We start from the raw sequence: 55622 nt of genomic DNA on the forward strand, positions 1-55622 counted from the left end.
GCCTTCCGGCACCCGCCCAGAGTCGCCCCGTTCGCACCGCTCCGTCAAGATTGCGTCGCGTCCTGTGGATAACTTCCGGCACGTACGAATGTGGCGTCCCGTCCGGCGCGCCGGAGTCGCCCCGTCCGGTCCCACCTGGGCCCACCTGCCCCGTTCGCCCCTCTGCGCCTCCTCGGACCCTGCCCAGGACCGGCGCGTCACCCGTAACGTGTGGCACGACCACGAACACGTGGCGACGACATGGCACACCCGAAAGCGAGGCAGCACCCGATGCCCCCCTTCGATGTCCCCGAGGGCGACCCCTTCGGCCCGCACAACCTGCCGTACGGCGTGTTCTCCCTGCCCGGCTCGAACCACCGGACCGTGGGCGTCCGGCTCGGCGACCATGTGCTGGACGCGGGCGCTGCGGCCCACGCGCTCGGCTCGCCGTACGCCTCCCTGCTCGCGCGGCCGACCCTCAACCCACTGCTGGCCGCCGGTCGCACGGCCTGGTCGGACGTGCGCCGGGCGCTGACCGCCTGGGTGACCGTGCCGTCCCACCGCGAGACCGTCGCACCGCTGTTCCACCCCCTGTCGACGGTGACCCTGCACCTGCCGTTCGAGGTCGCGGACTACGTCGACTTCTACGCCTCCGAGAACCACGCCCGGAACGTCGGGCAGATCTTCCGCCCCGACGCCGAGGACTCCCTCACCCCCAACTGGAAGCACCTGCCGATCGGCTACCACGGCCGCTCGGGCACGGTCGTCGTCTCCGGCACGGAGGTCCCACGGCCGTCCGGCCAGCGCAAGGCCCCCACGGACGCCGCTCCCGTCTTCGGCCCTTCCGTCCGCCTGGACATCGAGGCCGAGGTCGGTTTCGTCGTCGGCGTGCCCTCCCGGATGGGCGCGCCGGTGGCCCTCGGCGACTTCCGCGAGCACGTGTTCGGGCTGTGCCTCCTCAACGACTGGTCCGCGCGCGACATCCAGGCGTGGGAGTACGTGCCCCTCGGCCCGTTCCTCGGCAAGTCCTTCGCCACGTCGGTTTCGGCGTGGGTCACCCCGCTGGACGCCCTGGAGGAGGCGCTCCTGGCGCCACCGGCCCGGACGCACGAGTTGCTGCCCTACCTGGACGACAGCGACGAGGAACCCGGCGGCTACGACCTGCGGATCAGCGTCGCCGTCAACGGCCACGTCGTCTCCGAGCCGCCCTTCTCCACCATGTACTGGACGGCCGCACAGCAGCTGGCCCACATGACCGTCAACGGCGCCTCCCTGCGCACCGGTGACCTGTACGGCTCCGGCACGGTCAGCGGCCCGGCGGAAGGGGAGCGCGGCTCGCTGCTGGAACTGACCTGGAACGGCCGCGAGCCCCTCGAACTCCCCGACGGCAAGCGGACGTTCCTGGAGGACGGCGACGAGGTGACCCTCTCTGCCTGGGCCCCGGGGCCGAACGGCGTGCGGGTGGGGCTGGGCGAGGTGACCGGGAAGGTGGTCGGGGGCTGACACCGGCCGGCCGGTGGTCCCCCTCCGGCCCCCTCAGTTGCCGTTCGGCCCCTGACGCGCACCGCCCGGCCCGTCATACTGGGCGTGGGGCGGTGTGCCCGCACGTCCACCACGCTCGCCGTGGACTGCCGTGCGCACGGTGACCGCCTTTCTCCGCACGACCCGTAGCCGCCCCTCTTCCGACGAGGAACCGGAGCCCGTGGCCATGACCGTCTGCCTGCTCCTGCTGAGCGTCGTCGCCGTGACGGCCGCCGTCCCCGTTCCCCGGGCGCTGACCCGGGCCGCGTGGCCCGAGCGGGAACCGGTGGTCGCGCTGTGGGTCTGGCAGTGCCTTGTGGCCACCGTCCTGCTGGCTTGCGTGACGGCGCTCTCCCTGGGCGCCGCGGCGGTCTTCGGTACGGTCCGCGCCCAGCTCTTCGCCCCGGCGCCCCCCGCGGTGACCGCGGCGTACGACCTGTCCACCGCCCCGCCCTGGGCCGCCGCCCTCACCCTGCTGCTCGCCTGCGGCGCCGCCTGGACGACCGCCATGCTCGCCCGGGAGCTCGTCGAGGCGCGCCGGCGCCGCGCCCGGGCACGCGCCCACCTGCGCGAGCGCGCCCCGGACCTGCCGGCCGGCCTGCCCGCGGCGCGGGGTCCGCTGCTGGTCCTGGAGGACGAGTACCCGGACGCCTGGTGGATGCCCGGCAGCCCGCCCCAGCTGATCGTCACCACGGGTGCCCTGCACCGCCTCACCGGTCACCAGCTCGATGCCGTCCTCACCCACGAGCGGGGCCACGCCCGGGCCCGCCACGACTGGCTGCTGCACCTGTCCACCGCCCTGGCCACCGGTTTCCCGCGCATCCCGCTGTTCGCCCACTTCTGCGACCAGACCCATCGCCTGGTCGAACTGGCCGCCGACGACACGGCCTCCCGCCACTGCGGTCACCTGACCACGGCCCTGGCGCTGATCGAGCTCAACCAGCACCGCGGTGTCCTGTCCTGCGCCTCCAGCCACCGCCTGCTGGGCGAGCGGGTCGACCGGCTCCTGGAACCGCCGCCCCGGCTGGGCCGCCGGCACCGGGCTCTGACCACCACGACGGCCGCGCTCGTACCGCTGCTGCCCCTGCTGATCGCGTTCGCCCCGGGCCTGACGGCGCTGTCGTAGGCGTGCCGGCCGGGCGGACGCGGACTGCCGTTGGAGCACCGGCCCCGCGGGCCGTTGCTGCCGTGAGCGTATCGGCCCCGCAGGCCGTGGCTGCCGTAGGCGTACCGGCCCGGCGGCAGCGGCCTACAGAGCACTGGGCACCACCGGCCGCCCGGCGCCCCTCAACGGCTCAGGATCCGTGCGACTCCGCCGGGGCCCGGCCCTATATCCAGTCGTCGGGTTCCGGTTCCGCGCCCGTCTCCGGCCAGTCGTCCGGCTCGTAAGTGTCCTGGCCGGGGGTGCGAGCCGGGGCCTCCGGGGCAGAGCCGGCCGGCGCAGCAGGCCCGCCCAGGGCCGCGAGGACCCGCAGCACACCCTCCCCGTACGTAGCGAGCTTCTTCTCGCCGACCCCGCTGATCCCGCCGAGCTCCCCTACCGACGTCGGCCAGACCATGGCGATCTCCCTCAGTGTGGCGTCATGGAAGATCACATACGCCGGGACGCCCTGCTCACGGGCCTGCTCGGCGCGCCAGGCGCGCAGCGCCTCGAAGGCCGGCAGCAGTTCCCCGGGCAGCTCGGCGGCAACAGCCTTGCCCTTGCGCTCGCTTCGCCCGGAGCCCGCGGACGAGGACCCCGACCGGGAGGCCACCGGCTTCTTCGGCTCCTTGCGCAGCGGCACGTCCCGCTCCCGCCGCAGCACCGCCCCGCTGGCTTCGGTCAGCACCAGCGTGCCGTACTCGCCCTCCACCGCGAGCAGCCCCTGGGCGAGCAACTGCCTTATGACACCCCGCCATTCACCCTCGGTGAGGTCCTCGCCGATACCGAACACGGACAGTTGGTCATGGTCGAACTGGATGACCTTGCCGGTCCGCTTCCCCAGCAGAATGTCGACGATCTGCACCGCGCCGAACTTCTGCCCGCGCTCCCGCTGCAGCCGGACCACCGTCGACAGCGCCTTCTGCGCGGCGATGGTGCCGTCCCAGGTCTCCGGCGGGGTCAGGCAGGTGTCGCAGTTGCCGCAGCCGGACGCGTCCGGGTCCTGGCCGAAGTAGGCGAGAAGCTGGCCCCGGCGGCACCGGGCCGTCTCGCACAGCGCCAGCATCGAGTCCAGGTGGGCCTGGGCCCGGCGCCGGAAGGCCTCGTCACCCTCGCCGGACTGGATCAGCTTGCGCTGCTGGATGACGTCGTTCAGCCCGTAGGCCATCCAGGCCGTCGACGGCAGCCCGTCGCGGCCGGCCCGGCCCGTCTCCTGGTAGTAGCCCTCGACCGACTTGGGCAGGTCGAGGTGGGCGACGAAGCGGACGTCCGGCTTGTCGATGCCCATGCCGAAGGCGATGGTCGCCACCACGACCAGGCCGTCCTCCCGCAGGAAACGGGACTGGTGGGCGGCGCGCGTGCCCGCGTCCAGGCCCGCGTGGTACGGCACCGCCTCGACGCCGTTGCGGCTGAGGAACTCGGCGGTCTTGTCCACCGAGTTGCGCGACAGGCAGTAGACGATGCCCGCGTCGCCCGCGTGCTCCTCGCGCAGGAAGCTCAGCAGTTGCTTCTTGGGGTCCGCCTTGGGCACGATCCGGTACTGGATGTTGGGCCGGTCGAAGCTCGCCACGAAGTGGCGTGCCGTCGGCATGTTCAGCCGCTCGGTGATCTCCTGGTGCGTCGCGCGGGTGGCCGTCGCCGTCAGCGCGATCCGCGGCACGTCCGGCCAGCGCTCGCCGAGCAGGGACAGCGCCAGGTAGTCGGGGCGGAAGTCGTGGCCCCACTGGGAGACGCAGTGCGCCTCGTCGATCGCGAAGAGGGAGATCTTGCCGCGGGAGAGCAGATCGAGCGTGCTCTCCAGGCGCAGCCGCTCCGGCGCCAGGTACAGCAGGTCCAGCTCGCCGGCGAGGAACTCGGCCTCCACCATCCGCCGCTCGTCGAAGTCCTGCGTGGAGTTCATGAACCCGGCCCGCACGCCCAGCGCCCGCAGCGCGTCCACCTGGTCCTGCATCAGGGCGATCAGCGGGGAGACGACCACACCCGTACCCGGCCTGACCAGGGACGGGACCTGGTAGCACAGCGACTTGCCGCCACCGGTGGGCATGAGCACGACGGCGTCGCCGCCCGCCACCACATGGTCGATGACGGCTTCCTGCTCGCCGCGGAAGGCGTCGTAGCCGAAGACCCGGTGCAGCGCGGCCAGCGCCTCGCTCGCGTCGGCGTCGAGGGGCCCGGCTGGGCCGCCTCCCGCGCCGATCCCGGCCCCGGTCACCGCGTCCAGTTCCGTCATCACACCTGTCCCGCCCGTAGCGCCCATCGTTGCGTCCCCCGTGCGTCGCGCCTCGACCACTGCGTCCACCATAGGCGCCCGCACCGACAGCCCCGGAGTTGTCCACAGGTCCCGCCCGGTGGAAACGGTCCTCATACATGCGTTCGACCTGACCCGGCGGCCGGCCCGCCCGGAAACGCCGCGGGACCCGGCTCCCGAAGGAGACCGGGTCCCGCGTGGACGTCCGCGGACATCAGCGGACGAAGACGCCCGCCTGCCCCGCCAGATCCAGGAAGTACTGCGGCGCCACACCGAGCACCAGCGTGACCGCCACGCCCACGCCGATCGCCGTCATCGTCAGCGGCGACGGCACGGCCACCGTCGGGCCCTCCGGCCGCGGCTCGCTGAAGAACATCAGCACGATGACGCGGATGTAGAAGAACGCCGCGATCGCCGACGAGATCACACCGATCACGACGAGCGGAGCGGCCCCGCCCTCCGCCGCCGCCTTGAACACGGCGAACTTCCCGGCGAAGCCGGAGGTCAGCGGAATGCCCGCGAAGGCCAGCAGGAACACCGCGAACACGGCCGCCACCAGCGGCGAGCGCCGGCCGAGCCCCGCCCACTTGGACAGGTGCGTGGCCTCACCGCCCGCGTCGCGCACGAGCGTGACCACCGCGAAGGCGCCGATCGTCACGAACGAGTACGCGGCCAGGTAGAACAGCACCGACGAGACACCGTCCGGCGTGGTCGCGATGACACCCGCGAGGATGAACCCGGCGTGCGCGATCGACGAGTACGCCAGCAGCCGCTTGATGTCGGTCTGCGTGATCGCGACGATCGCACCGCCCAGCATGGTGACGATGGCCACCGCCCACATGACCGGCCGCCAGTCCCAGCGCAGGCCCGGCAGCACGACGTACAGCAGCCGCAGCAGCGCGCCGAACGCCGCCACCTTCGTCGCCGCCGCCATGAACCCGGTCACCGGCGTCGGCGCACCCTGGTACACGTCCGGCGTCCACATGTGGAACGGCACCGCGCCCACCTTGAACAGCAGGCCCATCACCAGCAGCGCGCCGCCGATCAGCAGCAGCACGTCGTTGCCCATGGTGTCGGCGAGGGCCGGGGTGACGTCCTGCACGGTGCCGTCGACGACCTGCGCGATCGTCGCGTACGACATCGAGCCCGCGTAGCCGTACAGCAGCGCGATGCCGAACAGGGCGAACGCGGAGGCGAAGGCGCCGAGCAGGAAGTACTTGACCGCCGCCTCCTGCGACATGAGCCGCTTGCGGCGGGCCAGCGCGCACAGCAGGTACAGCGGGAGGGAGAGGACCTCCAGCGCCACGAACAGCGTCAGCAGGTCGTTGGCCGCCGGGAAGACCAGCATGCCGGCGACGGCGAACAGGAGCAGCGGGAACACCTCGGTGGTGGTGAACCCGGCCTTGACCGCGGCCTTCTCGCTCTCGCTGCCCGGCACGGACGCGGCCTGCGCGGCGAAGGAGTCGACGCGGTTGCCGTGCACCACCGGGTCCAGGCGCCGTTCGGCGAAGGTGAACAGGCTCACGAGGGCCGCCAGCAGGATCGTGCCCTGCAGGAACAGGGCCGGCCCGTCGACGGCGATCGCGCCCATCGCGGCGATTTGCGCCTTGGCCGTGCCGTACCCGTCGGCCGCGAGCGCCACGACCGCGGCGAAGGCGGCGGCGAGCGCGACGACGGACACGAACATCTGGGCGTAGTAGCGCGACTTTCGCGGGACGAACGCCTCGATCAGGATCCCGATGACCGCCGCACCGACGATGATCAGGGTGGGGGCGAGCTGCCCGTATTCGATCTTCGGCGCGTCGATCTTCGAGATCGGGTCGGCCGCGGTTGTCCACAGGCTGTGGACGGCTGTTGCGCTCACTTGGCCGCCTCCACCTCGGGCTGGGGGTCCTTCTGCTGGACGTCGGACATGGTCTGCTTGACCGCGGGGTCGATGATCTGCGTGACGGGCTTCGGGTAGACGCCCAGGAAGATCAGCAGGACGACCAGCGGGGCGACGACCACGAGTTCCCGGATCCTGAGGTCCGGCATCGCGGAGACCTCCGGTTTCACCGGGCCCGTCATCGTCCGCTGGTAGAGGACGAGGGTGTAGAGCGCGGCGAGGACGATGCCGAAGGTGGCGATGATGCCGATCACCGGGTAGCGCGTGAACGTGCCGACCAGGACCAGGAACTCACTGACGAACGGCGCCAGTCCCGGCAGGGAGAGGGTCGCGAGGCTGCCGATCAGGAACGTGCCGGCGAGCACCGGGGCGACCTTCTGCACTCCGCCGTAGTCGGCGATGAGCCGCGAGCCGCGCCGGGAGATCAGGAAGCCCGCCACCAGCATCAGCGCGGCTGTCGAGATGCCGTGGTTGATCATGTAGAGCGTCGCCCCGGACTGGCCCTGGCTGGTCATCGCGAAGATGCCCATGATGATGAAGCCGAAGTGGGAGATCGACGCGTACGCCACCAGCCGTTTGATGTCCCGCTGGCCGACCGCGAGCAGCGCCCCGTAGATGATGCTGATCAAGGCGAGGACCAGGATCGCGGGCGTCGCCCACTTGCTCGCCTCCGGGAAGAGCTGGAGGCAGAAGCGGAGCATCGCGAAGGTGCCGACCTTGTCGACGACCGCCGTGATGAGCACGGCGACCGGAGCCGTGGACTCCTGCATGGCGTTGGGCAGCCAGGTGTGCAGCGGCCACAGCGGCGCCTTCACCGCGAAGGCGAAGAAGAAGCCGAGGAACAGCCACCGCTCGGTGTTGGTCGCCATGTCGAGCGTGCCGTTGGCGCGGGCCTCGGCGATCTCCGTGAGCGAGAAGTTCCCGGCGACCACGTACAGGCCGATCACCGCGGCCAGCATGATCAGACCGCCGGCCAGGTTGTAGAGGAGGAACTTCACCGCGGCGTACGACCGTTGCGTCGCCGCCGCCTTCTCGCCGTGCTCGTGGGCACGGTCCCCGAAGCCGCCGATGAGGAAGTACATCGGGATCAGCATGGCTTCGAAGAAGATGTAGAAGAGGAAGACGTCGGTGGCCTCGAAGGAGAGGATCACCATCGCCTCGACGGCGAGGATCAGGGCGAAGAAGCCCTGCGTCGGCCGCCACCGGCTGCTGCCGGTCTCCAGGGGGTCGGCGTCGTGCCAGCCCGCGAGGATGATGAACGGGATCAGCAGGGCGGTCAGCGCGACCAGTGCCACCCCGATGCCGTCCACACCCAGTTCGTAGCGGACGCCGAAGTCCGCGATCCAGGCGTGGGACTCGGTGAGCTGGTAGCGGTCGCCGTCCGGGTCGAAGCGGACCAGGACGACGATCGCCAGGACGAGCGTGGCGAGCGAGAAGAGCAGCGCCAGCCACTTGGCTGCGGTGCGCCTCGCGGCCGGTACGGCGGCCGTGGCGATCGCCCCGACGGCCGGGAGCGCCGCTGTCGCTGTCAGCAGAGGAAAGGACATCGGTATCAGACCGCCCTCATCAGCAGGGTCGCGGCGACGATGAGCGCCGCGCCCCCGAACATCGAGACCGCGTAGGAGCGGGCGAAGCCGTTCTGCAGCCTGCGCATCCGCCCGGAGAGGCCGCCGACCGAGGCCGCCGTGCCGTTGACGACGCCGTCGACCAGGGTGTGGTCGACGTAGACCAGGGACCGCGTGAGGTGCTCGCCGCCGCGGACCAGGACGACGTGGTTGAAGTCGTCCTGGAGCAGGTCGCGCCGGGCGGCCCGGGTGAGCAGCGAGCCGCGCGGGGCGACGGCCGGGACGGGGCGGCGGCCGTACTGGGCGTACGCGAGGGCGACGCCGATGATCATGCACGCGACGGTCGCACCGGTGACCACACCCGCGCTGATCGGCGGGTTGCCGTGACTGTGCCCGGTGATCGGCTCCAGCCAGTGCACGAAGCGGTCGCCGATGCTGAAGAACGCGCCGCCGAACACCGACCCGACGGCCAGCACGATCATCGGGATCGTCATGACCTTGGGCGACTCGTGCGGGTGCGGTTCGTTGCCCTTCTCGTCGGGCTGCCAGCGCTTCTCACCGAAGAACGTCATCAGCATCACGCGCGTCATGTAGTACGCCGTGATGGCCGCGCCGAGCAGGGCGCAGGCGCCGAGGATCCAGCCCTCGGTCCCGCCCTTGGCGAACGCCGCCTCGATGATCTTGTCCTTGGAGAAGAAGCCGGACAGGCCCGGGAAGCCGATGATGGCCAGGTAGCCGAGACCGAAGGTGACGAACGTGACCGGCATGTACCTGCGCAGTCCGCCGTAGCGGCGCATGTCGACCTCGTCGTTCATGCCGTGCATGACGGATCCGGCGCCGAGGAACAGCCCGGCCTTGAAGAAGCCGTGTGTCACCAGGTGCATGATCGCGAAGACGTAGCCGATGGGGCCGAGGCCCGCGGCGAGGATCATGTAGCCGATCTGCGACATGGTCGAGCCGGCCAGTGCCTTCTTGATGTCGTCCTTCGCGCAACCGACGATCGCACCGAACAGGAGCGTGACGGCACCGACGATGGTGACGACCAGCTGCGCGTCCGGGGCGCCGTTGAAGACGGCCCCGGAGCGGACGATCAGGTACACACCCGCCGTCACCATGGTCGCGGCGTGGATGAGGGCCGAGACCGGGGTCGGGCCCTCCATCGCGTCCCCGAGCCAGGACTGCAGCGGCACCTGGGCGGACTTGCCGCAGGCGGCGAGCAGCAGCATCAGGGCGATCGCGGTCAGCTTGTCCTCACCGGCGGCACCGGCGAGCCCGGCCTCCCCCTGGCTGCCGAGCACCGGCCCGAAGGCGAAGGTGCCGAACCACAGGAACATCAGCATGATCGCGATGGACAGGCCCATGTCGCCGACGCGGTTGACCAGGAAGGCCTTCTTCGCGGCCGTCGCGGCGCTGGGCTTGTGCTGCCAGAAGCCGATCAGCAGGTAGGAGGCGAGACCCACGCCCTCCCAGCCGACGTACAGCAGCAGGTAGTTGTCGGCGAGGACGAGGATCAGCATCGCCGCGAGGAACAGGTTCAGATAGCCGAAGAAGCGGCGCCGCCGCTCGTCGTGCTCCATGTACCCGACGGAGTACAGGTGGATCAGCGATCCGACGCCCGTGATCAGCAGCACGAACGTCATGGACAACTGGTCGAGCTGGAAGGAGACGTCCGCCTGGAAGCCTTCCACCGGGATCCAGCTGAACAGGTGCTGGGCCATCTCGCGGCTTTCGGCGTCCCGGCCCAGCATGTCGGTGAACAGCACCAGGCCGAGCACGAAGGAGACGGCCGCGAGCAGGGTGCCGATCCAGTGGCCGACGGCGTCCAGCCGCCGCCCGCCGCAGAGCAGGACCACTGCTCCGAGCAGGGGCGCCGCCACCAGCAGCGCAATGAGGTTCTCCACGATTCTTCCGACCCCCTACAGCTTCATCAGGCTGGCGTCGTCGACCGAGGCCGAGTGGCGGGCACGGAACAGGGACACGATGATCGCGAGCCCGACCACGACCTCGGCGGCGGCGACGACCATCGTGAAGAAGGCGATGATCTGGCCGTCGAGGTTGCCGTGCATCCGGGAGAAGGCGACGAACGCGAGGTTGCAGGCGTTGAGCATGAGCTCGATGCACATGAACACGACGATCGCGTTGCGCCTGATCAGCACGCCGGTGGCGCCGATCGTGAACAACAGGGCCGCGAGGTAGAGGTAGTTGACGGGGTTCACTTCGACGCCTCCTCGGACCGCTGGGACTTCGCCGGCCCGACCACCCTGCGCTCCAGGCGTTCCTCGGACCGCTGCTCCAGGGCCCTGAGGTCGTTGAGCGCCTCCTGCGACACGTCACGGATCTGGCCGCGCTCGCGCAGGGTCTTGCTGACGGTGAGGTCGGACGGGGTGCCGTCGGGCAGCAGGCCCGCGATGTCGACCGCGTTGTGCCGGGCGTACACACCGGGCGCCGGCAGCGGCGGCAACTGCTTGCCTTCGCGGACCCGCTCCTCGGAGAGCTCCCGCTGCGTCCTGGCGCGCTCGGTGCGCTCGCGGTGGGTGAGCACCATGGCGCCGACCGCGGCCGTGATGAGCAGGGCGCCGGTGATCTCGAACGCGAAGACGTACCGGGTGAAGATGAGGGCGGCGATCCCCTCCACGTTGCCGCCGGCGTTCGCCTGGCCGGTGCCGCTGAACTCCGTCAGGGACGCGTTGCCGATCCCGGCGGTCAGCAGGACGCCGAAGCCGAGCCCGCACAACAGGGCCAGCCAGCGCTGGCCCTTGATGGTCTCCTTCAGCGAGTCCGCCGCGGTGACGCCGACGAGCATCACCACGAACAGGAACAGCATCATGATCGCGCCGGTGTAGACGACGATCTGCACGACGCCCAGGAAGTAGGCGCCGTTGGCGAGGTAGAACACCGCCAGAATGATCATGGTCCCGGCGAGGCAGAGGGCACTGTGCACGGCCCTCCTCATGAGGATGGTGCACAGGGCGCCGATCACCGCCACGGTGCCGAGGATCCAGAACTGGACGGCCTCCGGGGTGGAGGTGGAGTAGGCGGCGAGCTGGGCGGTCATCGGTCGATCACCTGCTCCGACGCCGGCTCGGTCCCACCGAAGGTCGAGTCGGCCTCCTGCACCACCTCGCCCTGGGAGTGGGCGACCTGACGCTCCGTACCGGGGGCGGCCTCGGTGACCAGGCCCCGGTAGTAGTCCTGCTCGTCCGTGCCCGGGTAGATGGCGTGGGGCGAGTCGACCATGCCCTCCTCGAGACCGGCGAGCAGCTGCTCCTTGGTGTAGATGAGGTCGGCGCGGCTGGAGTCGGCCAGCTCGAACTCGTTGGTCATCGTGAGCGCGCGCGTGGGGCAGGCCTCGATGCACAGGCCGCACAGGATGCAGCGGGCGTAGTTGATCTGGTAGACGCGGCCGTACCGCTCGCCCGGCGAGTAGCGCTCCTCCTCGGTGTTGTCCGCGCCCTCCACGTAGATCGCGTCGGCGGGACAGGCCCAGGCGCACAGTTCGCAGCCGACGCACTTCTCCAGGCCGTCCGGATGGCGGTTGAGCTGGTGCCGTCCGTGGAAGCGCGGAGCCGTGGTCTTCTGCTGCTCCGGGTACTGCTCGGTCAGCCGCTTCTTGAACATGGCCTTGAAGGTCACGCCGAAGCCGGCCACGGGGTTCTGGAAACCGGGCTTGGTGTCCTTGGGTTCCTCAGTCATCGGACGCCTCCTTTCCATCCGTAGTTCCGCCCGGAGATCCGTCACTCCGAGTATCGGGCCCGCCACTGACAATCAGCTCCCGCTCACTGCGCGAGCGGCGTCGCGGGACTGGTGGGAGTTCCTGTCCCGGCAGGGGCGGCACGGGGAATCCGCCCGCCATCGGGTCGAAGGCGGCCGGGGCCTCGGCGGGTTGCTCGGCCTTCCTCGACTTCTCGCGGAACATGTCGACGACGAAGGAGAGCAGCAGCAGGGCGAGTACGCCACCGCCGACGTAGAGCGCGATGTCGGCGAAGTCGTAGCCCTGGTTCCTGAAGGCCCGGACGCTCGCGACGAGCATCAGCCACACCAGCGCGACCGGAATGAGCACCTTCCAGCCGAGCTTCATCAGCTGGTCGTAGCGAACGCGCGGGAGGGTGCCGCGAAGCCAGATGAAGAAGAAGATCAGCACCTGGAGCTTGACGACGAACCAGAGCATCGGCCACCAGCCGTGGTTCGCGCCCTCCCAGAAGGTGCTGACGGGCCAGGGAGCCCGCCAGCCGCCGAGGAACAGCGTCACCGCGATCATCGACACGGTGACCATGTGGATGTACTCGGAGAGCATGAACATCGCGAACTTGATGGAGCTGTACTCGGTGTTGAAACCGCCGACCAGGTCGCCCTCGGACTCCGGCATGTCGAACGGGGCCCGGCTGGACTCGCCGATCATCGTCACCATGTAGATCAGGAACGAGACGGGGAGCAGTACGAAGTACCAGCGGTCCTCCTGGGCTCCGACGATCGCCGAGGTGGACATGGAGCCGGAGTAGAGGAAGACCGAGGCGAAGGCGGCGCCCATGGCGACCTCGTACGAAATGATCTGGGCGCACGAACGGATACCGCCGAGGAGCGGGTAGGTCGATCCGGAGGACCAACCGCCCAGGACGAAGCCGTACACCCCGAGAGAGCCGATGGCCAGGATGTAGAGCATCGCGACCGGCAGGTCGGTGAGCTGCATCGTGGTGCGCTGGCCGAAGATCGAGATCTCGTTGCCGGCCGGGCCGAAGGGGATCACGGCGATGGCCATGAAGGCCGGGATGGCCGCGATGATCGGCGCGAGGACGTACACCACCTTGTCCGCGCGCTTGACGACCACGTCCTCCTTGAGCATCAGCTTCACGCCGTCGGCGAGCGACTGCAGCATGCCCCAGGGGCCGTGCCGGTTGGGGCCGATGCGCCGCTGCATCCAGGCGACGACCTTGCGCTCCATGACGATGGAGACCAGCACGGTCACCATCAGGAAGGCGAAACAGAACACCGCCTTGATGACGACCAGCCACCACGGGTCGTGGCCGAACATCGAGAGGTCTTCAGCGGCGAGGTACGGGCTCATGCCTCCACCTCCTTGGGGGCCTCGCCGGCGAGCGTCGCCGGGCCGATGCGGACGAGGGAGCCGGGCCGCGCCCCGGTGTCGGAGGCGACGCCGCCGCCGGTGGAGTTCAGCGGCAGCCACACCACCCGGTCGGGCATGTCACTGATCTGAAGCGGGAGTTCCACGACTCCCTGGGGGCCGGTCACCGCGAGCAGGTCGCCGTCCTTGACGCCCGCCTCGGCGGCCGTCGCGGACGACACCCGCGCGCGTGCCGCGTGCCGCGTGCCGGCGAGTGCCTCGTCGCCCTGCTGGAGGACGCCTTGGTCGAGCAGCAGCCGGTGCCCCGCGAGTACGGCTTCCCCGGCGGCCGGCCGGGGCAGCGCGGCCGCGGTCTCCAGGGGTTCGCCGGCCCACGGGCCGTCCCAGGCACCGAGCCGGTCGATCTCGCCGCGTACGGTGCGCAGGTCCGGCAGTCCGAGGTGGACGTCCATGGCGTCAGCCAGCATCTGCAGCACGCGTGCGTCGGTGGGCGCGGAGCGGCGGGTCATGTGGTCGGGCTTGAGCGCCGCCTCGAAGAAGCGGATCCGGCCCTCCCAGTTGAGGAAGGTGCCGGCCTTCTCGGCGACCGCGGCGACGGGCAGGACGACATCGGCCTCGCGGCTGATCTCGCTCGGCCGCAGCTCCAGCGAGACCAGGAAGCCCACCTCGTCGAGCGCCGCACGCGCGCGTGCCGGGTCGGGCAGGTCGGCGATCTCCACGCCCGCGACCAGCAGGGCCTGGAGCTCTCCGGTCGCGGCGGCCTCCACGATCTGGCCGGTGTCACGGCCGTAGCGGTGCGGGAGACCCGCGACGCCCCAGACGGCGGCGACCTCGTCACGCGCGCGCGGGTCGGTGGCCGGGCGCCCGCCCGGCAGCAGCGACGGCAGCGCGCCCGCCTCGATCGCGCCGCGCTCCCCGGCCCGGCGCGGGATCCACACCAGCCGGGCACCGGTCGCGGAGGCGGTGCGTGCGGCGGCGGTGAGCCCGCCGGCCACGGCGGCCAGCCGCTCACCGACGACGATCACCGCGCCCTCGGCGCGCAGTGCCTCGGCGGCGAGCGCACCGTCGTCGTGCAGGCCGGCTCCGTTCGCGAGCGCGTCCAGCCACTCGGTCTCGGTGCCGGGGGCCGCCGGCAGCAGCGTGCCACCGGCCTTCTCCAGACCGCGCGTGGCGTGCGTGGCCAGGGAGTAGACCTTCTGCCCGTGCCCCCGCCAGGCCTTGCGCAGCCGCAGGAAGACGCCGGGCGCCTCCTCCTCCGCCTCGAACCCGACCAGCAGGACGGCGGGGGCCTTCTCCAGCGCGGTGTACGTGACGCCCGTGCCGTCGAGGTCCCTGCCGCGCCCGGCGATCCGGGCGGCGAGGAAGTCGGCCTCCTCGCTGCTGTGCACGCGCGCGCGGAAGTCGATGTCGTTGGTGTCGAGCGCCACGCGCGCGAACTTGCTGTACGCGTAGGCGTCCTCGACGGTGAGGCGGCCGCCGGTCAGGACTCCGGTGCGGCCCCGGGAGGCCAGGAGCCCCTGGGCCGCGATCTGCAGCGCCTCCGGCCAGGAGGCCGGTTCCAGATCGCCCTCGGCGTTGCGCACCAGCGGCGTCTCGAGCCGGTCCCGCTGCTGCGCGTACCGGAACCCGAACCGCCCCTTGTCGCAGATCCACTCCTCGTTGACCTCGGGGTCGTCGGCCGCGAGCCGCCGCATGACCTTGCCGCGCCGGTGGTCGGTGCGCGTGGCGCAGCCGCCGGAGCAGTGCTCGCACACCGACGGGGAGGAGACCAGGTCGAAGGGGCGGGAGCGGAATCGGTACGCCGCCGAGGTCAGCGCGCCGACGGGGCAGATCTGGATGGTGTTGCCGGAGAAGTACGACTCGAACGGGTCGCCCTCGCCGGTGCCGACCTGCTGGAGCGCGCCCCTCTCGATCAGCTCGATCATCGGGTCGCCCGCGATCTGGTTGGAGAACCGGGTGCAGCGGGCGCACAGCACGCACCGCTCGCGGTCGAGCAGCACCTGCGTGGAGATCGGGACGGGCTTCTCGTAGGTCCGCTTGCGGCCGTCGAAGCGGGAGTCGGCGTCGCCGTGCGACATGGCCTGGTTCTGCAGCGGGCACTCGCCGCCCTTGTCGCAGACCGGGCAGTCCAGCGGGTGGTTGATGAGCAGGAGCTCCATCACACCCTTCTGGGCCTTCTCCGCGACCGGGGAGGTGAGGTGGGTCTTCACCACCATCCCGTCGGTGCAGGTGATGGTGCAGGACGCCATGGGCTTGCGCTGGCCCTCGACCTCGACGATGCACTGGCGGCAGGCGCCGGCGGGGTCGAGCAGGGGGTGGTCGCAGAACCGGGGGATCTCGATGCCGAGCTGCTCCGCGGCCCGGATGACCAGGGTGCCCTTGGGCACACTGATCTCCGCGCCGTCGATCGTCAGCGACACGAGGTCCTCCGGCGGGACCGCCGCTTCTCCCCCGCCGGAGGGAGAGCTGGTGGTCACGGTCATGCGTTCACCTCCGTGCGGTCGGCCCAGGCCGTCGACTTGGCCGGGTCGAAGGGACAGCCCCGGCCCGTGATGTGCTGCTCGTACTCCTCGCGGAAGTACTTGAGCGAGGAGAAGATCGGCGAGGCGGCGCCGTCGCCGAGGGCGCAGAAGGACTTGCCGTTGATGTTGTCGGCGATGTCGTTCAGCTTGTCGAGGTCGGACATCTGCCCCTTGCCCGCCTCGATGTCGCGCAGCAACTGCACGAGCCAGTAGGTCCCTTCGCGGCAGGGCGTGCACTTGCCGCAGGACTCGTGGGCGTAGAACTCGGTCCAGCGGGTGACGGCACGGACCACGCAGGTCGTCTCGTCGAAGCACTGGAGTGCTTTGGTGCCGAGCATGGAACCCGCGGCGCCCACTCCTTCGTAGTCGAGAGGGACGTCGAGATGCTCGTCGGTGAACATCGGGGTCGAGGAGCCGCCCGGCGTCCAGAACTTGAGTCGGTGCCCGGGGCGCATCCCGCCGCTCATGTCGAGGAGCTGGCGGAGGGTGATGCCGAGCGGCGCCTCGTACTGGCCGGGGGCGGCCACATGGCCGCTGAGGGAGTAGAGCGTGAAGCCGGGTGACTTCTCACTCCCCATCGACCGGAACCATTCCTTGCCCCGCTGCAGGATCGCGGGAACCGACGCGATCGATTCGACGTTGTTCACCACAGTCGGGCACGCGTAGAGGCCCGCGACGGCGGGGAAGGGAGGACGAAGCCGCGGCTGGCCCCGGCGGCCTTCGAGCGAGTCCAGCAGTGCGGTCTCCTCACCGCAGATGTACGCGCCCGCGCCCGCGTGCACGGTGATGTCGAGGTCGAGTCCGCTGTCCAGGATGTTCTCGCCGAGGAAGCCGGCCTCGTACGCCTCGCGCACGGCCGAGTGCAACCGCCGCAGCACCGGGACGACTTCACCACGCAGATAGATGAAGGCGTGCGAGGACCTGATGGCGTAGCACGCGATGATCATGCCCTCGATGAGGCTGTGCGGGTTCGCGAAGAGGAGCGGGATGTCCTTGCACGTCCCGGGCTCCGACTCGTCGGCGTTGACCACGAGATAGTGCGGCTTTCCATCCCCTTGCGGAATGAACTGCCACTTCATGCCCGTGGGGAATCCCGCGCCGCCGCGTCCGCGCAGACCGGAGTCCTTGACGTACGCGATCAGGTCGTCCGGCGTCATGGCGAGCGCCTTGCGCAGCCCTTCGTAGCCGTCGTGCCTCCGGTAGACGTCCAGCGTCCAGGACCTGTCCTCGTCCCAGAAGGCCGACAGCACCGGTGCGAGCAGCTTCTCGGGGCTCGTGTCTTTCAGCTCGGGTGCCAAGGTCATCACTCCCCCTCCTCGGCGGCAGGCCCAGCCGGGTGGGCCGGATCGGAGGCCGACGTCTCCTGTGGCGCGTCGTGCGAGCTCAAGTGCTCCGTCGGTGACGGGTCGTGCGGTGCCCCGGTCCGGGCCGCCTCGCCGCGCGGGTGCACCACGCGCGCGGGAGAGGCCTCCCCCTTGGCGAGTTTCAGGCCGATCAGCGAGGCGGGTCCCGCGCTGCCGCCGGACTCGACGGCCCCGTCCCGCTCGTCGGGGAAGCCGGCCAGGACCCGGGCGGTCTCCTTGAAGGTGCACATGCGGGCCCCGCGGGTGGGCGTGACCGGCCGTCCCTCGCGCAGGTCGTCGACGAGGCTCTTGGCGCTGGCCGGGGTCTGGTTGTCGAAGAACTCCCAGTTGACCATCACGACCGGCGCGAAGTCGCAGGCCGCGTTGCACTCGATGTGCTCCAGGGTGACCTTGCCGTCGCCGGTGGTCTCGCCGTTGCCGACGCCGAGGTGCTCCTGGAGCTCCTCGAAGATCGCGTCCCCGCCCATCACGGCGCACAGGGTGTTCGTGCACACCCCCACCTGGTAGTCACCGCTCGGCCGGCGGCGGTACATGGTGTAGAAGGTGGCGACCGCGGTGACCTCGGCCGTGGTCAGGCCGAGCACGTCCGCGCAGAACCGCATGCCGGTGCGGGTCACGTGCCCTTCCTCGGACTGCACGAGGTGCAGCAGCGGCAGGAGGGCGGACCGGGAGTCCGGGTAGCGGGCGATGATCTCGCGCGCGTCCGTCTCCAGACGGGCCCGGACGTCGTCCGGGTAGGCGGGTGCGGGCAGTTCGGGCATGCCCAGGCTGACGCCCCGCTCGGAAGATGAGGTGGTCACCGGTCGACGCCTCCCATCACGGGGTCGATGGACGCGACGGCGACGATGACGTCGGCGACCTGGCCGCCCTCGCACATCGCCGCCATGGCCTGCAGGTTGGTGAAGGACGGGTCGCGGAAGTGGACCCGGTAGGGGCGGGTGCCGCCGTCGGACACGACGTGCACCCCGAGTTCGCCCTTGGGCGACTCGACCGCCGCGTACGTCTGTCCGGGCGGGACGCGGAAGCCCTCGGTGACCAGCTTGAAGTGGTGGATCAGGGCCTCCATGGAGGTGCCCATGATCTTCTTGATGTGGTCGAGGGAGTTGCCGAGCCCGTCGGGACCCAGGGCGAGCTGGGCGGGCCAGGCGATCTTCTTGTCGGCGACCATGACCGGGCCGGGCTGGAGCCGGTCCAGGCACTGCTCGACGATCCTGAGCGACTGGCGCATCTCCTCCAGGCGGATCAGGAAGCGGCCGTAGGAGTCGCAGGTGTCGGCGGTCGGGATCTCGAAGTCGTAGTTCTCGTAGCCGCAGTACGGCTGGGCCTTGCGCAGGTCGTGCGGCAGGCCGGTGGAGCGCAGGATCGGTCCCGTCGCGCCGAGGGCCATGCAGCCGGCCAGGTCGAGGTAGCCGATGTCCTGCATACGGGCCTTGAAGATGGGGTTCCCGGTGGCGAGCTTGTCGTACTCCGGGAGGTTCTTCTTCATCGTCTTCACGAACTCGCGGATCCGGTCCACCGCGCCGGGCGGCAGGTCCTGGGCGAGTCCGCCGGGGCGGATGTACGCGTGGTTCATCCGCAGGCCGGTGATCAGCTCGTAGATATCGAGAATGAGTTCACGATCACGGAATCCGTAGATCATGATCGTGGTGGCGCCGAGTTCCATACCGCCGGTGGCGATGCACACCAGGTGCGAGGACAGCCGGTTCAGCTCCATCAGGAGCACCCGGATGATCGAGGCGCGGTCCGGGATCTGGTCCTCGATGCCGAGGAGCTTCTCGACGCCGAGGCAGTACGCCGTCTCGTTGAAGAACGACGTCAGGTAGTCCATGCGCGTCACGAACGTGGTGCCCTGGGTCCACGTCCGGTACTCGAGGTTCTTCTCGATGCCGGTGTGCAGATAACCGATTCCGCAGCGGGCCTCGGTGACGGTCTCGCCGTCGATCTCCAGGATCAGGCGGAGCACGCCGTGTGTGGACGGGTGCTGCGGGCCCATGTTGACGACGATGCGCTCGTCGTCGGTGCGGGCCGCGGACTCGACGACCTCGTCCCAGTCGCCGCCGGTGACGGTGTAGACGGTGCCCTCGGTGGTCTCGCGAGGGGAGGCGTGCGAAGTGCTCATGAGTACGACCTCCGCTGGTCCGGAGCCGGGATCTGGGCGCCCTTGTACTCGACGGGGATGCCGCCGAGGGAATAGTCCTTGCGCTGCGGAAAGCCCTGCCAGTCGTCCGGCATCATGATCCGCGTCAGGGCGGGGTGGCCGTCGAAGACGATGCCGAAGAAGTCGTACGTCTCGCGCTCGTGCCAGTCGTTCGTCGGATAGACGGAGAACAGCGACGGGATGTGCGGGTCGCTGTCGGGGGCGCTGACCTCCAGCCGGATCAGCCGGTTGTGGGTGATCGAGCGCAGGTGGTAGACGGCGTGCAGCTCGCGGCCCTTGTCGTTCGGGAAGTGCACGCCGCTGACGCCGGTGCACAGCTCGAAGCGCAGGGCCGGGTCGTCGCGCAGGGTCCTGGCGACCCTCACCAGGTGCTCGCGCTCGATGTGGAAGGTCAGCTCGTCGCGGTCGACGACCGTCTTCTCGATGGCGTTGCCGGGGACCAGCCCCTGCTCCTCCAGGGCGCCCTCCAGCTCGTCGGCGACCTCGTCGAACCAGCCGCCGTAGGGGCGGGTCGCCGGTCCGGGGAGCCGGACCGAGCGGACCAGGCCGCCGTAGCCGGAGGTGTCGCCGCCGTTGTTCGCGCCGAACATGCCGCGCTGGACGCGGATCTCCTCGCCTCCCTGGCCACGCTGGCCGGGGAGGTTGGACGCGCTGAGGTCCTTCTCCGGGTTCGCCCCGCCGGCGTTGGCGTTCGCGTCGCTCACCGCAGCAGCCCCTTCATCTCGATGGTGGGCAGCGCCTTGAGCGCCGCTTCCTCCGCCTCGCGGGCCGCCTCCTCGGCGTTCACGCCGAGCTTGGAGCTCTGGATCTTCTGGTGGAGCTTGAGGATGGCGTCCAGCAGCATCTCCGGCCGGGGCGGGCAGCCGGGGAGGTAGATGTCGACCGGCACGATGTGGTCGACACCCTGGACGATGGCGTAGTTGTTGAACATGCCGCCGGAGGAGGCGCAGACCCCCATGGAGATCACCCACTTGGGGTCCGGCATCTGGTCGTAGACCTGCCGCAGCACCGGCGCCATCTTCTGGCTCACCCGCCCGGCGACGATCATCAGGTCCGCCTGGCGCGGCGAGCCCCGGAAGACCTCCATGCCGAAGCGCGCCAGGTCGTAGCGGCCGGCGCCGGTGGTCATCATCTCGATGGCACAGCAGGCGAGGCCGAACGTGGCCGGGAAGACCGACGACTTGCGCACCCAGCCCGCGGCCTGCTCGACGGTGGTCAGCAGGAAGCCGCTCGGCAGCTTTTCTTCGAGTCCCATGACGTGTGGCTCCTCAGTCCCATTCCAGGCCGCCGCGCCGCCATACGTACGCGTACGCGACGAAGACGGTGAGCACGAAGAGCAGCATCTCCACGAGCCCGAAGATCCCCAGGGCGTCGAAGGTGACGGCCCAGGGGTAGAGGAAGACGATCTCGATATCGAAGATGATGAAGAGCATCGCCGTCAGGTAGTACTTGATCGGGAAGCGCCCGCCGCCGGCCGGCGTGGGGGTCGGCTCGATACCGCACTCGTAGGCCTCGAGCTTGGCGCGGTTGTACCGCTTGGGCCCGATCAACGTGGCCATGACCACGGAGAAGATCGCAAAGCCTGCCCCGAGCGCTCCCAGTACGAGGATGGGCGCATAAGCGTTCACCGCTCCTCGCTCCTCTCAGTCGGCACTGACTGCTGGCGGTTTCCGTCGGGCTCACATCCGCCCCACCTGTCCCTCGAACCCCGCCCGCCCCGGCGAAGATCGGGAACATGTGAAGCAGGTCACAAGCCCAACCGCGTGCATCTTATGCCCGACACTCTGTGATCTGCGACACGGGGTATTGCACAAGCTTTGTGATCTCCACCACCTGACGATCGATCATGAAGTCGGATGAGCGGTGATCTTCACACGCGAAGCGTCCGAGTGATCACGAGAGGTGACATTTTGGCTCGTCAGCGCAGGCCAGAGGGGTCGTCTCAATATCAAGAGGGTTCTCTTGCATGCAAATTGGCGATGGACTCGATCTCTTGATAGACGCGCGTTCACACATCAGAGGGCGTGTGGGGCGGAGTGTGGACGTGTGCACGCGTTCACGATCTTCGCGAGCTCGTGACCCGGCCGTGATCCACGCACCGGGACGCGACCAGCAGGGCGGCCGTTCCGTGACCTCCGTCACATTGATGAGAGGTCCATGAGAACGGGGCTTGGCCAATCGACCCAACCGATGGTAGGTGCGGGGCAATTCGGACGTATTGATCAAACACCGTGATCACAGGCCGGTCACGGAGCGCCCGCAATGTCCGTTACGGCGTCAATAAAGGGGCTCGTTCGGGGGTTTTGGGGGCCCGATTGAGTAACTGTGGCGCAGCACACGTTTCTTGAAGATATGAAGGAGCCCCTGGTACCGGTTATTCCCATGTCCCACACCGCTCACATACGCAGCCACCGGAAACCCCGCCGCAGCGCGACCTCTTCGCTCGCCATGCGTGCCGGAGTTGCCGGTGGCGTCCTCAGCATGGCAGCGGCGGGTGCGTCGGCTTCGGCGAGCGCCGCCGAGCCGGTGACGCAGACCATCGAACTGCCCACCCTGACGGCCGACATGTCCGCTCAGGTCGCCCAGTCCGCTGCCGCCACCCAGCAGGCCGCGGCGAACTACGAACTGCGCGCCGAGCGTGACGCCGCCGCAGCCAAGGCCGCCGCCGAGGCCAAGAAGGACCTCGCCGAGGCGAAGAAGAAGGCGGAGGCCAAGAAGAAGGCCGCCGAGGCCGCGCGCAAGGCCGCCGCCGAGCGCGCCACGCGCAGCGCCGAGCGCACCACCCTCTCCGCTTCCGCGTCCGCGTCCGCCTCCACGTCGGTGTCGGCGCCTGCCAGCGGCAGCGTCGCCACGGTCATCTCGTTCCTCAAGGCCCAGGTGGGCGACGCCTACGTCATGGGCGCCACCGGTCCCAACGCCTGGGACTGCTCCTCCCTCGTGCAGGCCGCGTACAAGCAGGTTGGTGTGGACCTGCCGCGCGTCTCGCAGGACCAGTCGATGGCCGGCACGGACGTCTCGCTGTCCAACCTCCAGGTCGGCGACATCCTGTACTGGGGCGGCAAGGGCTCCGCGTACCACGTGGGCGTCTACATCGGGAACGGCCAGTACCTGGACGCGGCCAACCCGTCCAAGGGTGTCGTCATCCAGGACCTGTCGGGCTACCCGGCGTCGGGCGCGGTGCGCGTCCTCTGACGTCACGCGCCGTCTGACACATCCGCGCATACGGGCTCGAGGGTCGCTGCCGCACCAAGGCAACGGCCCTCCCGGCCTGTCCGGGCCCATCGGGCCCCGCGACCCCTCGGCCCGCCCCCGGGCCGCTCCAGGGACCCTCAGGGCCCTTCTCGGGCCCACTCGGCACCGCCGCCTGCCCACGCACTCCCGTCACTCCGGCACCATGCGCCCGAATTGTCCCGACCTGACAGGGTGTTGACGGCCGGGCCGTGCGCGCCGATGAGCGCGGCGAGGCCGGGACCGAACTCGGTGACGTCCCGGCACGGCTTGTGGTGATCTGCGGGTGTTCGTGTGGTGCGAGGGTGCGACCGGCTCTCCCGGCGGGAGCGCAAGGACGCGCCGCGGCAGCGGGCGGACCGGCGGTACGCGGTGCACGCGCGCCGGGCCGCCGGCATCGCGGCGACGAGCGCCTGATGGCGAGCGCCTGATCAGGCCGCCGGCATCACCGGCCGGCCACCCGCTCAGGCCTTCGGCGCCACCCTGCTCAGGCCGTTGATGATGCGGTCCATCGCGTCGCCGCCCGTCGGGTCGGTGAGGTTCGCGAGGAGCTTCAGCGTGAACTTCATCAGCATCGGGTGGGTGAGACCGCGCTGGGCCGCGATCTGCATGACCTTCGGGTTGCCGATGAGCTTCACGAAGGCGCGGCCGAGCGTGTAGTAGCCGCCGTAGGTGTCCTTCAGGACACGCGGGTAGCGCTGGAGGGCCAGTTCGCGGCTCGCGGGGGTCGGCCGGGCGTGGGCCTGGACGATGACGTCTGCGGCGATCTGGCCGGACTCCATGGCGTAGGCGATGCCCTCGCCGTTGAAGGGGTTCACCAGGCCGCCGGCGTCACCGACGAGGAGCAGGCCCTTGGTGTAGTGCGGCTGGCGGTTGAAGGCCATGGGGAGCGCGGCGCCGCGGATCGGCCCGGTCATGTTGTCGGGGGTGTAGCCCCAGTCCTCCGGCATGGACGCGCACCAGGCCTTCAGGACCTCGCGCCAGTCCAGCTCCTTGAAGGAGTCTGAGGTGTTGAGGACGCCGAGGCCGACGTTCGAGGTGCCGTCGCCCATGCCGAAGATCCAGCCGTAGCCGGGCAGGAGGCGGTCCTCGGCGCCGCGGCGGTCCCACAGCTCCAGCCACGACTCCAGGTAGTCGTCCTCGTGGCGCGGGCTGGTGAAGTACGTGCGCACCGCCACGCCCATCGGGCGGTCCTCGCGGCGGTGCAGGCCCATCGCCAGGGACAGCCGGGTGGAGTTGCCGTCGGCGGCCACGACGAGCGGCGCCCGGAAGGTGACCTCGCGCTTCTCCTCACCGAGCTTGGCGTGCACCCCGGTGATGCGGCCCGTGCGCTCGTCGAGGATCGGCGCGCCCACGTTGCACCGCTCGAAGAGCCGGGCCCCGGCCTTCTGGGCCTGCCGGGCGAGCTGCTCGTCGAAGTCGTCGCGCTTGCGGACGAGACCGTAGTCGGGGAAGGAGGCGAGATCCGGCCAGTCCAGCTGGAGCCGCACCCCGCCGCCGATGATGCGCAGGCCCTTGTTGCGCAGCCAGCCGGCCTCCTCGGAGATGTCGATGCCCATCGCCACCAGCTGCTTGACGGCACGCGGGGTGAGGCCGTCGCCGCAGACCTTCTCGCGTGGGAACTCGGTCTTCTCCAGCAGGAGGACGTCGAGTCCCGCCTTGGCGAGGTGGTAGGCGGTGGTGGAGCCGGCCGGCCCCGCGCCCACGACGATCACATCGGCGGTGTTCTCGGAGAGGGGCTCGGTCACGACGGTCACGGCGGGATCTCCCCAAGTTCGGAATCTTGCGTGCCGACCGGCACAGGACATGGGCAGTCTATGCAGCAGCATTCATCACCCGGCTGAAGGGCTGCCTCCGTGAACCGAGCTCTCCCCGCTGTGCGGCTTCGCGTCCCCACCCACGAGGACGCGATCGTCTGGCACCGGATCTTCGACGACCCGGACGTCATGGAGTTCCAGGGCGGCAGGGCCGCGGAGCTCTCGGTCTACGAGGAGCTCACCGCCCGCCAGCGCCGGCACGACGCCGAGCTCGGCTTCTGCCTGTGGACCGTGCTCGACGAGTCCGGGCGGGTCATCGGCTTCACCGGCGCCCAGCCGTGGGAGCGGACCTGGGGCCCGGCCGGCGAGATCGAGATCGGCTGGCGGCTGGGCCGGGAGTACTGGGGCAAGGGCTACGTCACCGCGGCCGCGCACCGGACGCTGGAGCGGATGCGGGCGACCGGCGTGCCGGGCGTCGTCGCGATGGTCGACGCCCGCAACGGCCGGTCCATCGCGGTGACCCAGCGCCTGGGGATGCGCCTCGCCGAGACGTTCACGACACCGGCCTCGCAGCGGGCGGGGCACTGCTACCGGCTCGACCTCCAGGGAGGTTACGGAGCGTAGCCGACTGTCACAGAAAGACACTTGTCGCTTCCGGTCGGTGCGGGGCGGAGTTTCCCTTCCCGTACCGCTGGGGGTGACATCTGTGCACATATCCCGCAAGGAACCCGGTGTGCGCGTGCCGCGTCTGGTCGGCCTGATGGCCGTGGACGCGCGGGAGACGGCCCGGTCGCAGGGCCTCCTCCTCACCGCACCGGACCGGCCCGAGCTCTCCCTCGCCGTCGTCGACTACGTCGTTCGCCAGTACCCGCGGCCCGGTGCCGAGGTGCCGCGGGACTCGATGGTCTACGTGTGGTTCGACCTCGGTCCCGGTGAGGGCGGCGGGGGCGTGCACGAGCCGCGGATTCCCCGTCCGCCCCGGGGCGGGCTCCCCCGGGAACTGGTCGAGCCGGGCGACCCGCACATGGTGCTCAGCTCGCCTTGAAGCCCCGGTGCAGGGCGACGATCCCGCCGCTCAGATTGCGCCAGGCCACCCGCGACCAGCCGGCCTCGCCCAGCCGCCCGGCCAGGGCGGGCTGGTCGGGCCAGGCGCGGATGGACTCGGCGAGGTAGACGTAGGCGTCGGGGTTGGAGGACACGGCCCGGGCGACCGGCGGCAGGGCGCGCATCAGGTACTCGGTGTAGACCGTGCGGAACGGCGCCCACGTCGGGTGCGAGAACTCGCAGATCACGATCCGCCCGCCGGGCCGGGTCACCCGGAGCATCTCCCGCAGGGCGGCGTCCGTGTCCTGCACGTTGCGCAGCCCGAAGGAGATGGTGACGGCGTCGAAGGTGTCGTCCTTGAAGGGCAGCCTCGTGGCGTCGCCGGCGGTGTACGGCAGCCAGGGCCGGCGCTGCTTGCCGACCTGGAGCATGCCCTGGGAGAAGTCGCAGGGGACGACGTAGGCACCGGTCTGTGCGAAGGGCAGCGAGGAGGTGCCCGTGCCCGCCGCCAGGTCGAGGATCTTCTGCGCGGGGCGGGCGTCGACCGCCTTGGCGACCTCCTTGCGCCATCGCCGGTCCTGGCCGAGGGACAGCACGTCGTTGGTCAGGTCGTACCGTTCCGCCACGTCGTCGAACATCGAGGCGACTTCGTGCGGCTGCTTGTCCAGGGATGCGCGGGTCACGGGCCCATTCTTGCAGTCCCCCCGCCGGGCAGGAGCCGCGGCTTCTTCCGTGCCCGCCACGTCCTCCACCCAGCCGCACGGCAGCACGAACACCGCGATCAGCACCCGGCCCACGCTGAACATGGACCACTGGCTGTCCAGCGGCAGATGCGCCTCACCTAGCGCGGTTTTCGCTGGCAGGCTCGGAATGCATTCCCCGGACAGTGGCGCGCCTTTATGTGCTCTAAACTCGGCTTTTCCTGTGAGAGACCCATGAGAAACGACGGAAGCCGCCCTTTCTCTGGGAGTTCCCGGGAATGCCCGCGGAACTCGCCGCGCGCAACGGACCTCGTGAGACGTTTGCTGCCGGAAAACGTACTTGCTGTCCTACCCCCAGACCTCACGAGAACGGGAGCGCACGTCATGAGGAGTTACCGGAAACCGGCGGCGGCCGGGCTGGGCTGCCTGGTGGCCCTCGCCGGCGCCGCGTGCTCCGGGCAGGGCGACGCGGCCCCCGCGGTGACGGCCGGCCCCAGCACCTCGTCCCCCGCCGGAACCGGCACGTCGTACGCCCCGTACACCAGCGCCACCGAGGCCGCCGGCACCGACTCCGCGGGCTCCCCCACGACGTACAACCTGGCGTTCGTCATAGCCGACGGCGACGACTGCACCCCGCGCTGGAACGGCACGCACGCCATCGGCGACTCGACGGTCACCTCCCGTATCGCGCGGCTCAAGAAGGACGGCGGCGAGGTCCGGGTCTCCTTCGGCGGCGCCTCCGGCAAGGAACTCGCGGCGAACTGCGGCAGCGCCTCGGAACTGGCGGCGGCGTACGGCAAGGCCCTCGACGCGGCCGGCACCACCCTCGCCGACTTCGACATCGAGGGCGACGAACTCTCCGACTCCGCCTCCGTCGCCCTGCGTTCGAAGGCGATCGCCCGGTTGCAGCAGGAACGCAGCGGCCTGGAGGTCTCGTTCACGCTCCCGGTGATGCCCGCCGGCCTGGACGAGGACGGACTCGCACTGCTCGGCTCCGCCAACGACAACGGCGTACAGGTCTCCACCGTCAACCTCATGACGATGAACTACGGCTCGTCGTACGACGGTGACATGGGCGGCTACGCCCTCACGGCCGCGAAGGCCGCGCACACCCAGCTGAAGAAGGTCTTCGGCACGTCGGACGCGACCGCCTGGCAGGGCATGGCGCTCACCTCGATGATCGGCGTCAACGACGTCGACAACGAGACGTTCACGCTCGCGGACGCCGCCGAGGTCCGCGCCTTCGCCGAGGAGAAGGGCATCGCCTGGGTGTCGATGTGGTCGACGGCCCGGGACCGGCAGTGCGCGGACGGCTCCACGTCGCAGAAGGCGGCGACCGACTGCAGCGGGGTGACGCAGGGTCCGGGGGCGTTCGGGAACACGTTCGCGGGCTGAAGCCGGGGTCAGCGGGCCCGGTACACCAGCCGGCCGGCCAGCACGGTCGCCACACAGGTCACCGCGCCGCGCTCCCGCAGGGCCGTCTCGTCGGGTACGTCGAACACGGCCAGGTCGGCCCGGCCGCCGACGGTCAGCGGGCCGTGGACGGTGCCCCGGAGGTCGTACCCTTCCGCGAACGGGTCGAGGCCGGGCCGCTCACCGAGCAGCGTGCCGGGGGCGTCCGTGGTCCCCACGACGGTCAGCCCGGACCGGGCGACGGCCGTGGCCACCAGCGGATCGCGGAAGCGGGCGCCGGGCGAGGCGACCGCCGTCGTGCCGTACCGCAGCATCCGCTGCACTCCGCGGCGTACGCTGCCCGGCCAGCGGGTCTCGCCGAGGTCGCCCAGGGCGGCCAGCCGCTCGCCCCACAGGGGCTGTTCGCCCAGTTCGTCGGCTTCGCGCGGGTCGGGGTGGTAGCAGTGGCGCAGCAGCCACAGCGGGTGCCACTGGCGCAGACCCGGGGTGAGGACGCCCGGCCAGCGCCGCACCCGCGCGCCGGGCGCGCTGTCGACGGCGTCCTCGTACGGCTCGACGGCGGTGATCCGGTCGCCGTCCACGACGACGGCCCCGTCCACCACGGGTTCGTCCATGCCGGGTGCCGAGCCCGCCGGAAGGACCAGCGGGGCGGCGTGAATCGTCAGCATGGTCGGGTCAGTTGGGCGCCAGCAGCTTCAGCTCGGGGTGAGCCGTGCCGCCCTCGATGGCCGTCGAGGAGATGTGCGAGACGACGCGGTCGTCGACCGGGTCGTTCGCCGGGTCGTCGTGGACGACGAGGTGCTCGTACGTGGTAGCCCGCTGGGCGGGGATCCGGCCGGCCTTCCGGATCAGATCGATGATCTCCATCCGGTTGGACCGGTGCTTGGCACCGGCCGACGACACCACGTTCTCCTCCAGCATGATCGAGCCGAGGTCGTCGGCGCCGTAGTGCAGGGAGAGCTGGCCGACCTCCTTGCCCGTGGTCAGCCACGAGCCCTGGATGTGGGCGATGTTGTCCATGAACAGCCGCGCGATGGCGATCATCCGCAGGTACTCGAAGAGCGTCGCCTGCGTGCGGCCCTTCAGGTGGTTGTTCTCGGGCTGGTAGGTGTACGGGATGAAGGCGCGGAAGCCGCCCGTACGGTCCTGGACCTCGCGGATCATCCGCAGGTGCTCGATGCGCTCGGCGTTGGTCTCCCCGGTGCCCATGAGCATGGTGGAGGTGGATTCGACGCCCAGGTCGTGCGCGATCTCCATGATCTCCAGCCAGCGCTCGCCGGACTCCTTCAGCGGGGCGATGGCCTTGCGGGGCCGCTCGGGCAGCAGCTCGGCCCCGGCGCCGGCGAAGGAGTCGAGCCCGGCGGCGTGGATCCGCTGGATGGCCTCCTCGACGGACACCTTGGAGATCCGGGCCATGTGCTCGACCTCGGAGGCCCCCAGGCTGTGGATGACCAGCTGCGGGAACTCCTTCTTGATCGCCGCGAAGTGCTTCTCGTAGTACTCGACGCCGTAGTCCGGGTGGTGCCCGCCCTGGAACATGATCTGCGTGCCGCCCAGCTCGACGGTCTCCGCGCACCGGCGCAGGATGTCGTCCAGGTCACGCGTCCAGCCCTTGGCGGTGTCCTTGGGAGCGGCGTAGAAGGCACAGAAGCGGCACGCCGTGACGCAGACGTTCGTGTAGTTGATGTTGCGCTCGATGATGTACGTCGCGATGTGCTCGGTCCCGGCGTACCGGCGTCGGCGTACGGCGTCGGCGGCGGTGCCCAGCGCGTGCAGCGGGGCGTCCCGGTACAGCACGAGCGCCTCGTCCGGGGTGATCCGCCCACCGGCGGCTGCACGGTCGAGGATGGGCTGAAGGTCGGCCTTCTCGGTCACCGGGCGTCCCTTTCGTAAGGGTTGTGGACGGACCAGCCCAGCGTACGCCAGGGGTTCGGGGGGCTGGACGTCAGGCCGTGCGGGCGAGGCCGGGGTACTCGGGGTATTCGGGGTACGGGGTGGGCGGCGGCTCCGGGGGCGAGAGGCGTTGCGGCTTGTGCCGCCGGGCGAGCCACAGCACGAGCGCCGCGTAGAGCAGGTCGACGACCACGGCGGCGAGGGCCAGCGCCCAGGGCGCGTCGGCCGCGGTCTCGTCCGACGACAGTCCGTCGACGACCGCGGCGGAGGCGCCGAAGGCCAGCAGGTTGTTCAGGGCGTGCAGGGCGATGGCCGCTTCCAGTCCGCCGGTGCGGATCGTGAGCAGCCCCGCCACGAGGCCGTTCACCAGCAGGCCGAGGAAGCCCCACCGGGTGCCCCAGCCGTGGGCCGCGGCGAACAGCACGGCCTGCGGGAGCACGGCGAACCAGGGAGAGCGCACGAACGCCCCGACCGCCTGGGTGAGCCAGCCCCGGAAGACGTACTCCTCGGCCGCGGCCTGCAGCGGGACGAGGACGGCCAGCACGGCCAGGGCCGCGAGGAAGGAGCGCCACCCCACCCATGTGTCGGACTCACCCGAGCCGTCCGGCAGGAGGAAGGCCGTCACCGTGAGCAGCAGGAGGGGCGGCAGCCCGGCCAGCAGACACCAGCCGAGCCAGCGGGCACGCAGCCGCCCGGTGACCGAGGAGACGGTTCCGGCGGGCCGTCTCGCGGGCCACAGCGTGGCCAGCAGCACCAGGGGCAGCGCTATCGCGAGGGACACCAGCTCCGTCGCCGTGTTCCCGAGCGGCCCTAAGTCGACGCCGCCGTCGGGCAGTTCCGGCGCGCCGAGCGCCGTTCCCAGACCGTAGGTGACGCCCGCCAGCACGAGGACGAGCACGACGTACGCGGTGGCCAGCAGCAGGGTCCCGACCCACGCCCGCCACCAGCGGTGACGGCCTGTGCCGCGGTCAAGGCGGTGGTAGGGGAGGCCGCCGGTGCGGAGGGGGGACGAGCCGGTGGGGTGCGGGGGCGTGGCGGCGGGGTACCAGGGCAAGCCCGTGGAGTGCGGGGGCGTTCCCGTGGGGTGCGGGGACGGACCGGCGGGGTACGGCGATGCGTTTGTCATGATCAGCATCATGGCAGCGCCGGTGGGACGGATCTCGCGCGTTCTGCGGCGCGTTCTCCCGGAGGGAGACCACGCGCCGGCCCCGCCGGGAGGGCCGTCGGTGTCAGGCCGTGTACGCGCCCACGAGGAGCCCCAGGAACGCGCCCGTGATCAGGAACGGGCCGAAGGGGATGGCCGTCTTTCGGTCGGCCCGGCTGGTGATCACCAGGGCGGCGCCGTACAGCGCGCCCAGGAGGAAGCCGGCGAAGGTGCCGAGCATGACCGTCGGCCAGCCGTACCAGCCGAGGGCGGCCCCGGCGCCGAGGGCGAGTTTGACGTCGCCGAAGCCCATGCCCGCGGGGTTGATGAGGAACAGAACGAGATAGCCGCCGCCCAGGGCGAGGGAGCCGAGCAGGGCGGTCGTCCAGCGGCCCGCGTGTTCGGGGACCAGGGCGGTGAGGCCCAGCAGGGCCAGGGCGGCCGCGGCGAAGGGGAGGGTGAGCGGGTCGGGCAGGCGCCGCACCCGGAAGTCGACGACCGTGAGCAGGACGCCGACCGGGGCGAGCAGCAGCCAGACGCCGAGCTCGGGGCGGGTGCCGGTCGCGGCGGCGAGGACGGTGCAGACCAGGGCGGTGGCGATCACCAGGGGGGTCGTACGCGGCCCGTATCCGGGCTCCGCACATTCCGGGCACGCCGCCCGCCCCAGCCAGCTCCGCAGGGTGTGCCCGCCCGGGCACTCCCCCCGCCACGCCTCCCCCGAGGGCGCCGAGAACCGGTAGGCCGCGCGCGGCAGCAACGCTCCCGCCGCCGCGCCCCACAGCGCGGCGGCCGCGGCCAGCAGCCCGGTGCTCATCCCACCGCGGCGATCGCGTCACGCCACGCCGGCAGCAGCTCGTCGAGCAGTGCCTCGGTGCGCGGCGGCAGCCCGCGGGCCCCGCTGCGGCCGATGAGGTCGGTGGCGAGTTCGGTCAGCCGGTCCGTGTCGCCGGTGGAGTGGGTGGCGCGCAGCAGCTCGTGCCACAGGCGCTCGTCGGCCGGTGCGGTGCGCAGGGCCGCCTGCAGCGCCTCGATGGCCTTCTCCGCGCGGTTCTTCTCCATGTGGAACTCGCACAGCGCGAGCCCCGTGTCCGCGACGAGCAGCGGCAGCTGGGCATCGACGATCTCGTGGGTGAGCCACCGGTAGCGCCCCTCGGGCCGGTCGGCGAGCAGCGGCCCGCGCACCAGCACCAGCGCGTCGGTGAGCAGCCGCCCGCGCACGGCCCGGCTGTCGACTCCCTTGCCCTGCGTGGCCTCGTGGTAGAGGGACCGCAGCACGTCCAGGTCCGAGACGACCGTCTTGGCGAGGGTGAGCCGGCCGGAGTCGTCGGTGGCGAGGCGGGGCGTGCCGTCGGGGCCGGTGCCGAGCCAGTCGCGCAGCCGGTCGAGCAGCGCGTTGCGCACGTCGTCGGTGACGCCGCGCGGCCACAGCGCGGAGGACAGCACCCGCGGGTGCACGCCCTCGCGGTGCAGGAGCAGCAGGGCGAGCGCCTCGTGCAGCAGCGCGCTGCGTTCCCCGTCCGGGTCGTCCAGGCCGATGATCTCGTACGGCCCTACGAGCCGGGCGTACACGGCAGGCCGGCCCTGCTCGCTGATATCGACGAGGAACGGCGGGGCGGTCGCGGGCCTGTCGCTTTCGCGCTCCGGGTCGGCCTCGACGAACAGCTCGACCACGGCCCGCTGTTGGGCCACGGGCAGCAACTGCGCGTCGAGTTCGAGCCCGAGCAGGGGCGCGAGCAGCTTTCCCCTGCCGGTGATCTCCATCTCCCAGGCGGCGCCCGGCAGATCACCGGTCTCGGTGCCGACGAGGTAGCCGATGCCGAGTCGGCTCGCGTCGGCGGCGAGTTCGGCGAGCTTGACGGCGTCCTCGGCGGACGGCTGGGCGGCGAGCAGGACGAGGTGCGGGGCCCAGCGGGTGTGCTGGGCCGGCCCGGTGCGCCCGGTGAGGACCGAGTCGTGCCCGGCGGCGCCCAGCGCTCCGCGCCGCTGCCGCGTCTCGGCCTCCATGGTCTCGACGAGGGCCTCGACGTCCTCGAGGTGCCGGATCCGGTTCGGGGCGAGGGGGGTGAGGTCCTCCCCGAAGCCGACGAGTGTGATGGTCATGCGGTCGGACCACCCGTTGGTCGCCAACTCGGCGGCGACGGAAGCGAAGACGGCGGCCCGGTCGGCCTCCCGGCCGCTGAGCGAGACGATGCCGGGCACGGCCTCCAGGTTGAGCAGCAGCCGCGAGTCGTCCATGGTGCCGAGGCTGACCAGACCCGGGTAGGGCGCGGCCGTGTCGACGTCCTCGTAGCGCTCGGCGTCGGTCCGGGCCAGCATCCAGAACGTCTGGTCCTGCCCCTGCTGCCAGGGAGCCGGGGGCTTTCCGGCGGGCTGGGCGAGCTGGAGGTGCAGGTCGCCGTTGCTGAGCCAGGCGGCGTACACGACCGGCAGGGCCCGCGATTCCTCGGCGAGGGAGGCGGCGAGACAGCGCAGGGACCGGTCGAGCAGCCGTACGCCCTCGGGGTCGGCGCCGACGAGCAGTGCGTCCTGGACGTCCTGCGCGTCCCCGGTCGGCGTGGGCGGCTCCATGCCGCGCCGCCCGCCGACGGCCCCGAACGCCGACTGCCACAGCGCCTGCCGGCGCCGCCGCCCCAGGGCGCCGAGGAGACCGGCGGCGAGGAGGGGCGCGGCCAGGAGGGCTTCGGGGAGTCCGAAGGAGCTCTCGGACTCGGCGCCGACGCTCGTGGCCTGCTGGTGCCCGGTGCCGGGAGCGGGGCGTTGCTGCTCGGGGACGGACACCTGGGTGGCGCCCCCGCCGGCGTGCTCGTGTCCACCGCCCTGGGCGCCGGATCCCCCTCCGCCCTGGGCGTGGTCCCCGGTCTGGGCGTAGTCGCTGATCTGCTGCTGCACATCGGGCGACACGTCGGGGGCCTCGTCGGGCATCTCGACGAGTTCGCCGCCGCGGGCGTCGCCCGGCATCTCCATGATCCAGCCGGGCCGGATGAGACTCGCCTCGGAGAGCTTGGACCCGTCCGGCTGCACGCGGTCCTTGTTGAGCTCGAAGATTTCCTTGTAGCGGCGCCCGTCACCGAGGTGACGTTGGGCTATCTCCCAGAGGGAGTCGTGGTGACGCCCCTCGGGCGGCTGGATCCGGTAGTACTTCGTGTCGCCCTGCTTGGCGGTGCTGCCACCGGCGTCGGCGTGGGCGGCGGCGTGCGAGGCCTGCCCGGCGAGGGCCGCCGCGGTGTCGGCGGCCTGCTCCTGCTGCTGGGCGAAGAGGCCGCCCGGGGTCTGCTGGGCCGCGGCCACGGTGGGCTTCTGGTTCGCGTCGTAGTTCTGGCCGAGCTGCGACAGCCCGGGCGCGAAGCTGGCCGCCGTGGCGCCGACGAGCAGCAGCGCGGCGACGAGTTGCCGCGCGAGCAACTGGCTAGGCCCGGCACCCGGCACCCGGCCCGGCACGCCGACACCCGACAGCGCGGCCTTCATCTCCACGAGCACGCACGCCGTGAACTGCGCCCACGCCAGCCACACGATGACGGTGAGGATGTTCAGGAACGTGTGGACCGTGATCTCTTCTTGCAGCCACTCGAGGCTCGGCACACCGTTCGGCAGCGGCCATCCGATCTGCGTGGCCAGCGCTCCCGGCACACCGACGAGCAGCACGACCAGGGCGACGAAGGCGAGGAACGCCTTGACGAAGTCCCCGAAGGACCTGCGCCGGATCCTCACCGGCTGCGGAGTCCGGTTCCTGGGGGCGCCCGTGGTCCCCGTCGTTCCCGTCGTACTTCCCGTCGAGCTTGACGAGCTTGAGGTGCGGCGTCGCGGCATGGCGGGTGTCCTGGGGTCGTGTGTGGAGTGAGGTGAGGCCGAACGTGGGGTAAGGGGCGTGCTGAGCCTACAGAGATCTTATGGACTCTCATGGAGGGCGTCGAAGGGCGGATCGAAGGATCCCGCTCGAGTCCGATTTGCCCCTGAAGTCACGGGTGTTCACCCCTGGGCCGGACAGCCGGAAGCATCACCTTCGCAATTGCCACGCAGGCCTCTCACGAGCCCCACGCAATCCACCGCCGCCCATCAGGTCCTCCACACCCACCCCTGATAGCTTCGTTCTCCACCGCACACGCAATACGACGATCGAACAACGGGGGAGATGCGCCAGTGGCTCGCCGCGCTCCGAAGACAACAGCCGCCGCGCTCACCGTGGCAGCGGCCCTGCTGCTCACCGCCTGCGGCGGGGGTGGCAACGACGCGTCGGACGACATCGAGGGAGCGGGCAAGGGGGCCGGCAGGCCTTCCGCTTCGGCCTCCGGCTCGACGTCGACCGATGTCGAGCGGCCTGACGTGAGTGTCCCGAAGGACCTGGATCTGGTCTTCGACTTCGAGAAGCCGTCGGACCAGGACAGCGCGGCAGCCCTCGAGGACGCCACGAACTACATTCGCGCGCTGAACCACGGCATCACGAAGCAGGACCCGAATGATCCCGCCTTCCAGTTCTACTCGTCGGGCCAGGCATCCCGGTACGCGCACTCGCAGATCAAGGAGTACGTGGACGGCGGCTGGACGCTGACGGGCAGGGACCGGTACTACGACGCCGAGATCAGCCCTGGGGACGAGTCCGAGAAGGTCAAGACGGTCAGCGTCACCTTCTGTGAGGACCAGTCCAAGGTCTTCGGCAAGGAAGTCAAGAGCGAGAAGGTCCACCGCACGAAGGAAAGCCTGGCCAGTTACCAGAAGTTCACCCTCCTCATGACGTCCGTGAAGGACAACCCGGTGTGGCGTGCCCAGCAGGTCACCGTCGAGGGGAAGGCAGAGGCATGCCGAGGGTGACCACGCCCCCGCGAACGAAGCTGATCGTGGGGCTTGCGACCGGCTGCGTCCTCTGGACCGCTGGTACGGCTCACGCCGACAAACCGGTCGGCGGCGAAGCGGCACCGCCTCCGCAAGGCGGAAGCGACGGCAAGGGCGGACTGTCGGCCTCGGTCTCCAACATCAAGGTCACGTACCCGAGTGGTGGGGGTGGCGGCGAGGAAGGCAACCTCGGTACGGTCGATCCCAACTGGAAGCCCCCGGCCTGCTGGTACGAGCCCGCCTTCAGCCCGGAGCAGTTGAAGGAGTTCGTGGACTCGGACGGTGGCGGTGACGTCGGAATCCACGAGTCCTGGTTCGGCAAGGGCCTGTGGACCGACCACTACCGGGACGGCGAACCGGCGGACAACTTCGACCTGCACGCGGCGACGAACAGCTCCGCCGAGGGCTACAAGGACTACAACCTCGGCAAGGACGGCTACTTCTGGCGGGGTGTCGCCCCTGACCCCAACGCCTCGGAGTCGTGGGACTGCGGCCGCATCATGTTCTGGGTCGACGCCGGCGAGGTCCCGGACGATCCGAACGCGCCCACCCCGAAGACGCTCGCCGAGTACGCCTACAACAAGGTCAAGGTCCCGGAGACCGAGGTCGAGCTGAAGCCGGCGGCCAAGTCCACGGTCAACCTGCCCACTTGGGTCTGGCTCGACGAGGGCACCTTCAAGGACGTCAAGGTCCGCGCCGCACTGCCGAACACGGGCCTGTGGGCGGAGACCACCGCCAAGCCCGTCGCCCTCCACCTGGACCCGGGCACCAAGGACGCCGAGGTCTTCCCCGCCTCCGGAGACTGCGAGATCAACGACGACGGCTCCATCGGCACCGCCTACACCAAGGGCGCCGCCGACCAGACCCCGCCGTGCGGCATCCGTTACCTCCGCGCGACCGACGGCACCCCCTACCAGCTCTCCGCGAGTGTCACCTGGCAGATCACGTGGGAGGGCTCCGACGGCTCCGGCGGCGACCTGCCCGACGGCACCTTCGAGACCATCCAGGACATGAACGTCCAGGAGATCCAGTCGATCAACCGCTGACACGAGCGGGCAGCGGTTGAAGCTCTGGGAGAAGAAGGTTCCGCCTGGGACATCAGCGGAGTGGGCGGGCGAGGTTCCGATTCAGCGCAGGCTGGCCTCGGCGAACGAGAGCACCTCTTCGAGGCTCATCTCGCGCCGCCCCGACTCTGCCGAGAGCAACCAGGTCCCGGCCCACTCGATGCGCCAGACGTTGCCCTCCCTGTTCTCGTACTCCACGAAGCCGCCGGGAGAGTTCTCCAGCTGGGGAATCTCCTGGAGGAGAATCCTGGGGTAGGTCAGAGCGCGCCCTGGGTAGTTGCTGCCGCCACCGGTGCGGGGGTTGTCGAAGCTCATCTTCACGAACGGCACCGCCTCGCGACCGATCTCCGCGGGGTGGAGCATCTTCGTGTACCGGGCCTCGGCTTCGGCCAGCGTCTCCCGGCCGGAGAACTCGCAGGCGCAGGCGGGAAAGACGATGTACGTCACGGCCGTGAGATCGGGGTTCTGCGCCCTGTGATGGCCATGGACGTCCGGCACCGCCGCCGCCACCGCATCGAACGCGTATCCGGGGAGTTCGAAACCTGCCGCGTAACCGATGAACCGGCCCCCACCGATGAGTTGCTTCTCACGGTCGCGGGCGAAGGTCAGCACGGCACGTGCGAGGGACTCGTCATGCTTGCCGCGCTGATTGGTCTGGAAGAGCCGCGTTCCGTCGCTGGTAAGGGCTCCCGCGAAATGCAGCACCGGGTTCAGGCTCCACTTCCAGGCTCGGTCCAGGTCTTCGAGCGGACCGACGTTCGGAAAGGCCTCGATGGTGGACAGCAGATCCATGGTTCCTTCCAGGTTCGTCTCATCGACCCGCGCCGGGCGCGCGGACGTCAGGTGCAGGAGCAGCTCGGGCCGGTTTCCTGGCCTGCCAGTCCGTCGGCCTGTGGCCCGCCGTACCGCAACCCCCGTCACGCCCACATCCACGTCAACAACCGTATGCACACGTGAACTTACGAGGCACAACCGTTCGACGGAAAGATCGGGCCGGGGTACGGTTCTTCCGAGATCAGAGGGCTGGACGTTGGGGGGCTGCCAGATGGGCAAGGGCAAGAGCGACCTCGCGCTACCGCTGACGGAGCTGGAGAGTTACGGGCGCCGGCTGCGTTCCATCAAGACCCGTCTGAATCACACCAAGAAGCTCTTCGCGTCCTACAAGGACGACATCGGCGACGGCAGCGTCAATGACGCGCTCGATGATTTCGAGTCCAACTGGGAGGACGGGCGCGAGGACATCACGCAGCAGCTGGACGCGCTGGCGAGCATGTCCGATGCCGTGGTGCGCGAGTTCAAGAAGCTGGATGACGAGCTCGCCAAGAAGGCGAACGACGCCATGAAGACCGAGGACAAGCGGGGCGGAAAAGGAAGCAAGGGGAACAGCGGGAGTAAGTGAGCCCGTCTGCCGACGAACGGAAAGGCCCCGGATCCGGAGATCCGGGGCCTTTCGTGTGCGCTGCTTCAGGAAGCGACGGCCGCGTTGAGGTGCAGGTCCGCCGCGATGCCCTGGGGCGAGACGGTGAGGCCCACGCCGCCGCCGACGCCCGTGGTGAGGCCGGCGGCCGTGGTCTCGACGTAGAGACCGGCTGCGGCGCCGGCACCCGCGGCGGCACCGCCCGCCTGGCCGCCGGCGATGGTGTCCAGCTCGGCGTCGGACATCTGGGCGGTCGCGATCTGCGGGGTGAAGGCCATGGAGGGCGGTTCCCTTCGTTCAATAATTCGAAGTGCTCGAGCGCGACCGATCAAAGCACGCCGGGAGAAGGGGCGGCCAGTCAGTGGCCGGTCCGTGGATATGGGCCTGGGTGGAATTCGGGGGGGCGCATTCATGGGTGTGACCATATGGTCACCGGAGCCCATGACCGCTTCACATCTCCCACCCCTGCGCGGTACGGGAATGCAGCGCGCGGAACGGGAGATGCGTCGCAGCCTGTTCCTGATCGAGCCCTCTACGACATCCCCGTGAACGGTGTGCAGATCCGTCGAAGGTTCGGGATCTGCGGTTCACCGACTGGATCGCGGCCCCCGTCGTCGGCCTTCGGATCCATCGCATGCTGCCCGGCCCCCCGACCGTGGGCGAAGCCGGCCGCAACGGTGCCGGCCTCGAGTCTGAACCGTCGTGGTGGCCGCTCAGCCGACCTCGTTCTCCGCCACCGCCTCGCCGTGGACCACCACGTCGCCGCCGTAGAACATGCCCGTGAAGACCGGGGAGTACGTGAGCTGCACCTCGACCTGCACCTGCTCGGCGTTCGCCACCACGCAGCGGGTCGCTCCGATGTCCGCGCCCGTCATGTCCATCTCGCGGGCGAAGGCCTTCACCCGGGCGTCGCAGTTCTCGAAGTTGATCGGTGCGGGGCCGCCCTCGTTCTCGTACAGGGCGTCGCGGTCGATGTCCTGGGCGGCGTAACGGGCCGCCTGTTCGGCGATGTCGGCGGCGCGTTCCCGCTTGGAGATGGACAGGCCGCCGTCGATGACGAACGCGGAGAGGGAGAGGAAGACGAGCGTGAAGATGATGACCGCGCCGGCGCCGGAGCCCCGGTCGTCCCACTGCGCGCGACGGGCCGCCCAACGCGCCCGCCCGTACGACCGGAGGTGCCTCACACCGACCTCCGGAACGGGTCGAGCGGGGAGCTGAAGCTCGCCGACAGGGTCGCCGGCACGTCGAGGCCGAGCATGGCGAGACCTCGCACCTGGCAGCTCACCTCGACCGTGAAGATGGTGTCCGGCTCGAAGCCCTGGCTGGTCTGCACGACGGACACCGGGCCCGAGCAGACGTCCGCCAGGTTCGCCTCCGCGGCCTTCCTGGCCTCGGCCATGGCCGTCGCGTGGTCCTTCTGGATCGAACCCGCGCGGGCCGCGTCCCGGGCCGCGCCGTCGAGCGCTCCGCGGCCGTCCACGAGCTGGCCGAAGGCCACCAGCACCAGGATGAAGAGGATCATCACCGGTGCGAGGATCACGACCTCGACGGTGGACAGGCCACTGTCGTCCGCGGGCCGGCGGCGGCGGGGGCCGCCCTTCCCGAGAGAGGGGACGGACATTCAGTTCCCCTCTTCCGGTACGAACCTCTCGACGGGCCCCACCGACTGCGCGTGCACCGTCAGATCCAGTCCGGGAAACACCGTCGGTACCCTCGCCGCGATCTCCACGCCCACCGTGTTCTGCTCGGGCTGCACCATCGTCACGTCCGGGGACAGGAGCAGTTGGGGGCCGAGTTGCCGGATGTAGCTGTCCACGACGTCCCGCGCCTCACCGCGCCACGCGCCCGGCCGTTCGTCGGCCGTGGCGCGGGCCTTGCGGGCTCCGGCCTGGGCCGCCGCCTGGGCCACGTGGTCCGCGAAGAAGTACAGGGCGAACTGCACCGTCGCGAAGATCATGAAGAAGAGGACCGGAGTGAGCAGCACGAACTCGATCGCGGTCATGCCTGAGTCGCCGCGGGTGGCCGCCCGTTTCCGAACGGCCTCCACCCTGCGACGTACCCGTCTGCTCACGCCTGCCGGCATCCCCGTGAACCCCGTTGCTCCTGAGACGATCAGCAGGTCTTGCCCGCGTCCGCACCCTTGATGCAGTCGCCGACCTTGTTGGCGCCCTCGCTGAGCGCGGCGTTGATGATGGCGGCCACGACACCGACGATCGCCACGACGACCGCGGAGATGATGACCCATTCGACCGCCGAGGCACCGCGGTCCAGCTCGCCGGAGCGGGCACGCTCGGTGCGGGCCTGGAGGAAGGTCACGAGGAAGTCCACGGCGGGGATGCCGGTGTGGAAGGTGCGTCCGTTCATGACGTCTTGTCCTTTCGAAATCGGTTCACGGAGGTTCTGGAGTTGTGAAGGTCGCTGCAAGGCTCATGCACGGCTCACTGCACCTGGAACACCCGCATCGCCGCCGGAAAGATCAGGAACACCAGGAACCCGGCGCACAGCAGCAGCTGCGCCACGAGCATCGACTGGGACTTCTCGCCCGCGCTGCCCTCGATCTCGGCGAGCTCGCGGTGCCGCATGGTCTCGGCGCGGGAGGCGAGGGACTCGCGCACCTTGGCCCCGTCGTCCGCGACCAGGGCCAGGGAGGCGGAGAGGTCCTTGAGCTCCTCCACGCCGATCTCCTCGCCGAGCGCGCCGAGCGCCTGCCACTGGCTGACGCCGGTGATGCGGGCGTCGGACAGGGCGTTGCGGATACGCTGGTTGGCCCAGCCGTCGGACACCTCGGCCGCCGCCATCAGGGCCTCGGGCAGACCGCGTCCGCCGGCGAGGCTCATCGACACCAGGTCGAGATAGGCGCCGATCACGCGCCGCAGGTCGCGCCGCTTCTCGGCCGCGTCCCGCCGTACCTCGAGGTCGGGCAGGAAGAAGAAGACGGCCGCGAACAGCAGCGCCAGCCAGACCGGGATGATCGGGTTCCTGCCGAAGCCCAGCGTGTAGACGATGGCGAACAGGAACGGACCGAAGAACAGGCCCGCCACACCCAGCAGCACCTTCGTCGCCAGGAACTTCTCCCAGCTGCGGTCCAGCACCGCCAGGTCCGCACGCAGCGAGCGCTGCTCCCAGCCCTGCTGGAGGTAGAACTCGGAGACGCGCAGGCCGACTTCGGCTCGCAGCGAGCCCAGGCGGCCCTTCTCCCGCTCGGCGCGGGCCGACTCGTAGGCCGAGCCGCGGGCCCGCATCGCGTCGATCCGCGCGACCTGTGAGATCGCGCTGCGCTTGCTGGGCATGAGGGCGCGGACGAGGGCGTAGATGCCCAGGCCGAGTACGGCGCCGACGACGAGCGGCATCGTGAGGTCCATCAGCGTGCCCCCTCTTCCTGCGGCATCCGCTGCTGGGACTGCGCCTGCGACGGCGTCCTGGGACGGACGAACTGGACGGAGGCCTCGTCACGGACGAGGAAACGCTCGGGCGTCTCAATGGTGGACAGCTTGCGCAGCCACCAGAAGCCGAGCGCGAACAGGCCGCAGACACAGGCCAGGACGAGCTGGCCGACGGCTGTTCCGTACGGCTCCACGAAGTCGCGGTTGAAGATCGACAGACCGAGGACGAACGCGATGGAGACCGCGACGACGATCTGCACCGACCTGCGGGTCGACGCGCGCTGGGCCATGACCCGCTGGCGCATGTCGACCTCCTCACGGGCCGACTTGGCCAGGGCGCCGAGCACTTGGCGCAGACCCGGACCGCGCAGGCGGGCGTTGAGGATGAGGGCCGCGACGATGATGTCGGCGGAGGCGTCGTCGATCTCGTCGGCGAGCTGCTGGAGCGCCTCGGGCAGTGGGGTGCGGGCGCGCAGCCGGTCGACGAGGGCGTCGAGGTGGGGCCGCAGGACGGGGGCCGCGGCGCGGGCCGAGGCCGGGATGGCCTGCTCCAGGCCCACCGCGCCGGCGATGGTGTCGCGCAGGGACTCCGTCCAGGAGGCCAGGGCCTCCACGCGGCGCATGGCGGCCCGTTCCTCACCGGCACCGCCGAACAGGCGGTCCCAGAAGAAGACGAGGACACCGGCCGCGATGCCCGCGACCGCCCAGCGGGTGAGGACGAGGACGACCAGGCCGACGATGGCGGCGAGCGAGCCGCGCCGGCCGGCGAAGCGGATCAGTTCGCTCGCCCGCTCGGCGGCCTTCTGTTTCTCGTGGTCGGGCTTGGCGGGCAGTCCGCGTACGGCGATGAGGAGGAGGGCGAGGCCGCCGCCGACGGCGACGCCGCTCCCTATCGAGTACAGGACGGTGGTGGAGAACAGGCCGCCCATGGAACCGAGCGAGCCGAGTGCCGCGAGAGTCGTGTTCATCCCCGGCTCACCCCCAGGTCCCGGACGGCCGGTAGCCGTGTGCCATCAGTTCCTCCAGGCAGGCTATGGGGGCGTGCGGCACGATCCGGCCGTCGGGGGCCTCCGCGAACACCTCGCTGGACAGCACCCGTCCGTCGACGCCGTTGACCTCGCGGACGGAGGTGACCATGCGCTGGAGGCGGCCGCCGTTGCCGTAGTTGTTGCGGCGCTGGATGAAGACGACGAAGTTGACCGCGCCCGCGATCAGCATCTGGCTGGCCTCGATGGGCAGCCGTTCCGTGGCCTGCAGCGCGTAGGTGGAAATACGGTTGAAGACCTCGTGCGAGCTGTTGGCGTGGATCGTGGACAGGGAGCCGTCGTTGCCCTGCGACATCGCGTTGAGCATGGTGACGATCTCGTCGCCGAGGACCTCACCGACGATGACGCGGGAGGGGTTCATACGCAGCGAGCGTCGTACCAGCTCCGCCATCGAGATGGTGCCCTGGCCCTCGGAGTTGGGCAGGCGCTCCTCGAAGGCGACGACGTTGGGGTGCAGGTCGGGGAAGGTGTCGAGGCCCAGCTCCAGGGCCCGTTCGACGGTGATGAGGCGCTCGTGGGGCGGGATCTCGTTGGCGAGGGCGCGCAGCAGCGTGGTCTTTCCGGCGTTGGTGGCGCCGGCGATCATGATGTTCTTGCGGGCGCGGACCGCGCAGGCCATGAAGTGGGCGACCTCGGGCGACAGGGTGCCGTTGCCGACGAGGTCGGAGATGAACACCTTGCCCATGCGCGCCCGGCGGATGGACAGCGCGGGGCGCCGGGTGACGTCCATGACGGCCGACAGTCGCGAACCGTCGGGGAGGCGCAGGTCGAGCTGCGGGTTGGCGGAGTCGAAGGGACGCGAGGACAGACCCGAGTAGGCGCCCAGCACCTGGATGAGCTCGACGAGCTCCTCGTCGGTCTCGGCGACGGGGTCGCCCGTCACCTCGCGGCCGTCGGCGTACCCGATGAACACCTGGTCGCAGCCGTTGATGTCGATGTTCTCGACTTCGGGGTTGTCCAGCAGCGGCTGGAGCCGGCCGACGCCGAACAGCGCGGCGTGCACGGCGGCCGCGTACTGCTCCTCGGTCTCGGCGTCCAGCGGCGTACGGCCCGCGTTGATCTCGGCGCGGGCGTACTCCTCCAGGATCTGGGCTATGACGGCACGGGCGTACTGCCGTTCGTCCTCCGTGGACATCGGGGTGACGCCCGCGGCCTGGTCCTGCCGGCGCTGCTCGGCGATGCGGTCGCCGGCGTCCTGGCGGAACCGCTTGACCAACTGGTGGTCGACAGCGGTCATGCGCCGGCCCCCGCGTGACCCTGCATCTGGCCCGGGGTGTGCGGGGCGTGGTGGGTCTGGGGTGCCTGGTTGGCCTGGGCGGAGGCGGCCCAGGCGGCGCCGTACTGCTGGTTGAGGTCGGCGGCGACCTTGCGGGCCGAGCGGATCAGCAGCGACTTGTCGAGGCGGCCGCGCTTGCGGCCGGCCAGCTGGTCGGCGCCGGCCGGGTCGTCGGCGATGGTGCCGACCACGCGGGCGCCGGTCTGGGTGTGCACGAGCATGTCGTTGACCTGCGAGGCGAGCTTGCCGGCCGTGCCGGTGTCGGCGATCAGGACGACACCGATCATCGGGGTGGCGAGGCCGGCGGCGCCGCGGGGTCCGCCGTGCAGCTTCCCGGCGAGGGTGGTCGCGCGGTCGCGGACGCGGGCGATGGCCTCCGGCTCGGTGCGCGAGATGAGCAGCACGAGCGCGGCGTGCGGGAACAGCTCCAGGGCGGGGGTGTCGCCGCTGATGCGTCCGCAGTCGGCGATGACGTCGGCGGCGGCGTGCGGGGAGTCGGCGAGGGAGTTGAAGGCGTGCCCGAGGGTCGGCCATAGCCCCGCGAGGCCGGCGGCCTGCTCGGCCATGCCGAGCCCGACGAGGACTTCCAGTCCTCCGCTCAACGGCTGTACGTGGTCCCAGAGCTGGTCGGGCACGAGGCCGCGGCGTGCGGTCGCGGCGATGGACAGCATGCCGGTGTTGGGGTTGAGCGGTCCGCCGTGCGCGGCGGCACTGCGGTAGACGAGGTCACCGCCCGCCGGGTCCGCCTCGGCGAGCAGCACACGCCGCGGCCAGACCGCCGCGAGTGCGACGGCCGCGGTGGTGACGCCGGGGGAACCCTTGTCGGCGGCGAGAGCGATGAGCGCCATGGGGTGGGTGCCGCCTTCTAGTTGCCGGAGTTACCGGAGACGAGAACGAGTGCGACCTCGCCGTTGGAGGCGGCCTGGGCCAGGTCGGCGGCCTTGTCGCTGTCGACGGTCAGGGTGACCGCCAGGTTGGTGCTGCTGACGAGTTCGTCGCCGCCGCCCTTCGAGCCCGGGTCGTTGGTGACGCGGGCGTTGTCGACGATGACGGCGTTGCTGGACGCCGACGCCGAGGAGTCGCTGCTGTTGCTGTTGCCCGAGCCGGAGGCGGAGCCGACGCGGTAGGCCGCGACGGTGTCGCCCTGCTTGATGCCGGTCGGGTACTGGCCCGCCTTGAGGGACAGGCCCACGGTGGCCTTGCCGGCGGCCACACCCGCCTCGTCGCCGAACATCTCGCCGACCACGACGGCTCCGGCGGGGATGGCGTTGACGGCCTTCAGCTTCTGCTTCTTCAGCTGCTCCAGCTGGGTCCACTCGACGTAGTGGATGCTGTCGTCCTTGGCAACCATGACGGGGGTCGAGTTCGACTTGTTGACCGAGCCGCCCGCGGGGATCGTCTGCGTGACCTTGACGACCTCGATGCGGTCACCGGCCTGGAGCACGAGCATGGTCGCGCCGAGCGCACCGACCAGGATCAGCAGCACCGCCAGCGCGGCCAGTGCCGGTTTGCGCTCGCGAGGTGGTGTGGGAAGCCGGTCACCGACCGACGGCTGAGCCGGAGCGGCGGATCGACCGGCGCCCGCCCCCGTACGCTCTTGGATCTTCACGCAACCGCTCCCCGTACACCCAAGAAGATGTCTGTCAATTTGCCTTCAAAATCAGACACTTCACCCGCGCCGGTCCGCACGCAGAGGCGCGGGACGGGCCGGACTTACCCGCCCGACCTGGGCGAATAGTCAGCACTGGGGGTGAGCGTCAAGCCATCGCACCGTATCAGCCGCACATAAGCCCCTCAAGACGCGTCCGGCGTCGCACACCTCACCGCGCACACCGTTATCCATCTGCAACTTCAGGGCGGGACAGGGTCGTTGACGGCGGCACATGGACAGGTCATGTGCTGTGCGGAAGCGAATTCGGCACGGGTGGACGGCGGGTGGACAGGTGTCCGGCGACCGAGGCCTTCGTCACGTACCGGCCACGAGGCCCACACCATTCACGCACGTGATACCGGAGTCACCGTGCCATGATCTTCGCTTTGCCCCCTGCGAGGAGTGCCCCATGAAGCGAGCCGTGCTCGCCGTCTCCGCCCTGTCCCTGCTGTCCCTCACCGCGTGCGGCGGCAGCGCCGACTCGGACGCGGCGACCGGGAAACCCCGGCCCACCCCGGCCCGGGCGAAGCAGGTGACAGCGAACGAGCGGCTCGCGAAGCTCATGATCACGAAGGCGGAGGTGCCGGGGCTGGACGTGAAGGCCACCTCCAGGGACAAGGGAGACGACAAGTACGTCTTCGCCAAGTCCCCGGACGACGTGACGGTCGACAAGCCGGCCTGTGCCCCGTTGGCCTACGCAATGAACCAGTTGCCCCTCGGCGGGCCGCAGGGCGACCTGACCCATTATGTCCCTCAGGGCAACAAGTTCACGTACATCACGCTCACGGCGTACACGCCCGGCGAGGCCGAGTCCGCGTTCGCCGGGCTGGCCAAGAGCGTCGACTCGTGCGGAAGTGGCTTCACGGCGAAGGCGAACGGCACGACGACGTACGACTCCGTCACCGCCGAGGAGCCGGTGGCGAAGGCCGGTGACGAGACACTCGCCTTCCGCTCCACGATGCCCTTCCAGGGCATCACCCACACCATGCACGCCCAGGCCGTCCGCAAGGACGATGTCATCGCCGTCTACGTCTCCGTGGACGGCATGGCCATGGTCCAGGACAGGCCGGGCGACGCGAAGCTCCCGGCGACGGTGGTGAAGGCCCAGAACGCGAAGCTGGGCTGAAGCCACCGGCACCAGTCCTCTTCCTGCCGTTCCAGCGCCCTGCGCACCCATCCGGCCGGCGAGGCCCGCAGCCGGCTGACCTGTAGTACTCGCGAAGCCCAGCCCCCGCGTCCTCGACTCCCGCCAACTGGACCGGCTGCACGAGCGGATCCGGGACTTCAGGCGCTCCGACGGCGGCGGCCCGGTGTACGTCTCCCTCGTGCCGCAGACGCCGGAGAGCGAGTCGGCCGGCGACGCGGGACTGTTCGCCGCGGCGGTGCACGCCAAGGTGGGCGAGGACGGGGTGTACGTGGTCGCCGACCCGGACGACGGCACGATCGACGTCTACAACCACGGGCTGCGCCTGGACTCCAACCGCCTGTCCTTCGACCTGCCGGACTCCGTCACGCTCGGGGACAGCAGGGCGGACGAGGCCGACGACCACCTCCTCGGCGAACGCCTCGACACGCTGATGACCTTCCTCGACAAGGCCCCGCGCACCGACCGCCCGCAATCCGAGTCCGCCCCGGCCGCCGCCCCGAGGGCCGCGGACGAGAACACCCTCCCGCCCCTGTTCGCCACCGACTTCTGGCCCGGCCTGTTCGTGGGCGCCTTCGCGGCCCTCCATGTCACGTCGACAGCCCTGCCGGCGTGCTGCCTGGCCGCCTGCTGGCCGGGCGGTGCGCAGTGACGCAAGGCACTGCACTAGCGAATCGGGGCCCGGCAACACGACGTCACCCGGATCCGAGAGCCCTATACATCCGGCATTGCCCGTCTTCTCGCAGAAGTTCGCGCTGGTGAAACCGGAAACCTCACCGGTACCGTCAGTGCTCATACCGAACTTCTTTCTCTTACGGGGAGTCACTGTGAAGCGCCGCTCATTGCCCGTTACCGCCGCTCTGGCGACGGCAGCACTGCTGTTGACGGCCTGCGGTAGCGGGGATGACAAGTCCGGCGACAACGACAAGATCGCCGGCGCCGGTCAGGGCGCGGAGACGCCGAAGGAGTCGGCATCGCCCTCGGGAGCACCGGCAGGGGACAAGCCGGACGGCGTGGACGTGTCCCTGCCCAAGGACATGAACCTGGTCTTCGACTGGGACAAGCCGAAGGACAAGAACGAAGCGGCTGCGATGGATGATGCCGCGAACTTCCTCCGGGCCATCTACCGGGGAGTCGACAAGCGCACGACCAAGGACGCGGCCGTGACGGCCTACGCCACGGGCGATGGGTTGCACTACGCGCAGGTGCAGATCAACGAATGGATCAAGGGCGGTTGGACTGCCACCGGAACGCTGCGTCACTACGACGCCACCACGCGCTCCGCTACGAACGGCACGTCGGTGGAGGTGGCGTTCTGCGCTGACGCAGGCAAGTTCTACGGCAAGGAAATCAAGACCGAGAAGATCCTCAAGACCAAGCCCAGCATTGAGGACTTCGACTACTTCAAGATCATCATGGTCAAGTTCCCCACGGGTACGGACCTGTGGCAGGCGTCCAAGGTCTTCGTCGAGACCAAGGCGGCGAAATGCCAGTGACCGGATCACGACGCGCACTCCTCGGAAGCGCAGCTCTGACTCTGGCCCTCAGCTCCCTCGTCCTCACGGAATCCGCCTATGCGGCAAAGCCCGTGGGTTCCGGCAAGGGAGCCAACACGCAGCAGCAGGGCGGTGGCGACGGCAACGGCATCTACGCCGCCGCCCGCATCCAGTACTCCGGATCGGTCGCCAAGGGCGGCGGCACTGGCAACGTGACGTCCTCCGACGTCAACTGGACGCCGCCGCCCTGCTGGTACGCCCCCTACCTCGGCGCCAAGGACTTCAAGAAGAAGATGTCCAAGGACATCGAGCGCCAACTGAACACACCCGGCATGGGCGGGACCGCGGGTTCGGCGATCGGCGAGACGAAGCGCCACTACGAAGACGGCTACGGCTGGACCGGAACTCCCGGCTACGAGGACTACAACGTCGAGAACGACGGCAAGGGAATGTTCTGGGCCGGCGTCGAGAACCCCAACGAGCCGGACTATCTCAAGCGGACCTCGTGCACCGACCTCCCCTTCTGGGTCGAGAACGGCGACGCCCCGCCGCCCCAGTACGAAGAGGCCATCGACCCGGAAATACTCGCCGCCCTCGCCTACCAGCACATGCAGCTTCCCGACACCAAGGTCACTCTCGCCCCCGAGGCCGAAACCAAGGTGAATCTGCCCACCTGGGCCTGGCTGGACAAGGCCGTCTTCGACGAGGTCCAGGCGACGGCGGCCATCAACGTCCCCGGGTTCAACATCCAGGCCACCACCACCGCCAAACCGGTGTCCCTCACGCTGAAGCCTGGCACCGAGGACGCCGAGACCTACCCGGCCTCCGGCGAGTGCACCATCAACGCCGACGGCTCCATCGGCGAGCCCTACGCCAAGGGCAAGTCCGACGAGACCCCGCCGTGCGGGCTCAGGTACCTCCGTTCCTCCGGTGACGGCACGTACAAGCTCCAGGCCACCATCACCTGGGAAATCAACTGGACCGGCACCGGCGGCGCCGGCGGCGACCTCCCGAACGGCACCTTCGGCAACGAACAGGCTGTCACCGTCCAGGAGATCCAAGCCGTCAACAGGTGACATGGCCAACAGGCACGTATGTCCGCTGCATGGCGGACCGACGAAGGTCGAGTCCGTCAGGCAGACAACGTCTGCGCGATATTGTCGACGATCTGTTCCAGGGGCTCGTCCAGGACAGGCTCCGTCCAGGAGACCAGCAGGGTGATTGCGGCCGCCATGTTCTCCGGGCGAACCCCGTAGAAGAGGCTGTGGATCACAGGGCGGGCGCCGAGAAGCCGCTTCTTCTCACCGACGAAGTTCTGGCGGATACGTACGGCGTCGCCCAGCGGTAGGCGTATGTCACGGACATCCGGTTCGCCGAAGTCCGTGGCCTTCATGTGGTCGGTCAGCAGGGAGAGGGTCACCTCGGGGTACGTGGTGTCCGGGTGGATGGCGTCGAGTTCGAGGATGGCCGCCACCGAGTTGTGCCCGCTCAGGTACCAGCCGAACGCCCCGAGAGGTTCGCGCGTATGACTGTCGGCAGCAGCGCGCTTCAGATCCCGCGCCAGAAGGCGGGCATCGCCCGCCTGTCCGTCGCGCGCGAATCGATCGACGAGTTCGTGCGCCTGGTGCTCGGCCCAATAGTCCAGGTCCACAGAGCCCGCCAGGGGAAAGGGAACCCAGTCCTCAGAACACTCCAGTCCAAGGTTCGAGAGGTCGTCGGTCACGGGCGTGGTCACTCCGTCCAGGTCAGCGAGTCGGCTATCGCGTCGAAGAGTTCGCCCATCGCGTCGGCGATGGGCTCCAACGGAGTGGAGAAGCTGAGCAGCAGAAACGCCATGGCACCGGGGACAGGGAGGTGATACTCCACGGAGAGAGAGTTGTGCGAGCTCTCCGTGGATTCGTCATCACCCTGCGGCGTCAGCTTACGGACGCGAACGGCAGTACCTGAGCTCAGTTGCTCGATACTCACGGATTCCTCGCCGTCCCTGCCCAGCGCCTGTGCCAGGGCTTCGAGCGGCAACGCCTCCGGGTGGCGAAGTGGTGCCAAGGTGACCAGCATCGAAGCGGGGATGGTGAAGGGGCCGACTTCCTGGAGGCTGAGGTACAACTCAATGCCGCCGCTGCGAAATGCCTTGGCGGCACGTCGCCGCAGATCCTTCCGGAGCCCGTCCTTGAGGTGCGGCGCATTGTCGATCCCGTGAAACTGGCGCTCCACGAGGGCGTCGATCGACTTGTCGCGCTGTTCGATGTCCAGTGGTATCTGGAACCATCCCTCAGGGAGCAAGAGGCGGTAGTCGCCTGGAGGTGTGGTCCCCAGGGGGGTTGTCATGCGACGCTCTCCACAGATGTCTGTTCCGCGGCAGGCCGGTCGAGTCTGAGCCGACTGCGCAGTTGGTGAATGAGATACGGAGCCGCTTGCAGAAAGCCTCCGAGGGCTCCCATGAGAAGTGCAGCCATCCCGGCAGTTGGATGGGTGTCCTCAACCCGCAGGCCTTGGGTAACCGAGAAGAAGGAACCGAAGGCCATGACGGCGGTGGACGAAACGCCGGCAATGGTGCGGGGAAAGCGTGACAAGCTGCGGGCATCACGGCGGGATTCGGGCAGCAGTTGGGCGCCGAGCGTCGGCCCCTTGGGCCAGCCCACTCTTCCGCTCAGGCGGCGTTCGGTGTGCCGCATCCCGGTAGCTGAACACAGCCTGGACCAGCCGTCTTCACCGTTCTTGCCCGCGAACCACAGGCGCCACGGAAGCACGGCACGCAGCTGCTCGTCAGCGCCTCGGAGTTCGGCTCCCAGTGCCGTGCCGCCCTTGTCACGCACAAGGACCAGGGATGTCACGGCATGCGGGCCCGTCAAGGGCAACCAGAACTCCTGCCCACTGATGTCTCGCAGAACGAGGTCGTGATCCTGCACCCGCAGTTCGGTGTCCCTGCAGAACCTGACCGTTGCTCCCAGCCCACTGACCGGCGCAGGTCCGATGCGCTCCCGCACAGAAGGGCTGTATCTCCTCAGACGCAATCGAGTCCACCCACGGAGGGCCAGGCGCGTCACCGGAGCGACGAAGGCCGCTGCCGATAGCGGGAGGATGACCCAGGGAGCCGCCGCATCGAAGAGAACGATCACGGTGAACAAGGCGAACCAGACAAGTCCCGCAGCCGCACGCGTCCCCCAGTACCACAGGGGAATGGCACTTCCCGGACCGAGAGACCTGCCCCCTCCACGCCGCGTTTTCTTGGACACCAGGGGATCGTTCCGGTCTCGTACCACATGGAGAGGGATGCCCGCGGCCTTCAGCAGTGCCGCCACACCCGTGCGACTGAGCAACTGCTCGCCCTGTACGGACCGCTTCGGCAAGGCAGGGGACTCCGGCAGCCAGTCCTCCATGTCGAACCAGCCGACCAGTGCTCCCCCGTGGTCCTGTAGCTGGAGCTCGCCCCACGAGCCACGTATCGCCGGCCCCATGCGTTCCTTGTCGGCGCCGGCGGCATCGATGAAGACGGCACGAGCGATCCCGCCGTCGCCGACCGGGAAGTGGAACGTGCGCCGACGCGTCTGCAGCACGAGGTCGCCGTCGTTCAGGAACAGCCGGGACCGGTGGCAGAGTTCCAGACCGGGGCCACGCGAAGCGGCCGGTCTGAGGACGGGCTCGGGGATCATCCGGCAACCCTGCCGTACAGAGAGGTCACCGCGCCATAAGCGCCCTCAGCACCGGCGACGACTCCTGCGGCAGTGGCTCCCGCCCAGACGTTCGTCTGCCCTCCGAAGTTGCCTAGGGCACTACTGACTGCTGGCATCGTCAGCGCGTCCGGGGCGATTCCCGTAAGGTCCTTGCCCACTCTGGCCAGCTCGGGGTCGAGGGTTCCCGCTGAACGAGGAACGGCCATCCCCTTGATCCCATCCCGCCAGCCCTGCTTGGAGAATGCCTGGCTGATCGATTTCACACCATCAACGGTATCCCGATACATGGAGACGGGGCTGAAGCCCTCCTTGATGTTGCTCCAGGAAGGGAGCCTGCCCTTCGGCATGGCGGCCAGTGCCCGGGCAGATTCCTTCCCTCGGATGGCTCCCTGGGCACCCCTATTGGCGATCGCCCATGCCTTGTTCGTCTTCACTCCCGAGGCGACTGCCTGTTTGAAAAGGCTGCTGCGCGCCAGCGCCTTGCTCCCTGCGGCCACACCCTTGGCTCCTGCCAGGGCCGCCCGCCCGAGACCGAAGGTCGCGAGGCCCACAGCGTCCAGGAACACCGACTTCCAGCTCCCCTCACCACCCAGGGCGAGCACCAGGTCGGTGGCGAGCGCGACCACGCTGGCCACGAGAGCTATGGTCGTGGCAATGGCCGCGAGTGCCTGCCCGATGACGGGTATCCATCCCAACGCGAGAGCCGCCACACCCGCCCACAGTGCGATGCGCCCGGCCCACTTGGATATTTCGCCAAGCCAACTTGAGTTCTCGTGAACCCAGTTCTTGAACTTGTCCTTCCAGCCGTCCTTCAGCCCATCGCCCTCGATGACGTCGAAAATGGCGTCAGCCGCCAGTTTCGCGGCACGGTCACGGATCCCCTTGGCGGCTTCGAGCGCGTTCTTCGCAGCCGAAAGGGACGAGGACGCCTGCTCCCTGTGCCGGTTGTACTTCTTGGTGTCCGGATCGTCTTTCGGCGTGTCGTCTGGCTGGCCGTCGAGCGATCGCTGGGCAGAAGTCAGATCGTCATGGGCCGCTTCGGCGTCATGAAGGGCCTTGTCGGCCATCTGTTGGGCCCGATGCAGCTCCGAAGCGTACTCGTTGCTGCACACACCTTCCCGCACCTGCGTCCCGAGGGCCGTCGCAGCCTCGTCGTAGCGCTTGAATGCCCTGCGCAGTTTGCCGCCCGCTCCTTCGGCCGTGGCCCGGAATTCGGTAGCAGCCTTGCTCTTCCAATTCTCGACCGAAGCCAACGCCTTGATCTCACGGGCTTCCTTCTCGATGGCCTCGGCGGTCTTACGGAGTTGCCGACCGAGCCTCGCGACCTCGTACGGGTCGCCTGGTACCGGATCGCGCGTCTCATCGAGTACCGCCCAGCGGTGGGCAGCAGGACGACTCGTCATTTCTTCGCCCCCTTCCCCCCACTCCTGTCCTCCGACCGCAATACCTCGGCAAGTTCATGGTCGATCTGCTCGTACGACTCTGCTGCCGTCTTGGTGATACCGTGCAGCTTCTCCAGCTCCTCGGTGAGCCGCTTGCGGTGGATCTTCCAGTTACTACCGAACTCGTCAAAGGCGTCCAGGATTTCCTGGGATCCGATCTCATTGACACCAAGACTCTCGGCCGGATTGCCCCGATCAGCGAAAGTGTCGCGAATTCGTTTCAACGCCCTGGAACATTCCTTGATCCGATCAATGTCCGCTTGCTGATCGCTCATGTCCCCCTCCCCCACGACCTTTACGCCGACACATCGACTCTGGGATTGCAGATTATCAACGTGTCGCTGTGATCTTGCGGTTGGGGCCGGTACTCAGGGCGATGCTCCCGCTTGGAGGTTTACGGGAGCGACGGATGGGGTGATCGCCGACGGGGCGCTGACGCTGTGTGCATGGAGCAGTCTCGTGACCTCAAGCAGGTGCGGCAGGGTGCACGGTGTCGTCTGGGGATCGAGGGCACAGTTTCAAACACTCGGTCCCCGCAGCCGTGGCGCGCCGTCTTGTCGGAGCACCCGGGCGGGACGGCGAGACGACGAACTTGTCCGCCGTGTTCGCCCCCTCCACAGCGACTCAGTCGTGCGGCGCTTCTTCGACGACGGTCTCCTTGAAGCGCCACGCCCCCCGGTTGCCCACCGCCTCCGCGCGCAGGCCCACCTCCCAGGCGATCCGGGCCGCCCGGCCGTGCGTCAGGTCGGGGTATTCCTCCGGGGCGACCTTGATGTAGCCACGCCGGTCGGCGGGGTACGTCCGCAGGGCCTCGCGCAGTTTCTCCTCCTGCTCCGCCTGGGTGGAGCGGTCGCGCGCAAGAGTCTTGTACGCCTTTCGGAACCGGCCCGGCCCCTTCTGCTCGTCCCGGCGCCTCGCGGAGTCGGATCCTCGCCATGTCATCCAGCCGACGGAGCCGAGCGCAGCGAGGGCGAACGCGCCCGCTCCGAGAGCTTCACCCGTCGCGTCCGCCAGGCCCGGCGTCTGGGGACGGAGTTCGCCCTCGGGATCCTCGATCACCGTCAGCTCTTGCCCGACGTCGTAGAGGTCGGATGTCGCTCTCATCGCAGGACCTGGCACCTTGGTGCCGTCATCCCGCTCCAACGAGTAGTTGTGGTCACGGGCCTTGCGCCCCTGAGCGGGATCCCGCCATTCCTTCACGACCTTGGCCGTGACCTTCTCGCCCCGCTGCTGCAGTGTGAGGTCATCGCGGCCCATGTCGGCCACGTATACGGACATCACGGACGCGGCCACGATGAACAGCATCGCGTACGCAGTGGATTCCCCTGCCCCCAGCTTCCGAAGCAGCTCGATGAGCAGCACGCCGTGCACGATCCACAAGGGGGCCAGGGCCAAAGGCCCGGCCTCGTCCACCAGAAGGAACATCCCGGCCATCACGGCAAGCACGTAGCAGCCGATGCCGACCGCGAGCAGGGCTGGAAAGCGGGTGCGCCTCTGCCGTGCCTCGTCCGCTGTTTGCGCCATGCCGCTCATGCCGGCTTCTCCGTTCCTCCGGCCTCCAGGCCGGCGGCCTCCGGGGTGTTCTCCCCCCGCGGCTGCTCCGCCGAGACCGACTTCATGATGCCGCTGAGCACCTCCAGGTACTGGGCCCAGTGATACAGGTCCTCGGTCATGAAGACGAAGAGGACCGAAACCGGACCGGTTTTCAGCGGCACACACAACTGCACCTGCCGGATCGTGACAGGTATGGGTTCCTCCAGGCCGAAGGGCACGCCTGGGATCTGCAGGTCCTGATCGCGGATGCAGAGGGCGGCGATGCCGTACGGCAGCCGTGTCATCGCCGACGCGCCGCCCGGCTCCTCCCCTTCCCCTTCTTCCGAAGCCTCCGCACCCGTTCCCGCTCCAACGTCGCCCGCTCCGCGGCCCGAGCGCTGGCCCAGCGGTGGACGATCCAGCCCACCAGACCGGCGCTGAGGGCGTAGGCCAGCAACGCGCTTCCCGTCTCGGGGATGTAGGCACAACTCTCCGACCGGCAGTTCCTGCCGGGAAGCCCGCTGAGCAGAAGGAAGAACGGCCCGAACGCCGCCACGCAACAGATCGCCGTACCCGTGGCGTTCAGCCCCCGCGCCAGGCGGCTCCCGCCAGAGACCCCGGACGCGCACCGAAGCCAGCCGGTCACCCCGAGCGCGGTGACCACCCCAAGGCTGCCTCCGACTGCCCAGGCGCCCCCGGGCAAGTCCACCAACGCCGGTACGACCTCACGCGCGAACCGTTTCCCGAGGCCCATGACCAGCAGGATCACGCCCATACCGACGACCAGCCCGAGGATCACCCCGAGTATCCCCAGACCGCCTCTCTGGGTGCCCGCGCGTGTCACTGCACCCACCGCAGAGACCCCGCAATGGCATCGCACAGGCGCTCCATCGGTCCCGACATCCCGGTGAGCGGAGCCGAGAAGGAGAGCGTCAAGTAGCCCACCCCGCCGGGCATCAGGACGTGGACGTTCAACGTCGTGGCACCGACAACGCGGACAGCCGGCCCCGCCGTCAGCTCCACCAC

The 55622-nt window shown here is 69.7% G+C and carries 56 protein-coding genes (1 of these 56 only partly in view); 14 read left to right on the top strand and 42 right to left on the bottom strand.

The window, feature by feature from the left end; translation table 11 throughout:
* Positions 1–270 precede the first annotated feature (270 nt).
* Together fahA and ACFU3E_RS03210 are read left to right on the top strand one after the other, a co-directional pair.
* Positions 271–1482: a fumarylacetoacetase gene (gene fahA, locus ACFU3E_RS03205; RefSeq protein ID WP_384151144.1), complete on the top strand. Its 1212-nt coding sequence runs from the start codon at positions 271–273 to the stop codon at positions 1480–1482.
* 205 nt (positions 1483–1687) lie between these two features.
* Positions 1688–2626: a M56 family metallopeptidase gene (locus ACFU3E_RS03210; RefSeq protein ID WP_384151597.1), complete on the top strand. Its 939-nt coding sequence runs from the start codon at positions 1688–1690 to the stop codon at positions 2624–2626.
* Positions 2627–2828: 202 nt separating this feature from the next.
* On the opposite strand, the gene recQ is transcribed toward ACFU3E_RS03210, so the two are convergent.
* The 15 genes from recQ to ACFU3E_RS03285 all read right to left on the bottom strand — a co-directional run bounded on the left by recQ (position 2829) and on the right by ACFU3E_RS03285 (position 21091).
* A complete protein-coding gene (gene recQ, locus ACFU3E_RS03215) occupies positions 2829–4898 on the bottom strand; it encodes a DNA helicase RecQ (protein WP_384151147.1) in 2070 nt (689 codons plus the stop codon).
* A 205-nt stretch (positions 4899–5103) separates the two neighbouring features.
* Positions 5104–6753: an NADH-quinone oxidoreductase subunit NuoN gene (nuoN, locus tag ACFU3E_RS03220; RefSeq protein WP_384151150.1), complete on the bottom strand. Its 1650-nt coding sequence runs from the start codon at positions 6751–6753 to the stop codon at positions 5104–5106.
* The gene (locus ACFU3E_RS03225; RefSeq protein ID WP_384151153.1) at positions 6750–8321 is read right to left on the bottom strand and encodes an NADH-quinone oxidoreductase subunit M; all 1572 of its coding nucleotides are present in this window, start codon (positions 8319–8321) and stop codon (positions 6750–6752) included. Before ACFU3E_RS03225 ends, nuoN begins: the two co-directional genes overlap by 4 nt.
* A 5-nt stretch (positions 8322–8326) precedes the next feature.
* Positions 8327–10240 carry an NADH-quinone oxidoreductase subunit L gene (gene nuoL, locus ACFU3E_RS03230; protein WP_384151157.1) on the bottom strand — a complete coding sequence of 638 codons (1914 nt, stop codon included), beginning with the start codon at positions 10238–10240 and terminating at the stop codon, positions 8327–8329.
* 15 nt (positions 10241–10255) lie between these two features.
* Positions 10256–10555, bottom strand: coding sequence for an NADH-quinone oxidoreductase subunit NuoK (gene nuoK / locus ACFU3E_RS03235; protein ID WP_003992252.1), 300 nt, complete (start codon positions 10553–10555; stop codon positions 10256–10258).
* The gene (locus tag ACFU3E_RS03240; RefSeq protein ID WP_384151161.1) at positions 10552–11394 is read right to left on the bottom strand and encodes an NADH-quinone oxidoreductase subunit J; all 843 of its coding nucleotides are present in this window, start codon (positions 11392–11394) and stop codon (positions 10552–10554) included. Before ACFU3E_RS03240 ends, nuoK begins: the two co-directional genes overlap by 4 nt.
* Positions 11391–12032 carry an NADH-quinone oxidoreductase subunit NuoI gene (nuoI, locus tag ACFU3E_RS03245; protein ID WP_384151164.1) on the bottom strand — a complete coding sequence of 214 codons (642 nt, stop codon included), beginning with the start codon at positions 12030–12032 and terminating at the stop codon, positions 11391–11393. The genes ACFU3E_RS03240 and nuoI overlap by 4 nt, the downstream gene beginning before the upstream one ends.
* Positions 12025–13401: an NADH-quinone oxidoreductase subunit NuoH gene (nuoH, locus tag ACFU3E_RS03250; RefSeq protein WP_384151167.1), complete on the bottom strand. Its 1377-nt coding sequence runs from the start codon at positions 13399–13401 to the stop codon at positions 12025–12027. The genes nuoI and nuoH overlap by 8 nt, the downstream gene beginning before the upstream one ends.
* Positions 13398–15902, bottom strand: a complete 2505-nt coding sequence (locus ACFU3E_RS03255; RefSeq protein ID WP_384151170.1) for an NADH-quinone oxidoreductase subunit G — start codon at positions 15900–15902, stop codon at positions 13398–13400. Before ACFU3E_RS03255 ends, nuoH begins: the two co-directional genes overlap by 4 nt.
* Entirely contained in the window at positions 15899–17245 is a 1347-nt protein-coding gene (gene nuoF, locus ACFU3E_RS03260; protein WP_384151173.1) for an NADH-quinone oxidoreductase subunit NuoF, read from the bottom strand. The genes ACFU3E_RS03255 and nuoF overlap by 4 nt, the downstream gene beginning before the upstream one ends.
* The gene (gene nuoE, locus ACFU3E_RS03265; protein WP_384151175.1) at positions 17245–18105 is read right to left on the bottom strand and encodes an NADH-quinone oxidoreductase subunit NuoE; all 861 of its coding nucleotides are present in this window, start codon (positions 18103–18105) and stop codon (positions 17245–17247) included. The genes nuoF and nuoE overlap by 1 nt, the downstream gene beginning before the upstream one ends.
* A complete protein-coding gene (locus tag ACFU3E_RS03270; RefSeq protein ID WP_384151177.1) occupies positions 18102–19424 on the bottom strand; it encodes an NADH-quinone oxidoreductase subunit D in 1323 nt (440 codons plus the stop codon). The genes nuoE and ACFU3E_RS03270 overlap by 4 nt, the downstream gene beginning before the upstream one ends.
* Positions 19421–20167 carry an NADH-quinone oxidoreductase subunit C gene (locus ACFU3E_RS03275; protein WP_384151180.1) on the bottom strand — a complete coding sequence of 249 codons (747 nt, stop codon included), beginning with the start codon at positions 20165–20167 and terminating at the stop codon, positions 19421–19423. Before ACFU3E_RS03275 ends, ACFU3E_RS03270 begins: the two co-directional genes overlap by 4 nt.
* Entirely contained in the window at positions 20164–20718 is a 555-nt protein-coding gene (locus tag ACFU3E_RS03280; RefSeq protein WP_384151183.1) for a NuoB/complex I 20 kDa subunit family protein, read from the bottom strand. Before ACFU3E_RS03280 ends, ACFU3E_RS03275 begins: the two co-directional genes overlap by 4 nt.
* A gap of 13 nt (positions 20719–20731) precedes the next feature.
* The gene (locus tag ACFU3E_RS03285; RefSeq protein ID WP_003974383.1) at positions 20732–21091 is read right to left on the bottom strand and encodes an NADH-quinone oxidoreductase subunit A; all 360 of its coding nucleotides are present in this window, start codon (positions 21089–21091) and stop codon (positions 20732–20734) included.
* Positions 21092–21815: 724 nt separating this feature from the next.
* On the opposite strand from ACFU3E_RS03285, the gene ACFU3E_RS03290 reads away from it, so the two are divergent.
* Both ACFU3E_RS03290 and ACFU3E_RS03295 read left to right on the top strand, forming a co-directional pair.
* Positions 21816–22655 carry a C40 family peptidase gene (locus tag ACFU3E_RS03290; protein WP_384151186.1) on the top strand — a complete coding sequence of 280 codons (840 nt, stop codon included), beginning with the start codon at positions 21816–21818 and terminating at the stop codon, positions 22653–22655.
* Positions 22656–22985: 330 nt separating this feature from the next.
* Positions 22986–23108 (top strand): hypothetical protein, encoded by a 123-nt coding sequence (locus tag ACFU3E_RS03295; protein WP_384151189.1) that lies wholly within the window; start codon positions 22986–22988, stop codon positions 23106–23108.
* 47 nt (positions 23109–23155) lie between these two features.
* Here ACFU3E_RS03295 and ACFU3E_RS03300 read toward each other — a convergent pair whose 3' ends face one another.
* A complete protein-coding gene (locus ACFU3E_RS03300) occupies positions 23156–24448 on the bottom strand; it encodes a geranylgeranyl reductase family protein (protein ID WP_142160740.1) in 1293 nt (430 codons plus the stop codon).
* 99 nt (positions 24449–24547) lie between these two features.
* Between ACFU3E_RS03300 and ACFU3E_RS03305 the strand changes: the two genes are divergently transcribed.
* Together ACFU3E_RS03305 and ACFU3E_RS03310 are read left to right on the top strand one after the other, a co-directional pair.
* On the top strand, positions 24548–25072 hold the full coding sequence (locus ACFU3E_RS03305) for a GNAT family N-acetyltransferase (protein ID WP_384151192.1): 525 nt from the start codon (positions 24548–24550) through the stop codon (positions 25070–25072).
* 109 nt (positions 25073–25181) lie between these two features.
* Positions 25182–25493, top strand: coding sequence for a PASTA domain-containing protein (locus ACFU3E_RS03310; protein ID WP_384151195.1), 312 nt, complete (start codon positions 25182–25184; stop codon positions 25491–25493).
* Here the strand turns inward: ACFU3E_RS03310 and ACFU3E_RS03315 are convergent.
* Positions 25480–26175 (bottom strand): demethylmenaquinone methyltransferase, encoded by a 696-nt coding sequence (locus ACFU3E_RS03315; RefSeq protein WP_384151600.1) that lies wholly within the window; start codon positions 26173–26175, stop codon positions 25480–25482. The two genes, ACFU3E_RS03310 and ACFU3E_RS03315, sit on opposite strands and share 14 nt — an antisense overlap.
* Before the next feature lie 402 nt (positions 26176–26577).
* Between ACFU3E_RS03315 and ACFU3E_RS03320 the strand changes: the two genes are divergently transcribed.
* Positions 26578–27588 (top strand): chitinase, encoded by a 1011-nt coding sequence (locus tag ACFU3E_RS03320; protein WP_384151198.1) that lies wholly within the window; start codon positions 26578–26580, stop codon positions 27586–27588.
* Positions 27589–27596: 8 nt separating this feature from the next.
* On the opposite strand, the gene ACFU3E_RS03325 is transcribed toward ACFU3E_RS03320, so the two are convergent.
* The 5 genes from ACFU3E_RS03325 to ACFU3E_RS03345 form a co-directional block, all read right to left on the bottom strand.
* A complete protein-coding gene (locus tag ACFU3E_RS03325) occupies positions 27597–28274 on the bottom strand; it encodes a hypothetical protein (RefSeq protein ID WP_384151201.1) in 678 nt (225 codons plus the stop codon).
* A gap of 7 nt (positions 28275–28281) precedes the next feature.
* On the bottom strand, positions 28282–29481 hold the full coding sequence (gene mqnC, locus ACFU3E_RS03330) for a cyclic dehypoxanthinyl futalosine synthase (protein WP_384151204.1): 1200 nt from the start codon (positions 29479–29481) through the stop codon (positions 28282–28284).
* Positions 29482–29551: 70 nt separating this feature from the next.
* Positions 29552–30625: a CPBP family intramembrane glutamic endopeptidase gene (locus ACFU3E_RS03335; RefSeq protein WP_384151207.1), complete on the bottom strand. Its 1074-nt coding sequence runs from the start codon at positions 30623–30625 to the stop codon at positions 29552–29554.
* A gap of 103 nt (positions 30626–30728) precedes the next feature.
* Positions 30729–31457, bottom strand: a complete 729-nt coding sequence (locus ACFU3E_RS03340) for a prepilin peptidase (RefSeq protein WP_384151210.1) — start codon at positions 31455–31457, stop codon at positions 30729–30731.
* Entirely contained in the window at positions 31454–34450 is a 2997-nt protein-coding gene (locus tag ACFU3E_RS03345) for a BTAD domain-containing putative transcriptional regulator (RefSeq protein WP_384151213.1), read from the bottom strand. Before ACFU3E_RS03345 ends, ACFU3E_RS03340 begins: the two co-directional genes overlap by 4 nt.
* A 330-nt stretch (positions 34451–34780) precedes the next feature.
* Between ACFU3E_RS03345 and ACFU3E_RS03350 the strand changes: the two genes are divergently transcribed.
* Together ACFU3E_RS03350 and ACFU3E_RS03355 are read left to right on the top strand one after the other, a co-directional pair.
* Positions 34781–35449, top strand: a complete 669-nt coding sequence (locus ACFU3E_RS03350; RefSeq protein ID WP_384151216.1) for a hypothetical protein — start codon at positions 34781–34783, stop codon at positions 35447–35449.
* Positions 35437–36516 carry a hypothetical protein gene (locus ACFU3E_RS03355; RefSeq protein ID WP_384151219.1) on the top strand — a complete coding sequence of 360 codons (1080 nt, stop codon included), beginning with the start codon at positions 35437–35439 and terminating at the stop codon, positions 36514–36516. Before ACFU3E_RS03350 ends, ACFU3E_RS03355 begins: the two co-directional genes overlap by 13 nt.
* An 81-nt stretch (positions 36517–36597) precedes the next feature.
* On the opposite strand, the gene ACFU3E_RS03360 is transcribed toward ACFU3E_RS03355, so the two are convergent.
* Complete coding sequence (locus ACFU3E_RS03360) at positions 36598–37326, bottom strand: hypothetical protein (RefSeq protein ID WP_384151222.1); 729 nt, start codon at positions 37324–37326, stop codon at positions 36598–36600.
* A gap of 253 nt (positions 37327–37579) precedes the next feature.
* Here ACFU3E_RS03360 and ACFU3E_RS03365 point away from each other — a divergent pair, with 253 nt between their 5' ends.
* Positions 37580–37933: a hypothetical protein gene (locus ACFU3E_RS03365; RefSeq protein WP_384151225.1), complete on the top strand. Its 354-nt coding sequence runs from the start codon at positions 37580–37582 to the stop codon at positions 37931–37933.
* A 65-nt stretch (positions 37934–37998) separates the two neighbouring features.
* On the opposite strand, the gene ACFU3E_RS03370 is transcribed toward ACFU3E_RS03365, so the two are convergent.
* From ACFU3E_RS03370 to ACFU3E_RS03415, 10 genes are all read right to left on the bottom strand, one after another.
* The gene (locus tag ACFU3E_RS03370) at positions 37999–38229 is read right to left on the bottom strand and encodes a hypothetical protein (protein WP_384151228.1); all 231 of its coding nucleotides are present in this window, start codon (positions 38227–38229) and stop codon (positions 37999–38001) included.
* A gap of 435 nt (positions 38230–38664) precedes the next feature.
* Positions 38665–39135: a Tad domain-containing protein gene (locus ACFU3E_RS03375; RefSeq protein ID WP_384151231.1), complete on the bottom strand. Its 471-nt coding sequence runs from the start codon at positions 39133–39135 to the stop codon at positions 38665–38667.
* On the bottom strand, positions 39132–39572 hold the full coding sequence (locus ACFU3E_RS03380; protein WP_384151234.1) for a TadE/TadG family type IV pilus assembly protein: 441 nt from the start codon (positions 39570–39572) through the stop codon (positions 39132–39134). Before ACFU3E_RS03380 ends, ACFU3E_RS03375 begins: the two co-directional genes overlap by 4 nt.
* A complete protein-coding gene (locus tag ACFU3E_RS03385; RefSeq protein WP_384151237.1) occupies positions 39573–40034 on the bottom strand; it encodes a TadE family protein in 462 nt (153 codons plus the stop codon).
* Between the two features lie 29 nt (positions 40035–40063).
* On the bottom strand, positions 40064–40315 hold the full coding sequence (locus ACFU3E_RS03390; protein WP_031107180.1) for a hypothetical protein: 252 nt from the start codon (positions 40313–40315) through the stop codon (positions 40064–40066).
* Positions 40316–40389: 74 nt separating this feature from the next.
* The gene (locus ACFU3E_RS03395) at positions 40390–41313 is read right to left on the bottom strand and encodes a type II secretion system F family protein (protein ID WP_384151242.1); all 924 of its coding nucleotides are present in this window, start codon (positions 41311–41313) and stop codon (positions 40390–40392) included.
* Positions 41313–42263 carry a type II secretion system F family protein gene (locus ACFU3E_RS03400; RefSeq protein ID WP_384151603.1) on the bottom strand — a complete coding sequence of 317 codons (951 nt, stop codon included), beginning with the start codon at positions 42261–42263 and terminating at the stop codon, positions 41313–41315. Before ACFU3E_RS03400 ends, ACFU3E_RS03395 begins: the two co-directional genes overlap by 1 nt.
* A 46-nt stretch (positions 42264–42309) precedes the next feature.
* Positions 42310–43617 carry a CpaF family protein gene (locus ACFU3E_RS03405; protein ID WP_384151245.1) on the bottom strand — a complete coding sequence of 436 codons (1308 nt, stop codon included), beginning with the start codon at positions 43615–43617 and terminating at the stop codon, positions 42310–42312.
* Complete coding sequence (locus ACFU3E_RS03410; RefSeq protein ID WP_384151248.1) at positions 43614–44504, bottom strand: hypothetical protein; 891 nt, start codon at positions 44502–44504, stop codon at positions 43614–43616. Before ACFU3E_RS03410 ends, ACFU3E_RS03405 begins: the two co-directional genes overlap by 4 nt.
* Before the next feature lie 17 nt (positions 44505–44521).
* Positions 44522–45265: a hypothetical protein gene (locus tag ACFU3E_RS03415; protein WP_384151251.1), complete on the bottom strand. Its 744-nt coding sequence runs from the start codon at positions 45263–45265 to the stop codon at positions 44522–44524.
* A 451-nt stretch (positions 45266–45716) separates the two neighbouring features.
* Between ACFU3E_RS03415 and ACFU3E_RS03420 the strand changes: the two genes are divergently transcribed.
* The 4 genes from ACFU3E_RS03420 (at position 45717) to ACFU3E_RS03435 (ending at position 49023) form a co-directional block, all read left to right on the top strand.
* Complete coding sequence (locus ACFU3E_RS03420) at positions 45717–46433, top strand: hypothetical protein (RefSeq protein WP_384151254.1); 717 nt, start codon at positions 45717–45719, stop codon at positions 46431–46433.
* A gap of 199 nt (positions 46434–46632) precedes the next feature.
* A complete protein-coding gene (locus tag ACFU3E_RS03425; protein ID WP_384151257.1) occupies positions 46633–47103 on the top strand; it encodes a hypothetical protein in 471 nt (156 codons plus the stop codon).
* A gap of 175 nt (positions 47104–47278) precedes the next feature.
* Positions 47279–47947, top strand: coding sequence for a hypothetical protein (locus ACFU3E_RS03430; protein WP_384151606.1), 669 nt, complete (start codon positions 47279–47281; stop codon positions 47945–47947).
* The gene (locus ACFU3E_RS03435; RefSeq protein WP_384151260.1) at positions 47938–49023 is read left to right on the top strand and encodes a hypothetical protein; all 1086 of its coding nucleotides are present in this window, start codon (positions 47938–47940) and stop codon (positions 49021–49023) included. The genes ACFU3E_RS03430 and ACFU3E_RS03435 overlap by 10 nt, the downstream gene beginning before the upstream one ends.
* A 56-nt stretch (positions 49024–49079) precedes the next feature.
* On the opposite strand, the gene ACFU3E_RS03440 is transcribed toward ACFU3E_RS03435, so the two are convergent.
* From ACFU3E_RS03440 to ACFU3E_RS03480, 9 genes are all read right to left on the bottom strand, one after another.
* Entirely contained in the window at positions 49080–49670 is a 591-nt protein-coding gene (locus tag ACFU3E_RS03440) for a hypothetical protein (RefSeq protein ID WP_384151263.1), read from the bottom strand.
* Positions 49671–49678: 8 nt separating this feature from the next.
* Entirely contained in the window at positions 49679–50275 is a 597-nt protein-coding gene (locus ACFU3E_RS03445) for a hypothetical protein (RefSeq protein WP_384151265.1), read from the bottom strand.
* Complete coding sequence (locus ACFU3E_RS03450; RefSeq protein ID WP_384151268.1) at positions 50272–51600, bottom strand: hypothetical protein; 1329 nt, start codon at positions 51598–51600, stop codon at positions 50272–50274. Before ACFU3E_RS03450 ends, ACFU3E_RS03445 begins: the two co-directional genes overlap by 4 nt.
* Positions 51597–53024, bottom strand: a complete 1428-nt coding sequence (locus ACFU3E_RS03455) for a hypothetical protein (RefSeq protein ID WP_384151271.1) — start codon at positions 53022–53024, stop codon at positions 51597–51599. The genes ACFU3E_RS03450 and ACFU3E_RS03455 overlap by 4 nt, the downstream gene beginning before the upstream one ends.
* The gene (locus ACFU3E_RS03460) at positions 53021–53338 is read right to left on the bottom strand and encodes a hypothetical protein (protein WP_384151274.1); all 318 of its coding nucleotides are present in this window, start codon (positions 53336–53338) and stop codon (positions 53021–53023) included. Before ACFU3E_RS03460 ends, ACFU3E_RS03455 begins: the two co-directional genes overlap by 4 nt.
* Positions 53339–53687: 349 nt before the next feature.
* Positions 53688–54596 carry a hypothetical protein gene (locus ACFU3E_RS03465; RefSeq protein WP_384151277.1) on the bottom strand — a complete coding sequence of 303 codons (909 nt, stop codon included), beginning with the start codon at positions 54594–54596 and terminating at the stop codon, positions 53688–53690.
* Complete coding sequence (locus ACFU3E_RS03470) at positions 54593–54901, bottom strand: hypothetical protein (protein WP_384151280.1); 309 nt, start codon at positions 54899–54901, stop codon at positions 54593–54595. The genes ACFU3E_RS03465 and ACFU3E_RS03470 overlap by 4 nt, the downstream gene beginning before the upstream one ends.
* The gene (locus ACFU3E_RS03475) at positions 54898–55395 is read right to left on the bottom strand and encodes a hypothetical protein (protein ID WP_384151283.1); all 498 of its coding nucleotides are present in this window, start codon (positions 55393–55395) and stop codon (positions 54898–54900) included. The genes ACFU3E_RS03470 and ACFU3E_RS03475 overlap by 4 nt, the downstream gene beginning before the upstream one ends.
* Before the next feature lie 41 nt (positions 55396–55436).
* Positions 55437–55622, bottom strand: the end of a protein-coding gene (locus ACFU3E_RS03480) for a hypothetical protein (RefSeq protein WP_384151286.1). It continues 297 nt past the right edge of the window; 186 of the gene's 483 nt are visible here — the last part of the coding sequence; its start codon lies off the right edge, out of view — the gene reads right to left on this strand; the stop codon is at positions 55437–55439.

The organism is Streptomyces sp. NPDC057424 (assembly GCF_042803315.1).
Classification (GTDB): domain Bacteria; phylum Actinomycetota; class Actinomycetes; order Streptomycetales; family Streptomycetaceae; genus Streptomyces.

Bases quoted from the DNA above. Each gene is read 5' to 3' on its own strand.
- ACFU3E_RS03210 (WP_384151597.1), top strand. From the start codon at position 1,688: ATGACCGTCTGCCTGCTCCTGCTGAGCGTCGTCGCCGTGACGGCCGCC.
- ACFU3E_RS03240 (WP_384151161.1), bottom strand. From the start codon at position 11,394: ATGACCGCCCAGCTCGCCGCCTACTCCACCTCCACCCCGGAGGCCGTC.
- ACFU3E_RS03400 (WP_384151603.1), bottom strand. From the start codon at position 42,263: ATGGGCGGCCTGTTCTCCACCACCGTCCTGTACTCGATAGGGAGCGGC.
- ACFU3E_RS03410 (WP_384151248.1), bottom strand. From the start codon at position 44,504: ATGGCGCTCATCGCTCTCGCCGCCGACAAGGGTTCCCCCGGCGTCACC.
- ACFU3E_RS03385 (WP_384151237.1), bottom strand. From the start codon at position 40,034: ATGCCGGCAGGCGTGAGCAGACGGGTACGTCGCAGGGTGGAGGCCGTT.
- ACFU3E_RS03355 (WP_384151219.1), top strand. From the start codon at position 35,437: ATGCCGAGGGTGACCACGCCCCCGCGAACGAAGCTGATCGTGGGGCTT.
- ACFU3E_RS03395 (WP_384151242.1), bottom strand. From the start codon at position 41,313: ATGGACCTCACGATGCCGCTCGTCGTCGGCGCCGTACTCGGCCTGGGC.
- ACFU3E_RS03445 (WP_384151265.1), bottom strand. From the start codon at position 50,275: ATGACAACCCCCCTGGGGACCACACCTCCAGGCGACTACCGCCTCTTG.
- nuoF (WP_384151173.1), bottom strand. From the start codon at position 17,245: ATGACCTTGGCACCCGAGCTGAAAGACACGAGCCCCGAGAAGCTGCTC.
- ACFU3E_RS03255 (WP_384151170.1), bottom strand. From the start codon at position 15,902: ATGACCGTGACCACCAGCTCTCCCTCCGGCGGGGGAGAAGCGGCGGTC.
- ACFU3E_RS03455 (WP_384151271.1), bottom strand. From the start codon at position 53,024: ATGACGAGTCGTCCTGCTGCCCACCGCTGGGCGGTACTCGATGAGACG.
- nuoH (WP_384151167.1), bottom strand. From the start codon at position 13,401: ATGAGCCCGTACCTCGCCGCTGAAGACCTCTCGATGTTCGGCCACGAC.
- ACFU3E_RS03365 (WP_384151225.1), top strand. From the start codon at position 37,580: ATGGGCAAGGGCAAGAGCGACCTCGCGCTACCGCTGACGGAGCTGGAG.
- fahA (WP_384151144.1), top strand. From the start codon at position 271: ATGCCCCCCTTCGATGTCCCCGAGGGCGACCCCTTCGGCCCGCACAAC.
- ACFU3E_RS03450 (WP_384151268.1), bottom strand. From the start codon at position 51,600: ATGATCCCCGAGCCCGTCCTCAGACCGGCCGCTTCGCGTGGCCCCGGT.
- ACFU3E_RS03225 (WP_384151153.1), bottom strand. From the start codon at position 8,321: ATGTCCTTTCCTCTGCTGACAGCGACAGCGGCGCTCCCGGCCGTCGGG.
- ACFU3E_RS03335 (WP_384151207.1), bottom strand. From the start codon at position 30,625: ATGACAAACGCATCGCCGTACCCCGCCGGTCCGTCCCCGCACCCCACG.
- ACFU3E_RS03405 (WP_384151245.1), bottom strand. From the start codon at position 43,617: ATGACCGCTGTCGACCACCAGTTGGTCAAGCGGTTCCGCCAGGACGCC.
- nuoI (WP_384151164.1), bottom strand. From the start codon at position 12,032: ATGACTGAGGAACCCAAGGACACCAAGCCCGGTTTCCAGAACCCCGTG.
- ACFU3E_RS03470 (WP_384151280.1), bottom strand. From the start codon at position 54,901: ATGACACGGCTGCCGTACGGCATCGCCGCCCTCTGCATCCGCGATCAG.
- ACFU3E_RS03290 (WP_384151186.1), top strand. From the start codon at position 21,816: ATGAAGGAGCCCCTGGTACCGGTTATTCCCATGTCCCACACCGCTCAC.
- ACFU3E_RS03280 (WP_384151183.1), bottom strand. From the start codon at position 20,718: ATGGGACTCGAAGAAAAGCTGCCGAGCGGCTTCCTGCTGACCACCGTC.
- ACFU3E_RS03340 (WP_384151210.1), bottom strand. From the start codon at position 31,457: ATGAGCACCGGGCTGCTGGCCGCGGCCGCCGCGCTGTGGGGCGCGGCG.
- ACFU3E_RS03390 (WP_031107180.1), bottom strand. From the start codon at position 40,315: ATGAACGGACGCACCTTCCACACCGGCATCCCCGCCGTGGACTTCCTC.
- ACFU3E_RS03345 (WP_384151213.1), bottom strand. From the start codon at position 34,450: ATGCCGCGACGCCGCACCTCAAGCTCGTCAAGCTCGACGGGAAGTACG.
- ACFU3E_RS03465 (WP_384151277.1), bottom strand. From the start codon at position 54,596: ATGAGCGGCATGGCGCAAACAGCGGACGAGGCACGGCAGAGGCGCACC.
- ACFU3E_RS03435 (WP_384151260.1), top strand. From the start codon at position 47,938: ATGCCAGTGACCGGATCACGACGCGCACTCCTCGGAAGCGCAGCTCTG.
- ACFU3E_RS03325 (WP_384151201.1), bottom strand. From the start codon at position 28,274: ATGCTGACGATTCACGCCGCCCCGCTGGTCCTTCCGGCGGGCTCGGCA.
- ACFU3E_RS03420 (WP_384151254.1), top strand. From the start codon at position 45,717: ATGAAGCGAGCCGTGCTCGCCGTCTCCGCCCTGTCCCTGCTGTCCCTC.
- ACFU3E_RS03460 (WP_384151274.1), bottom strand. From the start codon at position 53,338: ATGAGCGATCAGCAAGCGGACATTGATCGGATCAAGGAATGTTCCAGG.
- ACFU3E_RS03370 (WP_384151228.1), bottom strand. From the start codon at position 38,229: ATGGCCTTCACCCCGCAGATCGCGACCGCCCAGATGTCCGACGCCGAG.
- ACFU3E_RS03360 (WP_384151222.1), bottom strand. From the start codon at position 37,326: ATGGATCTGCTGTCCACCATCGAGGCCTTTCCGAACGTCGGTCCGCTC.
- ACFU3E_RS03320 (WP_384151198.1), top strand. From the start codon at position 26,578: ATGAGGAGTTACCGGAAACCGGCGGCGGCCGGGCTGGGCTGCCTGGTG.
- ACFU3E_RS03270 (WP_384151177.1), bottom strand. From the start codon at position 19,424: ATGAGCACTTCGCACGCCTCCCCTCGCGAGACCACCGAGGGCACCGTC.
- ACFU3E_RS03380 (WP_384151234.1), bottom strand. From the start codon at position 39,572: ATGTCCGTCCCCTCTCTCGGGAAGGGCGGCCCCCGCCGCCGCCGGCCC.
- recQ (WP_384151147.1), bottom strand. From the start codon at position 4,898: ATGGGCGCTACGGGCGGGACAGGTGTGATGACGGAACTGGACGCGGTG.